The organism is Variovorax sp. PAMC26660, from assembly GCF_014302995.1.
In the GTDB taxonomy this organism is placed as follows: Bacteria; Pseudomonadota; Gammaproteobacteria; order Burkholderiales; family Burkholderiaceae_C; genus Variovorax.
Genome location: NZ_CP060295.1, coordinates 2,124,216 through 2,178,486, shown reverse-complemented (window position 1 = coordinate 2,178,486; position 54,271 = coordinate 2,124,216). Strand labels below are relative to the sequence as shown.

General features: G+C 67.9%; 55 protein-coding genes (2 of these 55 only partly in view). 36 read left to right on the top strand and 19 right to left on the bottom strand.

Translation table 11 applies throughout. The annotated features are described in order from the left end of the window. The 5 genes in view from H7F35_RS10575 to H7F35_RS10555 are tightly spaced (at most 7 nt apart) and all read right to left on the bottom strand, a layout consistent with a single transcriptional unit that may run on beyond the window. Nucleotides 1-47, bottom strand: the 5' portion of a protein-coding gene (locus H7F35_RS10575; protein WP_187112824.1) for an MBL fold metallo-hydrolase. Its footprint begins 931 nt before the window's first position; only the first 47 of its 978 coding nucleotides appear in the window; its start codon is at nt 45-47; its stop codon lies off the left edge, out of view. Continuing rightward, a complete protein-coding gene (locus H7F35_RS10570; RefSeq protein ID WP_187112823.1) occupies nt 44-250 on the bottom strand; it encodes a DUF2783 domain-containing protein in 207 nt (68 codons plus the stop codon). The genes H7F35_RS10575 and H7F35_RS10570 overlap by 4 nt, the downstream gene beginning before the upstream one ends. After that, a complete protein-coding gene (locus H7F35_RS10565; RefSeq protein WP_187112822.1) occupies nt 247-1,899 on the bottom strand; it encodes an FAD-dependent monooxygenase in 1,653 nt (550 codons plus the stop codon). The genes H7F35_RS10570 and H7F35_RS10565 overlap by 4 nt, the downstream gene beginning before the upstream one ends. 7 nt (nt 1,900-1,906) lie before the next feature. Then, nucleotides 1,907-3,028 carry an alpha/beta hydrolase family protein gene (locus tag H7F35_RS10560; RefSeq protein WP_187112821.1) on the bottom strand — a complete coding sequence of 374 codons (1,122 nt, stop codon included), beginning with the start codon at nt 3,026-3,028 and terminating at the stop codon, nt 1,907-1,909. Continuing rightward, nucleotides 3,021-3,575 (bottom strand): VOC family protein, encoded by a 555-nt coding sequence (locus tag H7F35_RS10555; protein ID WP_187112820.1) that lies wholly within the window; start codon nt 3,573-3,575, stop codon nt 3,021-3,023. Before H7F35_RS10555 ends, H7F35_RS10560 begins: the two co-directional genes overlap by 8 nt. A gap of 85 nt (nt 3,576-3,660) precedes the next feature. Here H7F35_RS10555 and H7F35_RS10550 point away from each other — a divergent pair, with 85 nt between their 5' ends. The 3 genes from H7F35_RS10550 (at nt 3,661) to pyk (ending at nt 7,387) form a co-directional block, all read left to right on the top strand. Beyond that, nucleotides 3,661-4,566 carry a LysR family transcriptional regulator gene (locus H7F35_RS10550; protein ID WP_187112819.1) on the top strand — a complete coding sequence of 302 codons (906 nt, stop codon included), beginning with the start codon at nt 3,661-3,663 and terminating at the stop codon, nt 4,564-4,566. A 91-nt stretch (nt 4,567-4,657) separates the two neighbouring features. Further along, nucleotides 4,658-5,851 carry a phosphoglycerate kinase gene (locus H7F35_RS10545; protein ID WP_187112818.1) on the top strand — a complete coding sequence of 398 codons (1,194 nt, stop codon included), beginning with the start codon at nt 4,658-4,660 and terminating at the stop codon, nt 5,849-5,851. An 87-nt stretch (nt 5,852-5,938) separates the two neighbouring features. Continuing rightward, a complete protein-coding gene (pyk, locus tag H7F35_RS10540) occupies nt 5,939-7,387 on the top strand; it encodes a pyruvate kinase (protein ID WP_187112817.1) in 1,449 nt (482 codons plus the stop codon). Nucleotides 7,388-7,399: 12 nt separating this feature from the next. Here the strand turns inward: pyk and H7F35_RS10535 are convergent, their stop codons facing one another. After that, complete coding sequence (locus H7F35_RS10535; RefSeq protein WP_187112816.1) at nt 7,400-8,416, bottom strand: 1-aminocyclopropane-1-carboxylate deaminase; 1,017 nt, start codon at nt 8,414-8,416, stop codon at nt 7,400-7,402. 136 nt (nt 8,417-8,552) lie between these two features. Here H7F35_RS10535 and H7F35_RS10530 point away from each other — a divergent pair, with 136 nt between their 5' ends. The 4 genes from H7F35_RS10530 to H7F35_RS10515 all read left to right on the top strand — a co-directional run bounded on the left by H7F35_RS10530 (nt 8,553) and on the right by H7F35_RS10515 (nt 12,143). Further along, complete coding sequence (locus tag H7F35_RS10530) at nt 8,553-9,038, top strand: Lrp/AsnC family transcriptional regulator (protein WP_187112815.1); 486 nt, start codon at nt 8,553-8,555, stop codon at nt 9,036-9,038. A 35-nt stretch (nt 9,039-9,073) separates the two neighbouring features. Next, nucleotides 9,074-10,003, top strand: coding sequence for an alpha/beta hydrolase (locus H7F35_RS10525; RefSeq protein ID WP_187112814.1), 930 nt, complete (start codon nt 9,074-9,076; stop codon nt 10,001-10,003). A 65-nt stretch (nt 10,004-10,068) separates the two neighbouring features. Continuing rightward, complete coding sequence (gene fba / locus H7F35_RS10520; RefSeq protein WP_187112813.1) at nt 10,069-11,133, top strand: class II fructose-bisphosphate aldolase; 1,065 nt, start codon at nt 10,069-10,071, stop codon at nt 11,131-11,133. A gap of 104 nt (nt 11,134-11,237) precedes the next feature. Beyond that, complete coding sequence (locus H7F35_RS10515; RefSeq protein ID WP_187112812.1) at nt 11,238-12,143, top strand: phosphoribosylaminoimidazolesuccinocarboxamide synthase; 906 nt, start codon at nt 11,238-11,240, stop codon at nt 12,141-12,143. Between the two features lie 21 nt (nt 12,144-12,164). Here the strand turns inward: H7F35_RS10515 and H7F35_RS10510 are convergent, their stop codons facing one another. Together H7F35_RS10510 and H7F35_RS10505 are read right to left on the bottom strand one after the other, a co-directional pair. Beyond that, complete coding sequence (locus H7F35_RS10510) at nt 12,165-12,605, bottom strand: META domain-containing protein (RefSeq protein ID WP_187112811.1); 441 nt, start codon at nt 12,603-12,605, stop codon at nt 12,165-12,167. A 167-nt stretch (nt 12,606-12,772) separates the two neighbouring features. After that, the gene (locus H7F35_RS10505; protein WP_187112810.1) at nt 12,773-13,693 is read right to left on the bottom strand and encodes a tetratricopeptide repeat protein; all 921 of its coding nucleotides are present in this window, start codon (nt 13,691-13,693) and stop codon (nt 12,773-12,775) included. A gap of 36 nt (nt 13,694-13,729) precedes the next feature. On the opposite strand from H7F35_RS10505, the gene purE reads away from it, so the two are divergent. From purE to H7F35_RS10490, 3 genes are read left to right on the top strand one after another with little or no spacing between them, the layout of a single operon-like run. After that, a complete protein-coding gene (purE, locus tag H7F35_RS10500; protein ID WP_187112809.1) occupies nt 13,730-14,281 on the top strand; it encodes a 5-(carboxyamino)imidazole ribonucleotide mutase in 552 nt (183 codons plus the stop codon). After that, the gene (locus H7F35_RS10495) at nt 14,278-15,480 is read left to right on the top strand and encodes a 5-(carboxyamino)imidazole ribonucleotide synthase (RefSeq protein ID WP_187112808.1); all 1,203 of its coding nucleotides are present in this window, start codon (nt 14,278-14,280) and stop codon (nt 15,478-15,480) included. The genes purE and H7F35_RS10495 overlap by 4 nt, the downstream gene beginning before the upstream one ends. Beyond that, nucleotides 15,477-16,478 carry an L-threonylcarbamoyladenylate synthase gene (locus H7F35_RS10490; RefSeq protein ID WP_187112807.1) on the top strand — a complete coding sequence of 334 codons (1,002 nt, stop codon included), beginning with the start codon at nt 15,477-15,479 and terminating at the stop codon, nt 16,476-16,478. Before H7F35_RS10495 ends, H7F35_RS10490 begins: the two co-directional genes overlap by 4 nt. 375 nt (nt 16,479-16,853) lie before the next feature. Here the strand turns inward: H7F35_RS10490 and H7F35_RS10485 are convergent, their stop codons facing one another. The 3 genes from H7F35_RS10485 to H7F35_RS10475 all read right to left on the bottom strand — a co-directional run bounded on the left by H7F35_RS10485 (nt 16,854) and on the right by H7F35_RS10475 (nt 20,618). Then, the gene (locus tag H7F35_RS10485) at nt 16,854-18,452 is read right to left on the bottom strand and encodes an alpha/beta hydrolase family protein (protein ID WP_187112806.1); all 1,599 of its coding nucleotides are present in this window, start codon (nt 18,450-18,452) and stop codon (nt 16,854-16,856) included. A 143-nt stretch (nt 18,453-18,595) separates the two neighbouring features. Beyond that, nucleotides 18,596-20,023, bottom strand: coding sequence for a D-alanyl-D-alanine carboxypeptidase/D-alanyl-D-alanine-endopeptidase (dacB, locus tag H7F35_RS10480; protein WP_187112805.1), 1,428 nt, complete (start codon nt 20,021-20,023; stop codon nt 18,596-18,598). A gap of 7 nt (nt 20,024-20,030) precedes the next feature. After that, complete coding sequence (locus tag H7F35_RS10475) at nt 20,031-20,618, bottom strand: NUDIX domain-containing protein (protein WP_187112804.1); 588 nt, start codon at nt 20,616-20,618, stop codon at nt 20,031-20,033. Nucleotides 20,619-20,698: 80 nt separating this feature from the next. Between H7F35_RS10475 and H7F35_RS10470 the strand changes: the two genes are divergently transcribed. From H7F35_RS10470 to pyrF, 5 genes are all read left to right on the top strand, one after another. After that, a complete protein-coding gene (locus H7F35_RS10470; protein ID WP_187112803.1) occupies nt 20,699-21,466 on the top strand; it encodes a DeoR/GlpR family DNA-binding transcription regulator in 768 nt (255 codons plus the stop codon). A gap of 115 nt (nt 21,467-21,581) precedes the next feature. Next, nucleotides 21,582-22,313, top strand: a complete 732-nt coding sequence (tsaB, locus tag H7F35_RS10465; RefSeq protein WP_187112802.1) for a tRNA (adenosine(37)-N6)-threonylcarbamoyltransferase complex dimerization subunit type 1 TsaB — start codon at nt 21,582-21,584, stop codon at nt 22,311-22,313. After that, entirely contained in the window at nt 22,310-22,852 is a 543-nt protein-coding gene (gene rimI, locus H7F35_RS10460; protein WP_187112801.1) for a ribosomal protein S18-alanine N-acetyltransferase, read from the top strand. Before tsaB ends, rimI begins: the two co-directional genes overlap by 4 nt. Nucleotides 22,853-22,913: 61 nt before the next feature. After that, nucleotides 22,914-23,717, top strand: coding sequence for a uracil-DNA glycosylase family protein (locus tag H7F35_RS10455; RefSeq protein WP_187112800.1), 804 nt, complete (start codon nt 22,914-22,916; stop codon nt 23,715-23,717). 32 nt (nt 23,718-23,749) lie between these two features. Beyond that, a complete protein-coding gene (gene pyrF, locus H7F35_RS10450; protein WP_187112799.1) occupies nt 23,750-24,574 on the top strand; it encodes an orotidine-5'-phosphate decarboxylase in 825 nt (274 codons plus the stop codon). 328 nt (nt 24,575-24,902) lie between these two features. Here pyrF and H7F35_RS10445 read toward each other — a convergent pair whose 3' ends face one another. After that, entirely contained in the window at nt 24,903-25,637 is a 735-nt protein-coding gene (locus H7F35_RS10445) for a helix-turn-helix domain-containing protein (RefSeq protein WP_187112798.1), read from the bottom strand. Between the two features lie 141 nt (nt 25,638-25,778). On the opposite strand from H7F35_RS10445, the gene H7F35_RS10440 reads away from it, so the two are divergent. From H7F35_RS10440 to H7F35_RS10415, 6 genes are all read left to right on the top strand, one after another. Continuing rightward, nucleotides 25,779-26,633 (top strand): hypothetical protein, encoded by an 855-nt coding sequence (locus tag H7F35_RS10440; RefSeq protein WP_187112797.1) that lies wholly within the window; start codon nt 25,779-25,781, stop codon nt 26,631-26,633. A 14-nt stretch (nt 26,634-26,647) separates the two neighbouring features. Next, nucleotides 26,648-28,603 carry an MFS transporter gene (locus H7F35_RS10435; RefSeq protein ID WP_187112796.1) on the top strand — a complete coding sequence of 652 codons (1,956 nt, stop codon included), beginning with the start codon at nt 26,648-26,650 and terminating at the stop codon, nt 28,601-28,603. Between the two features lie 149 nt (nt 28,604-28,752). Further along, complete coding sequence (locus H7F35_RS10430; protein WP_410010771.1) at nt 28,753-29,268, top strand: hypothetical protein; 516 nt, start codon at nt 28,753-28,755, stop codon at nt 29,266-29,268. Between the two features lie 38 nt (nt 29,269-29,306). After that, entirely contained in the window at nt 29,307-30,062 is a 756-nt protein-coding gene (locus H7F35_RS10425; RefSeq protein WP_187114226.1) for a DUF2145 domain-containing protein, read from the top strand. Nucleotides 30,063-30,081: 19 nt separating this feature from the next. Next, nucleotides 30,082-31,146, top strand: a complete 1,065-nt coding sequence (locus tag H7F35_RS10420) for a serine endopeptidase (protein WP_187112795.1) — start codon at nt 30,082-30,084, stop codon at nt 31,144-31,146. Nucleotides 31,147-31,331: 185 nt separating this feature from the next. After that, nucleotides 31,332-31,718, top strand: coding sequence for a DUF3597 domain-containing protein (locus H7F35_RS10415; RefSeq protein ID WP_187112794.1), 387 nt, complete (start codon nt 31,332-31,334; stop codon nt 31,716-31,718). A 111-nt stretch (nt 31,719-31,829) separates the two neighbouring features. On the opposite strand, the gene H7F35_RS10410 is transcribed toward H7F35_RS10415, so the two are convergent. After that, nucleotides 31,830-32,612: an SDR family NAD(P)-dependent oxidoreductase gene (locus tag H7F35_RS10410; RefSeq protein WP_187112793.1), complete on the bottom strand. Its 783-nt coding sequence runs from the start codon at nt 32,610-32,612 to the stop codon at nt 31,830-31,832. 136 nt (nt 32,613-32,748) lie between these two features. On the opposite strand from H7F35_RS10410, the gene H7F35_RS10405 reads away from it, so the two are divergent. After that, nucleotides 32,749-33,126, top strand: coding sequence for a hypothetical protein (locus tag H7F35_RS10405; protein ID WP_187112792.1), 378 nt, complete (start codon nt 32,749-32,751; stop codon nt 33,124-33,126). Here the strand turns inward: H7F35_RS10405 and tgt are convergent. Both tgt and queA read right to left on the bottom strand, forming a co-directional pair. Continuing rightward, nucleotides 33,123-34,295 (bottom strand): tRNA guanosine(34) transglycosylase Tgt, encoded by a 1,173-nt coding sequence (tgt, locus tag H7F35_RS10400; protein WP_187112791.1) that lies wholly within the window; start codon nt 34,293-34,295, stop codon nt 33,123-33,125. The two genes, H7F35_RS10405 and tgt, sit on opposite strands and share 4 nt — an antisense overlap. Before the next feature lie 5 nt (nt 34,296-34,300). Beyond that, on the bottom strand, nt 34,301-35,344 hold the full coding sequence (gene queA, locus H7F35_RS10395; RefSeq protein ID WP_187112790.1) for a tRNA preQ1(34) S-adenosylmethionine ribosyltransferase-isomerase QueA: 1,044 nt from the start codon (nt 35,342-35,344) through the stop codon (nt 34,301-34,303). Between the two features lie 146 nt (nt 35,345-35,490). On the opposite strand from queA, the gene H7F35_RS10390 reads away from it, so the two are divergent. The 3 genes from H7F35_RS10390 to recG are packed head-to-tail and all read left to right on the top strand — an operon-like array spanning nt 35,491 to nt 39,793. Continuing rightward, on the top strand, nt 35,491-36,165 hold the full coding sequence (locus H7F35_RS10390; RefSeq protein WP_187112789.1) for a DUF4166 domain-containing protein: 675 nt from the start codon (nt 35,491-35,493) through the stop codon (nt 36,163-36,165). After that, nucleotides 36,162-37,655 carry a TIGR01777 family oxidoreductase gene (locus tag H7F35_RS10385; RefSeq protein WP_187112788.1) on the top strand — a complete coding sequence of 498 codons (1,494 nt, stop codon included), beginning with the start codon at nt 36,162-36,164 and terminating at the stop codon, nt 37,653-37,655. Before H7F35_RS10390 ends, H7F35_RS10385 begins: the two co-directional genes overlap by 4 nt. An 11-nt stretch (nt 37,656-37,666) precedes the next feature. Next, nucleotides 37,667-39,793, top strand: coding sequence for an ATP-dependent DNA helicase RecG (gene recG / locus H7F35_RS10380; RefSeq protein WP_261803592.1), 2,127 nt, complete (start codon nt 37,667-37,669; stop codon nt 39,791-39,793). Between the two features lie 6 nt (nt 39,794-39,799). On the opposite strand, the gene serB is transcribed toward recG, so the two are convergent. Next, on the bottom strand, nt 39,800-40,507 hold the full coding sequence (gene serB, locus H7F35_RS10375) for a phosphoserine phosphatase SerB (RefSeq protein WP_187112786.1): 708 nt from the start codon (nt 40,505-40,507) through the stop codon (nt 39,800-39,802). Next, on the bottom strand, nt 40,504-41,385 hold the full coding sequence (locus H7F35_RS10370; RefSeq protein WP_261803591.1) for a LysR substrate-binding domain-containing protein: 882 nt from the start codon (nt 41,383-41,385) through the stop codon (nt 40,504-40,506). Before H7F35_RS10370 ends, serB begins: the two co-directional genes overlap by 4 nt. A 222-nt stretch (nt 41,386-41,607) precedes the next feature. On the opposite strand from H7F35_RS10370, the gene H7F35_RS10365 reads away from it, so the two are divergent. The 4 genes from H7F35_RS10365 to H7F35_RS10350 are packed head-to-tail and all read left to right on the top strand — an operon-like array spanning nt 41,608 to nt 46,771. Next, a complete protein-coding gene (locus H7F35_RS10365) occupies nt 41,608-42,693 on the top strand; it encodes an ABC transporter ATP-binding protein (protein WP_187112784.1) in 1,086 nt (361 codons plus the stop codon). A 14-nt stretch (nt 42,694-42,707) separates the two neighbouring features. Next, entirely contained in the window at nt 42,708-44,354 is a 1,647-nt protein-coding gene (locus H7F35_RS10360) for an ABC transporter permease (protein WP_187112783.1), read from the top strand. 24 nt (nt 44,355-44,378) lie between these two features. After that, on the top strand, nt 44,379-45,359 hold the full coding sequence (locus H7F35_RS10355) for an ABC transporter substrate-binding protein (RefSeq protein WP_187112782.1): 981 nt from the start codon (nt 44,379-44,381) through the stop codon (nt 45,357-45,359). Continuing rightward, the gene (locus H7F35_RS10350) at nt 45,356-46,771 is read left to right on the top strand and encodes an L-serine ammonia-lyase (RefSeq protein ID WP_187112781.1); all 1,416 of its coding nucleotides are present in this window, start codon (nt 45,356-45,358) and stop codon (nt 46,769-46,771) included. Before H7F35_RS10355 ends, H7F35_RS10350 begins: the two co-directional genes overlap by 4 nt. Nucleotides 46,772-46,789: 18 nt before the next feature. Here H7F35_RS10350 and H7F35_RS10345 read toward each other — a convergent pair whose 3' ends face one another. Next, nucleotides 46,790-47,422, bottom strand: coding sequence for a LysE family translocator (locus H7F35_RS10345; protein WP_187112780.1), 633 nt, complete (start codon nt 47,420-47,422; stop codon nt 46,790-46,792). Between the two features lie 64 nt (nt 47,423-47,486). Here H7F35_RS10345 and H7F35_RS10340 point away from each other — a divergent pair, with 64 nt between their 5' ends. Then, nucleotides 47,487-47,963 (top strand): GNAT family N-acetyltransferase, encoded by a 477-nt coding sequence (locus H7F35_RS10340; RefSeq protein WP_187112779.1) that lies wholly within the window; start codon nt 47,487-47,489, stop codon nt 47,961-47,963. 10 nt (nt 47,964-47,973) lie between these two features. Here the strand turns inward: H7F35_RS10340 and H7F35_RS10335 are convergent, their stop codons facing one another. After that, nucleotides 47,974-48,678 carry a GntR family transcriptional regulator gene (locus H7F35_RS10335; RefSeq protein ID WP_261803590.1) on the bottom strand — a complete coding sequence of 235 codons (705 nt, stop codon included), beginning with the start codon at nt 48,676-48,678 and terminating at the stop codon, nt 47,974-47,976. A 347-nt stretch (nt 48,679-49,025) separates the two neighbouring features. On the opposite strand from H7F35_RS10335, the gene H7F35_RS10330 reads away from it, so the two are divergent. The 6 genes in view from H7F35_RS10330 to H7F35_RS10305 are tightly spaced (at most 42 nt apart) and all read left to right on the top strand, a layout consistent with a single transcriptional unit that may run on beyond the window. Beyond that, nucleotides 49,026-49,766 carry a DUF969 domain-containing protein gene (locus H7F35_RS10330; protein WP_187112778.1) on the top strand — a complete coding sequence of 247 codons (741 nt, stop codon included), beginning with the start codon at nt 49,026-49,028 and terminating at the stop codon, nt 49,764-49,766. 5 nt (nt 49,767-49,771) lie between these two features. Continuing rightward, nucleotides 49,772-50,728: a DUF979 domain-containing protein gene (locus tag H7F35_RS10325; protein WP_187112777.1), complete on the top strand. Its 957-nt coding sequence runs from the start codon at nt 49,772-49,774 to the stop codon at nt 50,726-50,728. Nucleotides 50,729-50,738: 10 nt separating this feature from the next. Next, complete coding sequence (gene pcp, locus H7F35_RS10320; RefSeq protein WP_187112776.1) at nt 50,739-51,416, top strand: pyroglutamyl-peptidase I; 678 nt, start codon at nt 50,739-50,741, stop codon at nt 51,414-51,416. A gap of 42 nt (nt 51,417-51,458) precedes the next feature. Then, nucleotides 51,459-52,229 (top strand): LamB/YcsF family protein, encoded by a 771-nt coding sequence (locus tag H7F35_RS10315; protein ID WP_187112775.1) that lies wholly within the window; start codon nt 51,459-51,461, stop codon nt 52,227-52,229. A 2-nt stretch (nt 52,230-52,231) separates the two neighbouring features. Next, the gene (gene pxpB, locus H7F35_RS10310; RefSeq protein ID WP_187114224.1) at nt 52,232-53,830 is read left to right on the top strand and encodes a 5-oxoprolinase subunit PxpB; all 1,599 of its coding nucleotides are present in this window, start codon (nt 52,232-52,234) and stop codon (nt 53,828-53,830) included. 16 nt (nt 53,831-53,846) lie between these two features. Further along, nucleotides 53,847-54,271, top strand: partial view of an acetyl/propionyl/methylcrotonyl-CoA carboxylase subunit alpha gene (locus H7F35_RS10305; RefSeq protein WP_187112774.1) — the start only. 1,306 nt of this gene lie beyond the right edge of the window; 425 of the gene's 1,731 nt are visible here — the first part of the coding sequence; the start codon lies at nt 53,847-53,849; its stop codon lies beyond the right edge, outside the window.

The window sequence follows — 54,271 nt, the reverse complement described above, 5'->3', positions numbered from 1 at the left end:
TGCTCGCGGGTGTCCGAGGCAGAAGCGAAAGAGACGTTGGCGGTCATGGGGTGTGAGTGGTCGTGGAGTTGTCTTCGGCGGCCGCGCGGATGCAGGCCAGCAGCACGGCCTGGTCGCCGCACTGGTTGGCCAGCAGCAGCACGAGGCGGGCGTTGAGGTCGGCGCTGTGCGCTTCGCTCAGGCCTTCGTGCGCAGCCAGCAGGGCAGCGTAGAAGCCATCGGGGTCGGGGATGCGGGGCTCTGTGTTCATGGGGCGGTGTCGTGGGCGAGGGCGGTGCGCAATGCGGCGGCGATGGCTTCGGGCGTGGCTTGCGACAGCACGGCGGCGCGGTAGGCATCGGGCCGCACGAGGGCGAAGCTGCCCGCATCGCCGATGCCGAGATGGCGCGCGAGTTGTTCGTCGGCTTGCAGCGTGGGCAGGTCGCTGTCGCCGCCCACTGCGAGCAGGCGCAGCGGGAGCGAGGCCGTGGCGTTCACGGCGGCGCTGGCCTGATCGCGCGTCGGCGCGAACCACAGGCCGATGCATTGCGTGCCCTCGGCCAGCAACCGCATCAGCGTCGTCTCGCGCCCGTCGTCGGCCCAGCGCAGCGGCAGGTTCTGCACCGTGCGACCGCCTTCGGGCAGCTGCGGCGCCGCCGGGTAATCGTTCGCGACCGACATGCGGCCGGTGTTCACCAGCGCCCGCGCGAACGGATGGCGTGCGGCGAGCGCCACCACCGCCCGGCGCAGCGTGTGCTCGGCTGGCGAGCGCGGCGCGAGAAAGCGCGCCGAGCGGCTCGTCACCTGCAGGTTCTGCGCGGCCGCGGGTTGGCGTTCGGCGTCATAGCTGCCGAGCAGCGCATCGCCGGCCTGCCCTTGCATCACCAGCGCGAGTTTCCAGCCGAGGTTGGCGGCATCCTGGATGCCGCTGTTGCCGCCACGCGCACCGAATGGGCTCACCACATGCGCCGCATCGCCGATGAAGAACACGCGGCCATGCCGGAAGCTGTCGAGCAGGTGGTCGCGGTAGCCGTAAGGGCCGATCCACACGAACTCGAACTCCACGTCGGGCCCGAGCTGCTCGCGCAACCGCGCACCCGCCACTTCGGGTTTGCTGATGTGAGCCGTGTCGCAGTCTTCGGGCATCTGGTAGTCGATGCGCCACACGCCATCGGCCATCAGGTGCTGCCAGACGCCACGGCCTTCGTTGAAGGGCGCGTCGACCCAGGTCCAGCGCTCGGTGGGCAGCGGCTTCTTGAAGCGCACGTCGCTGATGCACCAGCGGTCGGTGCTGCGCGAGGCATGCGCCGCGATGCCGAGTTGCGTGCGGATCGGGCTGTTGGCGCCCGTGGCATCGATCAGGTGGTCGGCCTCAATGGTGTAGCTGCCGGCCGGCGTCTCGATGTCGATGCGCACGCCGTCGCCCAGTGGTTCGACGCGGGTCACGCGGCTCTTCCAGCGGACGTCGGTGCGGCCCAGCTCGAGGATGCGCTCGACCAGGAACCACTCGACGTAGAACTGCTGCAGGTTGATGAACGGCGGCTGCTTCGAGACGCTGTTCGTCTGCAGGTTGAAGTTGTAGACCTCCTGCTCGCCAGAGAAGGTGCGCCCGAACGACCAGGTGATGCCCTTGGCGGCCATGCGTTCGTAGATGCCCAGGCGCTCGAAGATCTCCAGGCTCTTCTGCGCGTAGCAGATGCCGCGCGACGAAGCGCCGCGCACGCCGACGGTGTCGTCTTCGTCGATCAACACTGCATGCACGCCGCGCTGCGCGAGGTCGCAAGCCAGCGTGAGGCCGGCCGGCCCCGCGCCGACGATCACGATCGGGTGGCGCACGACGGTCGTGCTGTTCAGTTCGGGCGGCGGCGTGAAGGGCCAGACCGGCAGCTCGTAGGCCGGTGCGAATGCAAAGTTTTCCATGTCTCTTCTACAGCGCGTGGGCGAACTCGGCGATGGCATCGGCCGCCTGTGGAATCAGGTGCGGCTGGCCCGCCAGGTAGTGGTTGCCGCCCACGATGTCGACATTGCGGATGCGCGCACCACCGGCGGCCATCCATGCGTCGCGCGTGCTCGGAAAGGTCGACTGGTCGCCCGTGTAGGTCAACAGCAGCTTCGGCACCGTGGTGCGCGCGAGGTTGGTGGGCCCATCGGCCTGCGAGCGCGACGACCACTGCGACAGGAAGGCGGTCAGCGAGGTGGTGCGGCCCATCGCATTGGCCGAATAGTTCACCTGCCGCGCATCGCCCCACACGCTGCCGGGCAGGCGCTCGTTGGCGTCGAGCGAGAGGTCCACGCAGCGTGGATCGGCGTGCGTGCGGTAGACGATGAAGGCCTGGTCGCGCGGCGCGCCCGGTGTGCTGCGCAGCAGCGCGAGCCGGTCGATGGCCCACTGCTCGATGCGGTCCAGCCGCGCCTTCTGCGCCGCGCTGAAGTGGGCGAGGAATGCGGGGTCGTAGGGCATGCGATGGCGCGGGTCGTACATGTCGAGTTCAGGGTCCACCGAGAGCGGGTCGTGCTCGTCGGTGACCGAGGGGTCGATCCATTCGCGCATCAGCCGCGTGCGGCCCAGGTGCGCGGCGCACAGCGCGATGCCATCCACGGGAGGCAGATCGTCGGGGTGCAGGTGCGTGGGGTCGCCATCGGGAAGGTGCGTGGCCGTGAGCTTCTCGGCCTGCGCCTGGTAGAAGCTCGCGAGTGCAGCGCCGCCCGAGTTGCCGACGAGAAAAACCTTCTCGTAACCAGCCGCGCGCAGGTGCTGCACGCCGGCGCCCAGGTCCTGAATGGCGCGTTCCATCAGCAGCACCGTGTCGTTGCCCACGAAGCGGGAGTTCAGGCCCATGCAGCAGATGCCGCGCTCGGCCAGCGGGCCGATCAGGTAGTGGCCCATGAAGTTGCTGGTCGGGTGCATCACGATGGCCGCGATCTTTTTCGGCCCCGCCGGTGCGCGGTAGGCGCCGTAGATGCGCGGGCGCAGCAGTTGCAGGCCCGACTGGCTTTCCATCGATGCGCCGGGCTTGACGTCGATGACGGCGAGTTGCATCTCAGACATTCGACACACCCCTCGCAGCACGCAGCTCGGCCTTGCGCGCGGTCCAGGCATCGAGGTCGGCATGTGCGCGCAGCGCATGCGCGTCCATCTCGGCCTGCGGCACGGTCGGCGTGGTCAGCTCCACGCGGATGCCGTTGGGGTCGAAGAAGTAGATCGATTCGATGATGTGGTGGTCGGTCACGCCCAGCACCTCGATGCCGGCGCCTTCGAGCCGCGCCTTGGCCGCGAGCAGGTCGGCCACCGAGTCGACGCGCAGCGCGATGTGGTTCACCCATGAAGGCGTGTTGGGCGAAGGCAGTGCGGCGATGTCGTCGCCCAGGTCGAAGAAGGCGACGTACGAGCCGTCGCGCATCTGGAAAAAAATGTGCACGTAGGGGCAGTACTCGCCCGTGCTCGGCACGTGGTCGCTCTTGATGACGTGCGCGAGCGGCAGGCCCAGCAGGTCTTCGTAGAAGTGGCGGGTCTCTTCGCTGTCGCGGCAGCGCCAGGCGAAGTGATGCAACCCGCGAACGGGTGGTGGGGGTGCCGTGTGGGCAGTCGTCGGCATGGCTTGTCTCCGGTAAGCCGCGATTGGGCGATGCCGCGTCTTATGATGCAATCGAAATTAATTCATCGATTGATGAAATAACCATATGAATCTGACCCTGCGCCAATTGCGCGCCTTTGCCGCCGTGGCCGAAGCCGGCAGCTTCACTGCTGCGGCGCAGCAGTTGCACCTGACCCAGTCGGCGCTCAGCGTGCTGGTGCGCGAACTCGAACGCGAGATGGGCGTGCAACTGCTCGACCGCCACACCCGCAGCGTGCAACTGTCGGAGGCGGGGCGCGAGTTCCTGCCATCGGTGCATCGGCTGCTGGGCGATCTCACGAGCGCGGTAGCGGGCGTGACCGATCTGCGTGACAAGAAGAAAGGCTTGCTACGGCTTGCGGCACCGCAGCTCATGGCCTGCACGTTGATGCCGCGCGTGATCGCGGCCTACCGCGAGGCCTATCCCGATGTCGATGTGCGACTGGCCGACACCCTGCCCGAGCACCTGCTCGCGGGCGTGACGGCCGGCGATGTCGAGCTGGCGGTGGGGCAGGACGTGGCGGTCGACGGCGCCATCGAGCGCCGCACGCTGTTTCGCGACCGCCATTGGCTGATCTGCCCGCCCGACCACGCCTTCGCGAAGCGCCGCAAGGTGCGCTGGCACGAGCTCGAGCCCTACACCTTCATCGCGCCCACGCGCGACTTCCGCCAGCGCGTGCTGCCCGAACTGGCCCCGGCCGAGCGCGCTTACATGCTGCGCCCCGGCACCCAGGAGGTGTCGTACATGACGACCGCGCTGGGCATGGTGGCTTCGGGGCTCGGGTTGACGGTGTGCCCGACCTACTCGGCCCCACTGGTGCGCGCCCATGGGTTGCAGATGGTGCGGCTGGAGTCGCCGGACTTTCATCGCGAGGTGTGTGTGTACAGCGCTGCGCGGCGTGCACTGTCTCCCGCCGCCGCGAGTTTTGTCGAGATCCTCGAACGCTTCGCCAGGGCGCAGCAAAAGGGCTGAAAAGCATCGACCGCGTGCAAGGGGCGTACAGGGGCGCCGCAGGGCCAAACCTACAATGCAGCCCGACCCGTCTTCCACCACCTCCAGATCCATGAACGTCATTCGATTCACCGACCTCTGCGCGCAGGGCAAGGCCGCCGGCCAACGCGTTTTCATCCGCGCCGATCTCAACGTGCCGCAGGACGACGCCGGCAACATCACCGAAGACACGCGCGTGCGCGCCTCGGTGCCTTGCATCCAGTTGGCGCTCGACGCCGGCGCGGCCGTGATGGTCACCTCGCACCTGGGGCGCCCGACCGAGGGTGAATTCAAGCCTGAAGACTCGCTCGCCCCCGTGGCCAAGCGCCTGGGTGAGCTGCTGGGCCGCGAAGTGCCGCTGGTGGCCAACTGGGTCGACGGCGTCGACGTGAAGCCCGGCCAGGTCGTGCTGCTCGAGAACTGCCGCGTCAACAAGGGCGAGAAGAAGAACGACGAAGCGCTGGCCCGCAAGCTCGCCGCGCTCACCGACATCTACGTGAACGACGCCTTCGGCACCGCGCACCGCGCTGAAGCCACCACCTACGGCATCGCGCAGTTCGCGAAGATTGCAGCGGCCGGCCCGCTGCTGGCCGCCGAGATGGACGCCATCACCAAGGCGCTGGCGCAACCCAAGCGACCGCTGGTGGCCATCGTGGCGGGCTCGAAGGTCAGCACCAAGCTGACCATCCTCAAGAGCCTGTCGGCCAATGTCGACCAGTTGATCGTCGGTGGCGGCATCGCCAACACCTTCATGCTGGCGGCTGGCCTGAAGATCGGCAAGTCGCTGGCCGAGCCCGACCTGATCGATCAGGCCAAGGCGGTGATCGAAGCCATGCGCGCGCGCGGCGCCGACGTGCCGATTCCGGTGGACGTGGTCACGGCCAAGACCTTCGCGGCAGACGCGGTCGCCACCGTCAAGGACGCCAATGACGTGGCGGACGACGACCTGATCCTGGACATCGGCCCGAAGACGTCCGCGATCCTGGCCGCACAGTTGCGCGAAGCCGGCACCATCGTCTGGAACGGCCCGGTGGGCGTGTTCGAGTTCGATGCCTTCGAAGGCGGCACCAAAGCCATCGCGCAGGCGATTGCCCAGAGCAGCGCCTTCTCGATTGCCGGTGGCGGCGACACGCTCGCGGCCATTGCCAAGTACGGCATCGAAAAGCAGGTCGGCTACATCTCGACCGGCGGCGGCGCGTTTCTCGAAGTGCTGGAAGGCAAGACCCTGCCGGCCTTCGAGATCCTGTCCAAGCGCGCGGCCGGCTGATGCCGGCGGCGGGGAAACCCACGGGGGTGTCTTCCGTCAGACACACAAAGTGTATACAGTAGCGAATACAAAACGGAGACTACCTTCATGAGCACGGACCGCATCCCCCGCCACGCCACCAAGATTGTTGCCACGCTCGGCCCGGCGTCCAACACGCCGGAACTGCTGGAGCAGATGATCCTGGCCAAGGTCAGCGTGGTGCGGCTCAATTTCAGCCACGGCACCGCGCAGGACCACATCGATCGTGCCGCCATGGTGCGCGAAGCTGCCCGCAAGGTGGGGCGCGAAGTGGCCATCATGGCCGACCTGCAGGGTCCGAAGATCCGCGTCGGCAAGTTTGCGCAGGGCAAGGTCTGGCTGGAGCCGGGCGCCAAGTTCGTGCTCGACGCCTCGCGCACCGAACCCGGCGACATCGATGCCGTGGGCCTGGACTACAAGGACCTGCCGCGTGACGTGAAGCCCGGCGACAAGCTGCTGCTGAACGACGGCCTGATCGTGCTGACCGTCGACGCTGTTCGCGGCGAAGCCGTGCACACCACCGTCAAGCTGGGCGGCGAGCTGTCGAACAACAAGGGCATCAACAAGCAGGGCGGCGGCCTCACGGCACCCGCGCTGACGGCCAAGGACATGGAGGACATCAAGACCGCGATGAGCTTCCAGGCCGACTACGTGGCCGTGAGCTTCCCCAAGAACGCCACCGACATGGAAATGGCGCGCCAGCTGTGCAACGTGGCGGCTGCAGAGTTCGGCCACAAGCCCGGGATGATCGCCAAGATCGAACGCGCCGAAGCCATTCCGAAGCTGGAAGAAATTCTGCGCGCCAGTGACGGCATCATGGTTGCCCGTGGCGACCTCGCGGTCGAAGTCGGCAATGCGGCAGTGCCCGCGCTGCAGAAAAAAATGATCCGCATGGCGCGCGACATGGACAAGGTGGTGATCACCGCGACCCAGATGATGGAGTCGATGATCACCAACCCCGTGCCCACGCGCGCCGAAGTGAGTGACGTGGCCAATGCCGTGCTCGACGGCACCGACGCCGTGATGCTCTCGGCCGAAACCGCCTCGGGCCGCTACCCGCTCGAAACGGTGCAGGAGATGAGCCGCATCTGCGAGGCCGCCGAAATTGCCGAAGACAAGACGCTCGACGCCGACTTCAGCGGCAAGACCTACAGCCGCATCGACCAGTCGATTGCCATGGGCGCGTTGTTCACGGCACACCACCTGGGCGCCAAGGCCATCGTGGCGCTGACCGAGTCGGGCTCCACCATGCTGTGGATGAGCCGCCACCGTGCGCACATCCCCATGTACGCCCTGACCTCGCGGCTGGCCACGCAGCGCAAGCTGGCGCTGTACCGCAACGTGCGCCCGCTGCTGATGGATTCGCAAACCGACCGCGACACTGCGCTCGAACAGGCCGAAGCCCATCTGAAGAAGCGCGGCATCGTGCAGAGCGGCGACGTGTACGCCATCACCTGCGGCGAGCCGATGGGTGCCCCGGGCGGCACCAACATGCTGAAGATTTGCCGCGTGCGCTGACCTGAAAACGGCTCAGCCGTTGCGGAACAGGAAGCTGTAGGCGTTCAGGGCGGGCACACCGCCCAAGTGCGCGTACAGCACCTTCGAGCCGGCCGGGAATTCCCCGAGCCGCACCTTCTCGATCATCCCGTGCATCGACTTGCCCTCGTACACAGGGTCGGTCAGCATGCCCTCGAAGCGCGCGCACAGGCGGATCGCCTCCAGCGTGCCTTCGTTCGGCAGCCCGTATTCGGGCCCGCCGAAGCGGCGGTCCAGCACCACGTCCTTGTCGGTGATGTCGCGGTCCAGCTCGACCAGTTCGGCCGTGCCCTTGGCGATGCGCACGATCTGCTCGAAGGTCTGCTGCGGCTTGGCCGAGGCGTCGATGCCGATCACGCGGTCGGCCCGGCCGTCGGCCGCAAAACCCACCACCATGCCGGCCTGTGTGCTGCCGGTGACCGAACAGGTCACGATGTAGTCGAACTTGAAGCCCAGCTCGGCCTCCTGCTGCCGCACTTCCTCCGCAAAGCCGACGAAGCCCAGGCCACCGCGCGGATGCTCCGAGCAGCCCGCCGGAATCGGAAACGGCTTGCCACCGGCCTTGCGCACGTCGTTCATCGCTTCTTCCCAGCTCTTGCGGATGCCGATGTCGAAGCCCGCTGCATCGAGCCGCACGTCGGCGCCGAGGATGCGTGACATCTCGATGTTGCCGACCCGGTCGTAGAGCGCGTCCGAGTAGTTGACCCAGTTCTCCTGCACCAGCACGCACTTCAGGCCCAGGTGCGCGGCCACCGCCGCGACCTGCCGCGTCTGGTTCGACTGGATGCCGCCGATGGACACCAGCGTGTCGTAGCCGCCTTCGAGCGCCTCGGGGATCAGGTATTCGAGCTTGCGCGTCTTGTTGCCGCCGAAGGCCAGGCCGCTGTTGCAGTCCTCGCGCTTGGCATAGAGATCGACCTTGCCGCCCAGGTGCGCGCTCAGACGCTTCAACGGATGGATCGGTGTCGGGCCGAAGGTGAGGGCGTGACGGGGAAACTTCTTCAGGTTCATCAGCGTGGCTCCAGGGAGTTGATGCCAGCTATCGTAGGAGGAAGGGCTCGCAACGTGCTTGCGAAGTTTTCTGGATCTGCGGATCAAAAGAAGGCAGGATGGGATTCTCTGGAACTTTCAGTCCGAAGAAAAGCACATGAGCACAACAAAATTGCGTGTCGCCCCTGAGCTGGATCGCACCGATCGGGCGATCCTGCGCGCCCTGCAGCGCGACGCCTCGGTGTCGAACGTGGCGCTGGCGGCCAAGGTGAACCTCAGCGCCCCGGCCTGCCTGCGCCGGGTCGAGCGGCTCAAGGCGGCGGGGCTCATCAAGAGCGTCGTGGCGCTGCTCGACCCCGATGCGCTCGATCTCGGCATGCTGGTGATGATCGGCGTGGTGCTCGACCGCTCCACGCCCGACTCCTTTGCCGACTTTGAGAAAGCCGCGCAGAAGGTGTCGGGCTGTCTCGAATGCCATGTGGTTTCGGGCGAGTTCGACTACTTCATGCTCGTACGCACCCGCGACAACGACAGCTTCAACCGCCTGCACGCCGAGCAGTTGCTGTACCTGCCCGGCGTGCGGCAGATCCGCACCTTCGTCGTTCTCAAGCAGGTGCTGTCGACCACGCAGCTTCCGATCTGACGAAACCGCTGCGCGCCCGCGTGCGTACTGTTGCGATGAGCTTTCCCATCTTCGCGTCACTCCGCCGGCGCCGCAGCGCCTTCTTCACCGCCTTCACCGTCACCGCCGCCGCCGTGCTCTCGGCCTGCTCGCCGATCAAGGTGCTCAACGGCCTGGTGCCCGGCGACACCTACCAGTTCCAGGGCGGCATCGCCTACGGGCAGGCGCCGCGCCAGGTGCTCGACGTGTACCAGCCGCTGCCATCCACGTCGCCGGCCCGGGGTTCCCGTCCGCTGGTGGTGTTCTTCTTCGGTGGCACCTGGACGAATGGCGACCGCGCCAGCTACAAGTTTGTCGGCGAGGCGCTGGCCGCGCGCGGCGCGGTGGTGGTGATTCCCGACTACGGGCTGTCGCCCGCCTTCACCTACCCGGTGTTCGTGCGCGACAGCGCGCTGGCCGTCAAATGGGCGCTCGACAGCGCCGCGCAACTGGGCGCCGATCCGGCGCAGGTCTACGTGATGGGCCACAGCTCGGGCGGCTACAACGCAGCGATGGTGGCGCTGGACGATCGCTGGCTGGCCGAGGTGGGCGCCAGCCCCAGGCAGCTCGCGGGCTGGATCGGTCTGGCCGGCCCCTACGACTTCCTGCCCATCGGCGACCCGCAGGCGCAGGCCGCCTTCAACTGGCCGAACACGCCGCGCGACTCGCAGCCGCTGGCGCATGTCACTTCCGCATCGCCCCGCGCGCTGCTGATGGCGGCGTCCAAAGACAACCTGGTCTACCCAGACCGCAACACCGGCCAGATGGCCGCCGCACTGCGCGCCGCCGGCGTGCCGGTGCAGGTGAAGCTGTTCGACAACCTCAGCCACGTCACGCTGATCGGCGCCTTCGCCAAGCCGATCCAGTGGCTGGGCGGCCCGGTGCTGCCGCCCGTCATCGATTTCCTCGGGTTGGCGTCAGTGTCGTCCCACAAGGTCGCTCGGTAGAATTGGGGTAGTTTTTCTCGTCTTTCCGCCTTCTCTTTTCCCTAATTCCCGCGAGGTATTTCTCCATGGCACTCGTCTCGATGCGCGAACTGCTCGACCATGCCGCAGCCAATGGCTACGGCATTCCGGCTTTCAACGTCAACAACCTCGAACAGGTGCAAGCCGTGATGGAGGCCGCCAAGGAAGTCGGCGCACCCGTCATCCTGCAAGCCAGCGCGGGCGCCCGCAAATACGCCGGCGAAGCCTTCATCAAGCACCTGATCCAGGCCGCCATCGAGCAGTACCCCGGCATTCCGCTGGTCATGCACCAGGACCACGGCCAGAACCCCGACGTCTGCAAGGGCGCCATCGACCTGGGCTTCAGCTCGGTCATGATGGACGGCTCGCTCGAAGCCGACGGCAAGACCATCGCCAGCTACGACTACAACGTGGACGTCACCAAGAAGGTGTCGGACATGGCCCACCGCCTGGGTGTGACCGTCGAAGGCGAGCTCGGCTGCCTCGGCTCGCTCGAAACCATGAAGGGCGACAAGGAAGACGGCCACGGCACCGACGACACCATGACGCGCGAACAACTGCTGACCGACCCCGAGCAGGCCGCCGACTTCGTCAAGCGCACCCAGATCGACGCGCTGGCCATTGCCATCGGCACCAGCCACGGCGCCTACAAGTTCACGCGCGAGCCCACCGGCGACATCCTGGCGATCGACCGCATCAAGGAAATCCACCGCCGCATTCCCAACACCCACCTGGTGATGCACGGCTCGTCGAGCGTGCCGCAAGAGCTGCTGGCCATCATTCGCCAGTACGGCGGCAACATGAAGGAAACCTACGGCGTGCCCGTCAAGGAAATCCAGGAAGCCATCAAGTACGGCGTGCGCAAGATCAACATCGACACCGACATCCGCCTGGCCATGACCGGCGCGGTGCGCAAGTTCCTGGCCGAGAACCCCGAGAAGTTCGACGCCCGCGAATGGCTCAAGCCGGCGCGCGAAGCCGCCAAGCTGATCTGCAAGCAGCGCTATGTCGAGTTCGGCTGCGAAGGTCAGGGCCCGAAGATCAAGGGCGACACGCTGCAAGTGGTCGCTGCCAAGTACGCCAAGGGCGAGCTGGCGCAAGAAGTCGTCTGAAACTTCCGCGCGATTCGAAGGCCACCGTCCGCGGTGGCTTTTTTCTGCGCGCACAATCCGTTTTCCACGTCACCCGTTTTCCCCGTTCCCAGAGCACCTGTTCCATGACCACCGTCCACACCTCCTCCATCCAGAGCCTGCCCCTGCTTGCGCGCGGCAAGGTGCGCGACAACTACGCCGTCGGCGAAGACCGCATCCTGATGGTCGCGAGCGACCGGCTCAGCGCCTTCGACGTGATCATGGGCGAGCCCATTCCCGGCAAGGGCGTGATCCTCACGCAGATGGCGCTGTGGTGGTTCGAGCGGCTGGGCCAGCTCTGCCCCAACCACCTGACCGGCGACGCGCCCGAGAGCGTGGTCACGGCCGACGAAGTGCCGCAGGTCACCGGCCGCTCGATGCTGGTCAAGCGCCTGAAGCCGATCCCGGTCGAGGCCGTGGTGCGCGGCTACCTGGCCGGCAGCGGCTGGAAGGAATACCAGGAAAGCCGCTCGGTCTGCGGTGTGCCGCTGCCCGAGGGCCTGACCAACGCGAGCAAGCTGCCGCGCCCGATCTTCACGCCCGCCGCCAAGGCCGCGGCCGGCGAGCACGACGAAAACATCACCTACGACCGTGTGGTCGAGATCGTCGGCCCCAAGCTGGCGCAGCAGATCCGCGAGACCAGCATCGCGATCTATGAAACGGCCGCGCAGATCGCGCTGACCAAGGGAATGATCATTGCCGACACCAAGTTCGAGTTCGGCCTGGACGAAGCCGGCACGCTGGTGTTGATGGACGAGGTGCTCACGCCCGACAGCTCGCGCTACTGGCCGGTCGAGGGCTACCAGGACGCGCTGGCCGCCGGCACCAACCCGCCGAGCTACGACAAGCAGTTCGTGCGCGACTGGCTCGAAGCCACCAAGATCAACGGCAAGCCCTGGGACAAGACGCCGCCCGCGCCGCGCCTGCCGGCGGAAGTCATCGAGAAGACCGCCGCCAAGTACCGCGAGGCGCTGGAACGCCTCACCGGCTGAGCGTTGGGGGTGGCCGCTCCCTCAGCGGCTGCCCGAACTCAGGACCGCCACGGTCCGCCCACCAGCGTCGAGCAGTGCAAGCCGCCCCGGCGCGAGGCTGTAGCTCGCAGTGCTCTGCAGGGCTGAAAGAAACTGCGCTTCGTTGGCGCCGCGCGTCGGATCGGCACAGGCCATGCGCGTCGAGGCCAACTGGCCGATCTTCAGCGCGACGCCGCTGCGCGTGAAGCTGCCCGACACCCGGTTGCAGCCACCCGACCCACTGACCCGGCCGCTGCTGCGATCGAACTGGATCTGCACCTCGCTGCCCGGCGCGATCGGTTCGTCGCCCAGTTGCGCGAGGCGCCAAAGAGGCCCTTCGATCGGTTCATCAAGACTGATGCCGCTGCCGCAACCGGTCAGGGCCGTCAGCAACGCCGTCGTGGCAAGAACGGGGAGCGCGATACGGCGGGCGAAGGAACGCATGGCCAGTCTTCCTTTTCAATTTGCAACAAGTTGAATCGGGCGTGATCGTATGCGACGCCGCCATGGCCGCCAATGTGGCACAGCCCGCGGCGCGGGACGGCCAAGAAAAAAGCGACCCGCAGGTCGCCTTCATTCACCAGCGCATCGAAGCGCGGTGCAGGCCCGAATCAGCTCAGCACGATGCTGCTCAGGCGGCGGCGGTACGTGGCCACGACCGGATCGTCCGGCGGAATCTGCCCGTCGGCCACCTTCACCTTGGGCGGCTCGATCAGGTCGAGGATCGCGATGTAGGTCTTGCGGGCGAGGTCTTCGCTCCAGGTCTTGTCGCGCATCAGGATGTCGAGCAGCTCGTCCATCGCGTCGGTCCAGCGCTGCGCGGCCATCAGCAGTCGGGCGCGGTCGAAGCGAGCCTCGAAGTCGCGCTTGTTGGCGGTGATCCTGGCATCGAAATCAGCCGCAACGGGCGCCGCACCTGCGACAGGCGCTGCAAAATCAATAGCATTCATCCAGCGCTGCAGCGCATCGAAGCGGCGCACCAAGCCGGTCTTGGCGATCACCGGCGCAAAGGCGACCTTGGCGTCGTCGACGCGGCCTTCCTGCAGCAGCAGCTTGATGTAGTCGAAGCGCGCGTCGTCGTTGGCCGGGTCGGTGGCCACCGCGTGCTGCAGCTTTTCGAGCGCGCCCAGGGTGTCGCCCTCGGCCAGCGCTTCCTGCGCGGCCGCTTCCTCGGAAGCGGCTTCGGCTTCATCGGCGCCGGGCAAATGCTTGTCGAGGAATTCGCGGATCTTCTCGGCCGGAATGGCGCCGACGAAGCCGTCGACCGGATGGCCGTCCTTGAACATCACGCAGAACGGGATGCTGCGCACGCCGAACATTTCGGACAGCTGCGACGAAATCTGCGGCACCTTGTCGGCGTCGAGCTTGGCCAGCGTGAAGCGGCCGGCGTACTCGACTTCGAGCTTTTCGAGCACTGGCCCGAGCTGTTTGCAGGGTCCGCACCATTCGGCCCAGATGTCGAGCAGCACCGGCGTGGCGACGGAGCCTTCGACCAGCTCGGCCTGGAAATTTTCGAGAGTGATGTCGATCATCGGAACCAACTGGGGGTGAAACGTAAAATTGAAACCATGAACGAAACCATTCAGGTCGGTGTAGTGATGGGCTCGAGCTCCGATTGGGAGACGATGCGCAACGCGGTCGAGATTCTCCAGCAATTCGGAATCAGCCACGAAGCAAAGGTGGTCTCGGCCCACCGGATGCCCGATGCGCTCTTTGCGTATGCCGAAAGTGCCGCCGGGCGCGGCCTGGCCGCGATCATCGCGGGGGCGGGCGGCGCGGCCCATCTGCCGGGCATGCTGGCGTCGAAAACCACGGTGCCGGTGCTCGGCGTGCCGGTGGCCAGCCGCCACCTGCAGGGCGTCGATTCGCTCTACAGCATCGTGCAGATGCCCAAGGGCGTGCCGGTGGCCACTTTTGCCATCGGCAATGCGGGCGCGGCCAATGCGGCGCTGTTCGCGGTGGCGATGCTGGCGGTGAACGACCCGGCGCTGCGCGCCCGGCTCGACGCCTTCCGCACGGCGCAGACCGCCGCCGCCGAAGCCATGACGCTGCCGCCCGTGGACGCGGCTGCCTCCACGCCTGTGTCGCCTTTCTCGCCGCAAGGCGGGGGGGCCCTGTGAGCCACAACAACGACCTGCCCATTCTTCCGGGCGCCACCCTCGGCGTGCTGGGCGGCGGCCAACTGGGCCGCATGTTCGCCCACGCGGCCCAGCGCATGGGCTACTTCACGGCGGTGCTCGACCCCGACGCCGACAGCCCCGCCGGGCGCGTGAGCCACAACCACATCCACACCGACTACGCCGACATCGACGGCCTGGCGCGCCTGGCCGGCCTGGCCGACGCGGTCACGACTGAGTTCGAGAACGTGCCGGCGCCATCGCTGGAGCACCTGGCGGTGGCGCGGCCGGTGTCGCCGGGCGCCTCGGCCATCGCCATCGCGCAGGACCGCATTGCCGAGAAGTCCCACTTCACGCGCTGCGGCGTGCCTTGCGCGCCCTACGCGGCCATCGAAACGGCAGCGCAGCTCGCCGCCGTCGAAGACCACCTGCTGCCCGGCATTTTGAAAACCGCGCGCCTGGGCTACGACGGCAAGGGCCAGCAGCGCGTCGGCACCCGCGCCGAACTGGTCGATGCCTGGCAGGCCACCGGCTGCGTGCCCTGCGTGCTCGAAAAGCTGCTGCCGCTCGAATTCGAGTGCTCGGTGATCCTCGCGCGTGGCCGCGACGGGCAACTGGTGCACTTTCCGCCGCAGCGCAACCTGCACCGCGACGGCATCCTCGCCGTGACCGAGGTGCATCCGCTGAACATGCCCAAGACCGTGGCGCAGGGCGCGATCAACTCCGCCAAGAGCATCGCCAACGGCCTGAACTACGTGGGCGTGCTGTGCGTCGAGTTCTTCGCGCTGGCCGACGGCTCGCTGGTGGTGAACGAAATGGCGCCGCGCCCGCACAACAGCGGCCACTACACCATGGAAGCCTGCGACGTGTCGCAGTTCGAGCTGCAGGTGCGCACCCTCGCCGGCCTGCCGCTGGCTGCGCCGCGCCAGCACAGCCCCGCGATCATGCTGAACCTGCTGGGCGACCTGTGGTTTCCAGCCGGTGACGACAAGGCCGACAAGCCGGTCTCGCCGCCGTGGGTCGAAGTGCTCGCACTGCCCGGCGTGCACCTGCACCTCTACGGAAAGATGGAGCCCCGGCGCGGCCGCAAGATGGGCCACCTGACCCTGACCGGCGCCACGCTCGAAGGCGTGCGCGCCACGGCGACCCAGGCCGCCCTGCTGCTGGGCCTGCCGGCGGTTTCCGTGACCGGGCTCCCATGATCTTCGACGGCCAATCTCCCGAAGCCATCGCCGAGGCGGCACGCGTGCTGCGCGCGGGCGGGCTGGTCGCGTTCCCGACCGAAACCGTCTACGGCCTGGGCGCCGATGCGACCAGCGACACCGCCGTGGCCGGCATCTTCGCGGCCAAGGGGCGGCCGTCCGACCATCCGCTGATCGTCCATGTGGCGGCCGGCATCAAGGGCACCGAGGCGCTGTCGCGCTTCGCCCAGCCGTTGCCGCCGTTCGCGCAGAAGCTGGTGCAGGCCTTCTGGCCCGGCCCGCTCACGCTGATCGTCACGCGCCAGCCCGGTGTGGGCGCAGCGGCGGCCGGCGGGCAGGACACCATCGGCCTGCGCTGCCCTTCGCATCCCGTGGCGCAGGCGCTGCTGGAGGCCTGCGCCGAGCAGGGCGTGCCCGGTCTCGCGGGGCCCAGCGCCAACCGCTTCGGCCGCGTCAGCCCCACCACCGCCCAGCATGTGCACGACGAGTTCGGCGATGCGCTGATGGTGATCGACGGTGGCGCCTGCGAAGTCGGCATCGAGTCGACCATCGTCGACTGCAGCCGTGGTGCGCCCGTGCTGCTGCGCCCCGGCCTGATCACGCGTGCGCAGATCGAAGCGGCGTGCGGCGAAAAGCTGAGCGACCGCGAAGTGCTCGAAACGCCCGACCCGCGTGCCTCGGGCACGCTCGAAGCGCATTACGCACCCGACGCCAAGCTGCGGTTGATGGACGCCAAGGCAATCCAGACCGGCCTCGACGTGCTGGGCGCCGGCGCGGCACACATTGCCGTGTGGTCCCGCACCGCGATCCGCTGCCGCTCGCAGCGCGTGCTGGAGCGGCGCATGCCCGACGATGCGGCGACCAGCGCGCAGCAGTTGTTTGCCGTGCTGCGCGAGTTCGACGCCCAAGGGGTCAAGTTGATCTGGGTCGAGACGCCACCCGACACCCCCGAGTGGGAAGGTGTGCGCGACCGGCTTCAGCGCGCGGCTGCGGCCTGAGATTTCGTCTGCGATCTTGCTTGGGATTGCGTTGTTTTTGGGGCTGCTGTTCAGGGCGTCGCTCACGCCGACACGGTGCTCTTTTTCGCGAATGTCCCCCGCTTCGCTCCTCCTTTATTTAGCTAAAAAGAGCCCCGTATCGGCGCGAGCGCTGGACGGGGCTGTTGTTGATCGCCGGATCACCAGCAGCGTGCCCATGTGCGAATGACGCCAGGTGCTCCCCGCAGCGAAATAAAGGAGGAGCGAAGCGGGGGACATTCGCGGAGGGGAGCACCTGGTGTCATTCGCACCCGCCCTGAATGAACCCGCATCAAACCCGACAGTCCCGCAGGGCCCCGACAGACCGTGAACGGGATCCGAAGAGCCAGAGACTGATCAGCCCCCAGCAGCCAGCACGCCCTGGAAGAACCCGCGTGCCGACGCCAGGCAGAACGGCGGCGCCAGCGTGCCGTGGTACGCCAGCGTGACCGCCTGTGCCTTGTCGGACGCACTGCCAGAGGTGCTTTGCGCCAGCAGGCTCTTGGCCTGCGCAAAGCCGGCGCGGGCGTTCGAGTAGGCGTCGACCGCGGCGCTGTCTTCCAGATCGACCACGCTCAGCAACGCGGGGGGCATGCCCTTGGCGAGGAAGTAGCCCGTGGTGGCGCGGGTGCTCACGAAGTTCACGGTTGGGTCGTTGGCGCCGCCGCACATCAGCATCGGCTTGGCCGGCACCCAGTTGCGCAAATCATTCGCGAGCGCCGCCTTGCGAAAGCCCACCGTCGGCTTGCAGTCCAGCGGCGTGGCCGAGCCCAGCGACGCCGCCGTGGCAGGCAGCGCGTTGCCGGTGCAGCCGTTCGACTGGATATCGCCGGCGGCCTGCGTCAGGTAGCTCTGGCGGATCAGGTTGTTGGCACCGTAGAAGATCGACAGTTGCGAGTTCACCGGGCCGGGCTTCGCATTGGCCGGGAACAGCGCCAGTTGCGGCAGCTTGCCGGTCGCGAACAGCGTGTTGACCGGCGTCAGGCTTGGCAGCAGCGTGTCGATGCCGGGGGCGTACTGGTCTTCATACACGTCGGTGGTGGCGCCGTAGACGTTGCCGAACTGCTGCTGCCAACTGGTCGTGAGCAGCGGTACGAAAAGCGTGCTGCCCAGCGCCGGCCAGCCCTGGAAGGTGTAGTCCGTCAGCAGGCTGATGGCCGAGGGCGCCGACAGCGGCGCTGACGCCGTCACCGGCTTGCCCGTGGCCTGCATCTCGCGGTGCGCCGCCATCGCGACGTAGCCGCCCTGCGAATAGCCGGTGATGAACAGCGAGCCCGCGTCCGTGGCGTTGATGTTCGAGAAGGTCTTGCGCGCGGCCGTCAGCGCATCGACCATGTCCTTGCCCTGCTGGTCGCCGTCCAGGTACGGGTGGTAGGGCAGCGTCGACTTGTCGTAGCCCGCGTAGTTGGGCGCCACCACGATGAAGCCCTGCGCCGCGAACATGGCAGCGATCAGCAGGCCCTCGCCGGCCGCCGGCTGGGTGGTGTCGGTCCAGTTGGCGAGGTTGTAGTTTTTCGCCGCGGTGGTGCCGTGTGCGTAGAGCACCACCGGCCGCGCCCCGCTGCAGGCCACGTCGGTGCCGGTGGGCACCATGATCGCGGCGGTGGCGTTGGTGGCCTCGTTCCTGGCGCCGATGGTGCGGTATTCGAGGTAGCGCATGTCGATGCCGCACTTGGGCGTGCCCGCCACCTGCAGCAGCGCCTTGCCTTGGTCGCTGGACTGCAGGCTGGCCTTGAACTGGTCGGACGACAGGCTGGCCGACTGTGCGGGCGGGTTGGTCACGACCGAGCCGCGGCCGGTGTCGCTGGCGGGCGGCGTGACGCCAAAACCAAAGCCACCTCCGCCGTCACCGCCGCCGCCGCAGGCCGCGAGCAGCAGCGTGGCGGCTGCGAGGGCCGCCAATGCCGCCGGCTTGCGCAGCGGGGTGGATGAACGCTGTTGTTGTGGCTTTTTCAAGGCATGTCTCCTGCGTTGGATTTGCACTAAATAGAACGAGCGTCCGATTCTGTGCAGCCCCATGCCCCGTGCGCAAGCGGCCTTTACCGTCAGAAGATTTCAGTACATGCCCGGCTGGCGGCCGCCAGCCGCCAGCCCTCAGGTCAGTTGTCCTGCGAAGCCCAGTCGACCAGCGCGTCGAAGGCGGCGCGCGCCGCCACCGCGTTCTCGCCATTGGCAATCGCCACCAGCACGTAGCGCCGGCCGCTCGTGCCGTCCACATAGCCGGCCACGCCGGAGGCGTCACGCAGGGTGCCGGTCTTCAGGTGGGCCGAGCCGCCCGAGCGCAGCGTGCGCTTCTTGAGCGTGCCGTCCACGCCCATGGCCGGCAGCGAGGACATCAGTTCGGGCATCACCGGCGAGCGCCATGCCACCTGCAGCATCTTGCCGAGCGCGGCGGCGCTGATGCGCTCGTCGCGCGACAGGCCCGAGCCGTTCTCGAACACCGGCGGTGCCTCGCCGGTGCCGATGCGGTCGCGCCACCACTGGCCCAGCGCGGTGCGCGAGGCCTCGAAGGTGCCGCGGTTCTTCTGCGTGAGCCCGATCGTGAGGAACAACTGCTGCGCCATCACGTTGTTGCTGTACTTGTTGATGTCGCGGATCACCTCGGCCAGCGGCGGCGACTCGAACTCGAAGGCCGGCTTCAGGCCTGGAGGCACGCGGCCTTCGCGCATCTGTCCACCGACGCGCCCGCCCATCTCGGCCCACATGCCGCCGATGGCGCGCAGGCTGTAGGTGCGTGGGTCGCCATAGGCCACGGCCCAGCTCTTCTCGCCGCAGGCGGCCGGAAAGCCGCCGTTGAAGCGGATGCGGTTGACGTCGCTGAAGTCGGTCTTCAGCGCGGTGCGCCAGTCGCCGCATTCGCCGGGCACGAGCGCCACGGTGGCCGGCATCGCGACGCTGGCAAGCGGCGGCTCGTAGCTCACGCGCGCGATCTGGCCGGCGCGGTCGGGCGCGAAGGTCATGTTGACCGACTTGAAGTTGACCAGCAGCGCATCGGGCGAGGCGTTGTAGGGCCGCAGCGGCTCGCCGTCGAAGGCGCCGGGGTCGCCCTCGACCGTGTTCTCGAAGGCGCTGCGGTCGATGATGATGTCGCCGCCCACGGTGGTGATGCCCAGCCCCTGCACATGGCGCAGCAGCAGCCACACGCGCTCCAGCACCAGCTTCGGATCGCCCTGGCCCTTGATGTAGAGGTTGCCATTGAGCACGCCGTTGCTCACCGTGCCGTCGACGTAGACCGGCGTGGTCCAGTTGTAGGCCGCGCCGAGCATGTCGAGCGCGGCGTAGGTGGTGACCAGCTTCATGATCGATGCCGGGTTCACCGGCACCTGCGTGCGCCAGGCCAGGCGCGGCTGGCGCGAGCCGTCGGCCTCGGCCACCAGCATCGTCACCGTCTCGCGCGACACCTTGGCGCGCGCCAGGGCCGCCTCGACCTGGGTCGGCAGGGCCTGCTGGGCGAAGGCGCTGGCCGAAACCAGCGTGGCGAGCGAGAAGAAAAGGGAGGAGGGAATCAGGCGGGCGGCAAAAGGCATCCGGCCATTATCCCGGCGGGAAAACATGCAGCTTCGCGTGGTACAGCAGCATCACCGTCTTGGCGTCGAGGATGCGGCCGTCGGCCACCATGGCCAGCGCCTCGTCGATGGGCAGTTCGAGCACCTCGATGTCCTCGCCCTCTTCCGCCAGCCCGCCGCCCGCGCCGATGCGCATCGAGGGCTCGTAGGGCGCGACGAAGAAGTGCAGCCTCTCGGTCACCGAGCCCGGGCTCATGAAGCTCTCGAAGACCTTCGTGACCGCGCCGAGCCGGTAACCCAGCTCTTCCTCGACCTCGGCGCGGATGCGCTCCTCAGGCGCCGCGTTGTCGAGCAGCCCGGCCGCGGCCTCGATCAGCAGGTCGTCATGCCCGTTGACGAACACCGGGTAGCGGAACTGCCGCACCAGCAGCACCGTGCGCTGCGCGAGGTTGTAGGGCAGCAGCGTGGCGCCGTTGCCGCGGTCGTAGGTCTCGCGGTGCATGGGCTGCCACTGGCCGTCGTTGCGCAGCCAGTCCAGCCGGGTGGTCTTGAGCACGAACCAGTTGTCGGAAAGCAGGGTGACTTCGTGCACCCGGACGCGGTCTTGAAGGGTCATGGGCGGCGAGCATATGTGCAAATTCGTGCATCATCAAGAAAATTCGTGCAATCGATGAAGGAGCCCGATACCATCGGGCGATGCTCACCAGCCAGCGCAAGCAACACATCCTCTCGGCCCTGCAGCGCGACGGCAACATCGTCGCCAAGTCGCTCAGCGAAGCACTCGGCCTGTCCGAAGACACCATCCGCCGCGACCTGCGCGAGATGGCTGCCGAGGGCCTGTTGCAGCGCGTGCATGGCGGTGCGTTGCCGCTGGCACCGGCCGGTGCCGACTTCGCGAGCCGCCAGCAGCTCGCATCGGACGAGAAGGTGCTCATCGGCCGTGCCGCCGCGCGGCTGGTGCGGCCGGGGCAGGTGGTGTTCATCGATGGCGGCACCACCGCCGTGCAGATGGCGCGCCATCTGCCGCGCACCCTGCAGGCCACCGTGGTCACGCACAGCCCGTCGGTGGCGGTCGAGCTGGCCGCGCACACGCAGCTCGAGGTGGTGCTGATCGGCGGGCGGCTGTTCAAGCATTCGGTGGTGGCGGTGGGCGCTGCGGCCATGGCCGCCATCGCGCGCATCCACGCCGACACCTACTTCATGGGCGTGACCGGCGTGCACGCCGAAGCCGGGCTGACCACGGGCGATCTCGAAGAGGCCGAGATCAAGCGTGCGCTGATGGCCTCGGCGGCCGAGACGGTCGTGCTGGCCTCGTCCGAAAAGCTCGGCGTGGCCTCGGCCTGGGTGATCAACCCGGTGACGGCGGCCACCACCCTGCTGGTCTCACCCGAGGCGCCGGCCAAGGCGCTGGCGCCGCTGCGCAAGGCCGGCCTGACGATCCTGCGCAGCGATCACGGCGGGTGATTGCCCGACCTGGGGACGGGCGTGCGGGGTGCCCTCGATAATCGGGGAATGCCTATCGCGCTCCGCTTCTTTCCCCGCACACCCGGCATCGGTGCGGCCCCGGGGCGTCCCGTCCATGTCTGAGCCGCTGAAGCTGCTGGCCTTCGACACCAGCACCGAGCACCTGTCGGTGGCCGTGCGCCACGGCGACCGGCTGCTGGCGCACAGCGGCGCCGGCGGCGCGCAGGCCTCGATCACCCTGCTCCCCCTGATCCAGCAATTGATGGCCGATGCCGGGCTGGCGCTGGCCGAACTGGACGCCATCGTCTTCGGTCGCGGCCCCGGCTCGTTCACCGGCCTGCGCACCGCCTGCTCGGTGGCGCAGGGGCTGGCCTTCGGCGCCAACGTGCCGCTGCTGCCGGTCGACACCCTGCTCGCCGTGGCCGAAGAGGCCCGCCATGCCTTCGGTGCCCGCCAGGTGGTCGCGGTGCTCGACGCCCGCATGGACCAGCTCTACGCCGCCCGCTACGACTTCGACGCCGCCGGCCCGCTGGGCGGCGACGTCGAGCCCCTGCTGCTGTCGCCCGAGGCGCTCGACGTGCCCGCCGGCTGGGCGCTGGCCGGCAACGCCTTCGCCTCCTACGGCCCTCGCCTGGCGCCGGCCACCGCGCGCCACGAGGTGCTGCCGACCGCCACCGCCATGCTGCGGCTGGCGCCCGCGCTGCTCGCGGCCGGGCGCACCGTGCCCGCAGCGCAGGCCTGGCCGCTCTACGTTCGCGATAAAGTGGCGCAAACCACCGACGAGCGCGCGGCCATCAAGGCGGCCGCCGCCGCAGCAGCAGCCCTGGTACCCCCCACCCACGCATGAGCGCCGTCCTCCAGCCCGTCGAAGCCCGCCTCGAACCGCTCACCATCGAGCGGATCGACGCTGTCTGCGCGGTCGAGCTGACGGCCTACAGCCACCCGTGGACGCGCGCCAACTTCACCGATTCCATGGCCGTCGGCTACCACTGCCAGTGCCTGCTGGCGCCGGTGTCGAGCCACGACCTGGACACGCCGGTCACCAGCCTGGGCGAAACGCTCATCGGCTATTTCGTTGCCATGAAGGGCGTGGACGAGGTGCACCTGCTCAACATCACCGTGGCGCCGGCCTTCCAGCGCCAGGGCTGGGCGCCGCTCATGCTCGAAGCGCTGACCGGCTGGTCGCGCGGCGAGGACGCGCAGTGGCTCTGGCTCGAAGTGCGCCAGAGCAACCAGCGCGCGCTCGACATCTACGTGCGCCAGGGCTTTCGCAGCGTCGGCGTGCGCAAGGGCTACTACCCGGCACATGAAGGCAAGCGCGAAGACGCGGTCGTCATGAGCCTCCGATTGAATGAAACAGGCACCGCCTGGGGAGCCTTGCGATGAGCGCCGCGCCGGGCCGCCCCAAGCAAGCTCGCACCGCAGCGCGTAGCGCGGAGGTTTCCTTATGAACGCGGTACAGACACTGAAGCTCGACGCCCGCCAGCGCGCGATGCTCGACGAGATGGGCGTGAAGGTCTGGTGGCCGATGCCCGAGGTGGTCGAAGAGACCCCCGTTGCTATTGAAACGGTAGCGGCTGTCGAAGAGCAGGCGCCGGTGAGCGAGCGATTCGTTGCCGAGGCGCCGGCTCCGGCGCCCGCGCCTGTCGCACGGTCGGCCCCTGCGCCCGCTCCGGTTTCAGGCCCTGCACCTGCCGCGCCTGCAGTCCCCGCAACACATGGCGCCGCCGTGCTGATCGAAGCTCCGCGCCGCCTGTACGGCGACGCGGTTGACCCCTTGGCGTCGGTGGAAGGCGGCTGGCTGGTCGTGGCCGACATGCCGCCCGAAGCCGATGGCCGCCACGGCGAGCCCTTCGCGGGCGATGCCGGCAAGCTGCTCGACAACATGCTGCGCGCCCTCAAGCTGCACGACGGCAAGACGCCGGTGCATCTGGTGCGCACCCACCGTGGCGTGGCCGCCGGCCAGCCCGGCAGCCCGCGTCCGATGGCCGAGGCTTTCGACGAACACGCTGCGGCGCTCGCGCCCCGCGTCGTGCTGGCCATGGGCCCGCTGGCCGCCCAGAGCCTCATGCAAAGCGGCGACCCGCTCGGCAAGCTGCGCGGCCGTGTCGTGCCGCTGGCGTCGGCCGCTGGCGCAGCGGTGGTGGCGACGTATCACCCGGCCTATCTGCTGCGCAACCCCGCCGACAAGGCCCGCGCATGGGCCGACCTTTGCCTCGCGGCCGAGCAGCACACACCAACGCCGGGTTGAGTGCCGGGAGCGGCCGCCTAAAATCACGGCCCATGACTTTCCTCGACAAGCTGGCCGCTGCACAGCAAAAAAACAGCTCGTTGCTCTGCGTGGGGCTCGATCCGGAGCCCGCCAAGTTCCCCGGGGGATACAGGGACGACGCCAGCCGCATCTATGACTTCTGCGCGCGCATCGTCGACGCGACGGCCGACCTGGTCATCGCCTTCAAGCCCCAGATCGCCTATTTCGCGGCCCACCGCGCCGAAACCCAGCTCGAACAACTCATGGAGCACATGCGCCGCAATGCGCCCCATGTTCCCGTGATCCTCGACGCCAAGCGCGGCGACATCGGCTCCACCGCCGAGCAGTACGCCCTCGAAGCCTTCGAGCGCTACGGCGCCGATGCGGTGACGCTGTCGCCGTTCATGGGTTTCGATTCGGTGGCGCCGTACCTCAAGCACGAAGGCAAGGGCGCCTTCCTGCTGTGCCGCACCAGCAACCCCGGCGGCGCCGACCTGCAGGGCCAGCGGCTGGCGGACATCGACGGCCAGCCTTTCCTCTACGAGCACGTCGCCAAACTGGCGCAGGGGCCGTGGAACCTCAACGGCCAGCTCGGGCTGGTGGTGGGGGCGACCTACCCTGCCGAAATCGAACGCGTGCGCGCGCTGGCGCCCACGGTGCCGCTGCTGATTCCGGGTGTCGGCGCCCAGGGCGGCGATGCGGTGGCCACGGTGCGCGCCGGGTGGCGGGCCGATGCGCCGATCATCGTGAATTCGTCGCGGGCGATCATCTATGCGTCGTCGGGTGAAGACTTCGCCGATGCAGCCAAGAACGCTGCACGCACCACGCGCGACGCCCTCGAAGCCGCCAAGGCCTGAGCGCTTTCAGGGCCTGTCTGCGGTCTGTTCGGGCCTCAGTGAGGGGCTGCTGTTCAGGGCGTCGCTCACGCCGACACGGTGCTCTTTTTCGCGAATGTCCCCCGCTTCGCTCCTCCTTTATTTAGCTAAAAAGAGCCCCGTATCGACGTGAGCGCTCAGAGCAGTCGTTGATCGTAGGATCAAGAGCAGCGTGCCCCAGTGCGAATGACGCCGGGTGCTCCCCGCAGCGAAATAAAGGAGGAGCGAAGCGGGGGACATTCGCACAGGGGAGCACCCGGTGTCATTCGCACCCGCCCCGAACAAACGCACCCCGACCTGAAGCAGGCCTTCAGGCCCGGCGCAGGCGGGTAAAAGCCTCGAACTCCCAGTTGCGCATCCCCAGCAGCAGCGTGTAGCCCTCGCGGTCCTTGGCGGACAGCTTCTGGTCCGTCTGGTGCTGCTGCGCAAAGTCTTGCGCCACGCGCTGCAGCCGTTCCAGGAAGGCCGGCGCCAGCGACCGGCTGATCGAGCCGTGCACCAGCAGCAGCCCTTCGGCCGGGCCGTCGAAGCCGCCGCGGTAGTAGTCCAGCACCACGTTCTCGCGGAAGAACTCCATCACCGGGCCATGCGGGCGCCAGCGGAAAGTCTTGGCCAGCTTCAGGCGATACCGGTTGAGCGGCCGCAGCTCGATGATGCCGATGCGGTCCAGTTGCGCCAGGCAGCCGATGCACTCGGCTTCGCTGATCCGGTAGGCGGCCACGATCTGCTCCAGCGTCCACTGGCTCAGCACGCTGATCGCCACCAGCAGCAGTTTCTTGTCCTTGACCACGGCCTTTTCCTGCTCGTGCGTCAGTTCCTTCAGCAGCGGCTGGGCGTCGGCCACGCGGCGGGCCAGTTCGGCGAAATCGATCTTCAGCGCGCGGCAGATGGCGTCGACGCGCGACAGCGGCATGTCGCTCTTGGCCAGCATCCGCTTGACGCTGGATTCCGCCATATCGAGCGACCGGGCCAGGTCGGCGTAGGTCATGCGGGCGCTTTTGAGTTCGTTCTTGAGGGCGAGTACGAGGTCGACGGTGGTGCTCATGGTTCGAGCGTACACGGGCGCCGGGAAGTATCGAAAGCGGATACCGAAAGGAGTGAATTGGTGCCTCGTATCGATTTCCGATGCCTGTGGGCGCGCCGGCCACTAAATTCCGCCGCTCGTCACCCACCACCGAGGACCGCCATGCTCTTGCCCTCCCTCAGCCGCCGCGAACGCGGGCTGCTTTTCACCTTCGCACTGCTCACGCTGATCGCCTTCGTCGGCCCGGCCCTGCCGGCGGCCGATGTCGCCATCGCCTCGGTGTTCGCCGACGACCGCGCCTGGCACGGCCTGCCCAACGCCATGGACGTGCTGAGCAACCTGCCCTTCGTGCTGATCGGCTTCTGGGGCCTGTATCGGCTGAACCGCATCGACCGCTCGCACCAGCAGGCGCTGTCGGTGTTCCCGCTGGCGCCGCCCGCCAGCGACCCGCCGGACAACACGCTCGACTGCGCCTGGCTGTTCTTCGCGGGGCTGATCGCCACCGCCGCCGGTTCGGCCTTCTATCACCTCGTGCCCGACGCGCCCCGGCTCGCGGCCGACCGCGCCGGCATGGCGGTGGCCTTTGCGGGGCTGATGGGCGTCGCGGTGTGCGAACGCGTCAGCCAGCGCGCCGGCTGGCCCGTCGCCTGGTTCGTGCTGACGGCCGGCCTGCTGGCGGCCGAGGTGTTCCAGGAAACCGGCAACGTCTTGCCCTGGGCGCTGGTGCAGTTCGGCGGCATGGCGCTGGTGGTCACGCTGGCGCTGTCCACGCCGATGCGCGGTGGCGTGGGCCTGAAGCTCGGCTGGGTGATCGGCTTCTACGTGCTGGCCAAGGTCTTCGAGCTGGCCGACCACCAGATCTATGCGTTCACGCAGCACACGATTTCGGGTCACACCCTCAAACACCTGACGGCCTCGCTGGCGGGCCTGCCGGTCCTGTGGGCGCTGCACAGGCTCGAGATGCGCTGGCAGGCCGCGCTGCGGCACAATCCGGGCGCAGCCGCGATGGCGGCCTGAGGAGAATTCTTCGAATGACAACCCCCGCTGCTGCCGCAACCACCCCCGTGGTCCACGAAGCGAACGCCCACGCCAACCAGTTCGCCCTCCTCAAGCAGCGGCGCTTCGCGCCTTTCTTCTGGACCCAGTTCTCGGGCGCGGCGAACGACAACCTCTTCAAGTTCGCCTTCACCGTCATGGTGACCTACCAGCTCCAGTTGAGTTGGATGCCGCCGGCCATGGCCGGCCTGGCGATCGGTGCGCTGTTCATCCTGCCGTTCCTGCTGTTCTCGGCCACCTCGGGCCAGCTCACCGACAAGTACGACAAGACGAAGATGATCCGCTTCGTCAAGAACCTCGAGATCGTGATCATGCTGCTCGCGGCCTGGGGCTTCGTGCGGGCCGACGCGGTGGTCCTGCTGGGCTGCGTGTTCCTCATGGGGCTGCACTCCACGCTGTTCGGGCCGGTCAAGTTCGCCTACCTGCCGCAGGTGCTCGACGCGCGCGAGCTGACGGGCGGCAACGGCATGGTCGAGATGGGCACCTTCGTCGCCATCCTGCTGGGGCAGGTGGCGGGCGGCCTGCTGGTGGCGGTGCCGCAGGTCGGCCACATGAGCGTGGCGGTGGCCTGCGTGCTGCTGGCGTTGGTGGGGCGCGGCGTGGCGCAGGTGATTCCGCCGGCACCGGCCACTGACCCGGGCCTGGTCATCAACTGGAACCCCTTCAGCGAAACCTGGCGCAACCTGAAGCTCGCGCACGAGAACATCGTGGTGTTCCGCTCGCTGCTGGGCATCTCGTGGATGTGGTTCTTCGGCGCGGTGTTCCTGAGCCAGTTCCCCAGCTTCGCCAAGGAAGTGCTGCACGGCGACGAGCAGGTGGCTTCGCTGCTGCTGGTGGTGTTCTCGATCGGCATCGGCGTCGGCTCGCTGCTGTGCGAGACGCTGAGCCGCCGGCAGGTCGAAATCGGCCTGGTGCCGCTGGGCGCCATCGGCATGAGCGTGTTCGCGATCGACCTGTACTTTGCCTCGCGCGGCCTGCCGAAGGTGGCCGAGATGGGCATCGGCACCTTCGTGCACCAGGGCGCCCACTGGCGCGTGATGGCCGACCTGGCGCTGCTGTCGCTGTTCGCGGGCCTGTACAGCGTGCCCATGTACGCGCTGATCCAGTTGCGCAGCCAGCCCACGCACCGCGCGCGCATCATCGCGGCGAACAACATCCTCAATGCGCTGTTCATGATCGGCAGCTCGATCCTGGCGGGCGGGCTGCTCAGTGCGGGCTTCACCATTCCGCAGATCTTCTTGTTCACCGGCATCGCCAACGCGGTGGTGGCGTTCTACATCTTCATGCTGGTGCCCGAGTACATGCTGCGCTTCGTGGCCTGGGTGCTGTCGCGCTTTGTCTACCGCTTCGACATCAAGGGCGAGGAGCACATCCCCACCGAAGGCGCCGCCGTGCTGGTGTGCAACCACGTGAGCTTCATCGACGCGGTGCTGCTGATGGCCGCGAGCCCGCGCCCCATCCGCTTCATCATGGACCACCGCATCTTCAAGGTGCCGGTGCTGGGCTGGCTGTTCAAGCTGGCCAAGGCGATCCCGATCGCGCCGCAGAAGGAAGACCCGGCGGCCTACGAAGCGGCCTTCGCCAAGGCGCTGGCCGTGCTGCGCGAGGGCGACCTGCTCGCGATCTTCCCCGAGGGCTCCATCACCCGCGACGGCGCGCTGCAGCCCTTCAAGGGCGGCGTGATGAAGATCGTCGAAAGCGCCCGCGCCGAGGGCATCGAGCCGCCGGTGATCCCGATGGCGCTGACCAACCTCTGGGGCTCGTACTTCAGCCGCATCGAGCTGCGCGGCGGCGAACAGGTCGCCATGGCCAAGCCTTTCCGCCGTGGCTTCTTCAGCCGCGTGGGCCTGAACGTCGGTGGCGCCGTGCCGCCGGCCGAGGTGCAGCCCGAGTCGCTGCGCCAGCGCGTGAGCGGCCTGCTCGGCGCCTGACGCGCGCCCCTTTCCGGCGCGGTGCGCGCCGGAAAGTATCGAATGCAGATACCTGTGGCGCCGTAGGCCGGGACTGGTCCAAGCATTCGAGCCTCGCAGTGCGGGAGTGAACCATCATTCGCCCACTTTCACTGCGCCGCGAGGCCTTCATGCAAACCTTCTCCTCCTCGACCGTTTCCATTCATCGCGATTCGCGGGCCTGGAAATTCCGCAAGTCGATGGCCACGGTCCTGCTCGCCGCCTGCACCGTCTTCGCGGGCGCCACGCTGCCCTTGCAGGCACGGGCGCAGAGCGATGCCTCCGCCGCGCTGTCGCTGATGCCCGTGGCCTCGGTGCTCGTCGGCGCTTCGGCGGTCGGGGCTTCGGCCAACGCCGTGGTCGCGGTGCCCGCCGCGCTGTCGGTGGGTGGTTCGACGCTCACGGTGATCGCGGTCGAAGCCTCGGTCGATGGCACGGTGTACGTGCTCGAGCGCGCTTCGGACGGCGCCCGCGCCAGCATCAAGGTGGCCGGCCGCGCCGCCGATGGCGTGTCGAAGGCCGTAGGCACCAGCGTCCTGGTCAGCGTGATCGGCACCGGTGTCGTGCTGTCGGCCGCTGGCGAGGTGCTGGCTTTCGTGCCCAACGCCGTGGGCCGCGCGCTGCTCCACAACGAGAGGCTGTCGTGAAACTCGCCGCCGTCGTTCCCGCGCTGCTGGCGCTCGCGATGGCCCTGCCGCTGCAGGCGCAGGCCGGCCGCTCGTGCGAGCAGGTCAAGCCGACGCCCGCGCTGATCGTCAAGGGCATGGAGCTGGCCGAGCGCACCTCGCAGGCGCTCGATGCCAGCGGCGCCCGCGTGGTGATCCTGGCGCGCGCCGGGCAGGACCTGAGCAAGTACGGCCTGCGCTATTCGCACCTGGGCATCGCCTACAAGACCGATGAAGGTCCGTGGCGCGTGGTGCACAAGCTCAACGAGTGCGGCACCGCCGTGGCCTCGGTCTACCGCCAGGGGCTGGGCGAGTTCTTCCTCGACGACCTGTGGCGCTACGAGGCGGCCTGGGTCGTGCCCACGCCGCAGGTGCAGACGCAGCTGATGGCCGCGCTCGGCGAGTCGCCAGCGCGCCTGACGCGCATGAACGTCGCGCCCTACAGCCTCGTGAGCTACGCCTGGGGCCAGAAGTACCAGCAGTCGAACCAGTGGGCCATCGAGACCCTGGCCGCGGCCATGGAGCCCGCCACCATCGGCAACCGCGCGCAGGCGCAGGCCTGGATGCAGTTCAAGGGCTACGAGCCGACCACGCTCAAGCTCGGCCCGCTGACCCGCCTGGGCGGACGCGTGACCTCGGCCAACATCGCCTTCGACGACCATCCGAACGACAAGCGCTTCTCGGACCGCATCGAGACGGTGACGGTCGATTCGGTGTTCGCATGGTTGCCGCGCGCGGGGCTGGGTGCGGCGCCGGTGCAGCTCAAGCTGCAATGAAGAACAAGAAAGAAATGAAATGAGCAAGTCCCTGCGTCTCTCCGAAAAATGGTTTCGCCGCGGCCTCTGGCTCGTGGCGCTGGTGTTCGCGAGCTTTCTCATCGGGCTGGGCAGCACGGTCGTGGGCGACCTGCCGCAGGTCGAGCGGATGCGCGGGATCGACGACTTCATCGACAAGCCCACGGCCGAGCCGCTGCGAAACACGATCAAGGCCTCCGAAGGCGCCGAGCGGCAGGCCGAACGCCAACTGGAGCAGATCCAGTTGCAGCTCGATGCTGCGCAGAAGGCCAGCGCCAACGCGCGCGAAACCTTCGGCAACTGGATCGCCACCCGCCGTGCCACCGCGCAGCCCGACCAGGACCCGGAACTGATCTCCCGCACCAAGGGGCTCGATGCGCTCAAGGCGCAAGAGGACGTGGTGCAGCGCAAGGTCGAAGCGCAGCGCCAGATCGTGCTCGATGCGCAGCAGGCCGAGCAGCGCGCCCGCGAGGCGCTGTCGGTGCTGGAGCAGGACGCACAGGTCAAGCTCAATGCCGAATACCGTCGCGTCGAACTGCGCGTGTTCCTCTATCGCCTCGCACTCACGCTGCCGCTGCTGATCGTGGCGGGCTGGCTGTTCGCGAAGAAGCGCAAGAGCACCTACTGGCCTTTCGTGTGGGGCTTCATCTTCTTCGCGCTGTTCGCCTTCTTCGTCGAGCTGGTGCCCTACCTGCCGAGCTATGGCGGCTATGTGCGCTACGTGGTGGGCATCGTGCTCACCGTGCTGGTGGGGCGCTATGCCATCGTCGCGCTCAACCGCTACCTGGCGCGCCAGAAGCTGGCCGAGCAGCAGCCCGACCAGGTGCGGCGCGAGGAACTGAGCTACGACGTTGCGCTGGCGCGGCTCGGCAAGAGCGTGTGCCCCGGCTGCGAGCGGCCGGTGGACCTGAAGAACAACGAAATCGACTTCTGCCCGCACTGCGGCATCGGCCTGTTCGACCACTGCGGCCAGTGCGAGACACGCAAGAGCGCGTTCTCGAAGTTCTGCCATGCCTGCGGCACTTCGGCGCATGCGGGGCCCGGTGGCGCCACGGCGCCGGCCTGAGGGGGGCGCCGTGGCACCGCATCTCTCTACCGCAAGCGGGGTATTTCGCACGCTGCGTGGCCATCTTTGGCGAAGCTGTCGCCGCAAAGTGTTAGAACCTTGGCCTGCGCTGCATTTCGCACGCAGCCGGCGTTCACTTTCATGCGTCGCCCGGCCTCTACCACGCACGACGAGGACCTCCTACCATGAGCTTTTTCGGCAAGATTTTTTCCAAGATTTTTCCGTCGGCCAACGCCGCTGAAGTCGTCGCCGCACCGCCGGCGGCTGTACCGGACGCATCGGGCGCACCGGCCGTTGCGGCACCGCCGCCCTCGATCCCGCTGGGCGACGTGCCCGCCATCCTGGACGCGATGCCTGGTGCCGCCGACCTGAACTGGCGCACCTCGATCGTCGACCTGCTCAAGTTGCTGGGTCTGGACAGCAGCCTCGCCGCGCGCAAGGAACTGGCCGGCGAAATTCTCTACAGCGACGGCGAGCCGGGTTCGGCCGAATGGAACATCGGCCTGCACAAGCAGGTGATGAGCCGCATCGCCGCCAACGGCGGCACGCTGCCAGCCGAACTGCGCGACTGATCTGGTCCCCGGACCACGCCAATGCAAAAGCCCGGCCATGCCGGGCTTTTTTTCTTCCCGCCTCTTTCTTGTTTCCTGTCTCGAAGAAGAGGAGAAAGAAAGGCGAAGGCTTCAGGTCCAGCCCGCATCCACCACGTAGTCCTGCGCAGTGCACATGCGCGAATCGTCGGCGGCCAGGAACAGCGCCATCGCCGCGATGTCCTCGGCCATCACGCGGCCCGGCAGGCACTGGGCCGCATCGATCTCGGCGCCCGATTCGGGCTTGACCCACAGCTTGATCTGCCGCTCGGTCATTACCCAGCCCGGCACCACCGAATTGACGCGGATGTTCTGCTTGCCCAGGTCGCGCGCCAGCGAACGCGTGAGACCGCGCGCGGCCGCCTTGCAAGCCTGGTAGACCGGATAGCCCTTGCCCTTGATCATCCAGCTGATCGAGCCGAAGTTGATGATCGAGCCGCCGCCCAGCGCGCGCATGTCGTCGGCCACGGCCTGCGCGGCAAAGAACTGGTGCTTGAAGTTGACGGCCACGAGGCGGTCGAAGTCTTCGCTGGTGACGTCGGCCATTTCGTGGCGGCGGTCGTTGGCGGCGTTGTTCAGCAGCACCGCGATGGGCCCGAAGCGCGCGCGCACCGCGGCGATGGCGGCGGCGAGTGCTTTCGTGTCGGTCACGTCGCAGGCCAGGAACAGCGCCGGGTGCTCGCCCTGCAACTGGGCTGCGAGCGCATCGCCTGCGGCGGTGTCGAGATCGCAGAAACCGACCTTCGCACCTTGCGCGTGAAAGGCCCGCACCAGCGCTTCGCCGATGCCGCTGGCTCCGCCTGAAATGAAGACAGTGCGGCCGGCCAGCGAGGGATAGCGGGCGGTGTAGGTCGTGGGTGGGGAGGCGTTGGTCATGAGGATGAAGACAACAGCGGGAAGAACAGGCGGCAAGCCTACCGGATATCCACCTTCGGCGTGAACGGGGCCTCCGACCGGCGTATGGCTTCCGGCCTGTGGGCAGGCGGGCCGGGCATGGCTACGCTCGACCGTCATGGACCCCCTTCGTCGCCGCGCCGCCTTCGGCCTTGTGCTTCTCCCCGCCGCCTTCGTGGCGCGGCGGGTCCGTGCGCAGGCACCGGCGCCCGTGCTGCTCTTCAAGGTGGTTTCGCCGCGCGACGACATCGTCGTGGGCATCGAGGCGGCCCAGCTCGGAACAGGCACGACACCACCCGTGCAGCGCCTGGCTGCGCTGCTGGCCGACAAGGGGCAGCTCACGCTCTGGCAGTACGCGTCGCAGCACGATACGGGCGGGGCGCTGGTGCAGGCGCCGCTGCGTCAGGTGGTGGTCTTCAAGAATGACCTGTTGCGCCTCGAACCCTATGCGACCCCGCTGCCGATCAAGCCGCCGGGTGCCACCGCAAAACCCTAGACGCCGCGTGCCCGCTCGGCCTTGAAGCGCGCCCGGAATTCCGTGAACGTGCCCGCATCGAGCGACTCACGGATCTCGGTCATCAGGTTCAGGTAGTAGTGCAGGTTGTGGATGGTGCACAGCATCGGCCCAAGCATTTCGCCGCAGCGGTCCAGGTGATGCAGGTAGGCGCGGCTGAAGCCTTCGCGTCCGCCGTCGTTCCAGCTCACGCCCGAGGTGCCCGCGCAGGCATGGCAGGTGCAGCTCGGGTCGACCGGCTGCGGGTCGCTCTTGTGGCGCGCGTTGCGCATCTTCAGATCGCCGAAGCGGGTGAACATCGTGCCGTTGCGCGCATTGCGCGTGGGCATCACGCAGTCGAACATGTCCACGCCGTCGGCCACGCCCTGCACCAGGTCTTCGGGCGTGCCCACGCCCATCAGGTAGCGCGGCTTGTTCGCCGGCAGCCGGTGCGGCGTGTGGCCCATGATGTGCAGCATCTCTTCCTTGGGCTCACCCACGCTCACGCCGCCGATGGCGTAGCCGGGGAAGTCCATGTCGACCAGCGCGGCGAGCGACTCTTCGCGCAGGTTCTCGAACATGCCGCCCTGCACGATGCCGAACAGCGCGTTGGGGTTCTCGAGCCGCGCAAATTCAGTCTGGCAGCGCTTGGCCCAGCGCAGGCTCAGTTCCATCGAGGTGCGGGCCTCGGCCTCGGTCGTGATGTGGCCTTTGGTGTCGTAGGGTGTGCACTCGTCGAACTGCATCACGATGTCGCTGTTCAGCACCGTCTGGATCTGCATCGAGACCTCGGGCGTGAGGAACAGCTTGTCGCCGTTGACGGGCGATGCGAACTTCACACCCTCTTCGCTGATCTTGCGCATGGCGCCCAGCGACCACACCTGGAAACCGCCCGAGTCGGTGAGGATGGGCTTGTCCCACTTCTCGAACTGATGCAGCCCGCCGAAGCTTTCCATCACGTCCAGGCCGGGGCGCATCCACAGGTGGAAGGTGTTGCCCAGGATGATCTGCGCGCCCATCTCTTCGAGGCTGCGCGGCATCACGCCCTTGACGGTGCCGTAGGTGCCCACGGGCATGAAGATCGGCGTCTGCACCTTGCCGTGGTTGAGCGTGAGCGTGCCGCGGCGCGCGTGGCTGTCGGGGTCGGTCTTGAGGAGGTCGAAGTTCAGCATGTCGTTCAGTCCTGGGTCCGTGCGAGCAGCATGGCGTCGCCATAGCTGAAGAAGCGGTAGTGGTTGGCAATGGCGTGGGCATACAGCGCCATCACGCGCTCGTAACCCGCGAAGGCCGAGACCAGCATCATCAGCGTGCTCTTGGGCAAATGGAAGTTGGTCACCAGCACATCGACGTGCGCGAAGGCGAAGCCCGGCGTGATGAAGATGCGCGTGTCGCCCGTGGCCTCGCCGCGTTGGGCCCACGATTCGAGCGTGCGCACGGTGGTCGTGCCGACCGCGACCACGCGGCCGCCGCGGGCCTTGCACTCGGCAATCGCGCGCTGCGTGGCTTCGGGCACTTCGTAGCGCTCGGCGTGCATCGTGTGCTCGGCGATGTTCTCGGTCTTCACCGGCTGGAAGGTGCCCGCGCCCACATGCAGCGTGACGCTGGCGCGCTGCACGCCGCGCGCTTCGAGTTCGGCCAGCAGGCCTTCGTCGAAATGCAGCGCGGCGGTTGGCGCGGCCACCGCACCGGGCACGCGCGCGAACACGGTCTGGTAGCGGCTCTCGTCGTCGGCCGAATCGCTGTGCGTGATGTAGGGCGGCAGCGGCACGTGGCCGCAGCGGGACATCAGCGCGTACGGGTCTTCGCCGGCGTCGCTCTCGAAGCCGAAGCGGAACAGCGCGCCGTCTTCCTCGGGCCAGCGGCCCAGCAGCGTCGCACGGAAGCCCCCGACCATCTGCAGCGTGGTGCCGACCGGTGGCTTCTTGCTGACCTTCATGTGCGCGACCACCTCCTGGCCCTGCAGGACGCGCTCGACCAGCAGTTCGAGCTTGCCGCCGGTGGGCTTCTCGCCGAACAGGCGCGCCTTGACCACGCGCGTGTCGTTGAAGACCAGCAGGTCGCCCGCGCGCAGCAGCGAAGGCAGGCTCTTGAAGATGCGGTCGGCCGGGGCGTCGCCTGTGCCGTCGAGCAGACGGGAGGAGGTGCGTTCGGTGGCCGGGTGTTGTGCCACCAGCTCGGGTGGCAGGACGAAATCGAAATCGGAAAGCGTGAAGGCGCGCATGGTGCTTGAGGGCCGGACGGGCCCGTGCCAAGGAGGCGTGGGGAAAGGAAAGAGAAAACGAAAGGCGGCCGGGATTGTCCCATGGCCGGAAAACGAGGCATCGAAACGGGGGTATCGGAGCCGTGTTGCCAAGGCAGAATCGACGCATGCCTGATTCACATGCCGCGCGCATCGCCCCCCAGCCCGGCCCCTCCGAAGGCGAACTCTTCAAGAAGATCCTGGGGAGCAAGTGGCAGGGCCTGCACCCCGATATCCGCCGGCGCTTCGACAAGAACCCGTCGCCGGGCAAGGCGCTGCATTACCTCGGCGCGCTCAGCGAATTGCGCTGCTCGCGCTTCGGCAAGCTGCTGGGGTATCTGACGCAGCCGATGATCCAGGGCGCGCTGATTCCCTACAGCGACACCAACTTTCCGGTGGAGATCCAGGTCTACGCCAAGCCGCAGGACCCGGCCATCTACAAGCAGCGCATCTACCGCCTGCATGGCCGCAAGCCGATCCAGTTCACCAGCTTCATGCGCGAGAGCGAGCGCGGCGAGGTGCTGGAGTACGTGGGCATGGGCCTGGGCATGAAGCTGGTGCTGAGCGTGGAAGAAAACGGCAGCCTGCACTTTCAGAGCGACGGTTATTTCTGGGACGTGCTCGGCTGGCGCATTCCGCTGCCCGGCGTGTTCACGCCCGGCAAGACTTTCCTGTGGCACCACAACGAGACGCCGGAGCGCTTCAACATCCGCATCGAGATCCGGCACTGGCTGATGGGCACCACCTTCACCCAGGTCGGCGTGTTCGAGGAAGTGGCCGAGCCGAAGGCGGTGACCGCATGACGATCGACACGCATCTGCTGGCGCTGCAGCTCATGGCCGCCCAGGGGCTGATGGGCGCGTTCGACACGCTCTATCACCACGAAGGCACCGAGGCGCTGGCGCAGCGCAACACCGCGCGGCGCGAGCTGTCGATCCATGCGGTGCGCTCGTCGATCTACTGCGCCATGTTCATCGGGCTGTCGTCGTGGGCCTGGCATGGCGCGTGGGCCTGGGTGCTGCTCGCGGTGTTCGGCGTCGAGATCGTGCTCACGCTGTGGGACTTCGTGGTGGAAGACGGCAGCCGCCTGCTGCCGCCCACCGAGCGCGTCACGCACACGGTGCTGGCCATCAATGCCGGCGCATTCATCGCGCTGCTCGCAATGAACGCGGTGGACTGGGCGGCGCAGCCGACGGCGCTGGTGTGGCAGCCGCAAGGCTGGCTCGGCGCCTTCCTCGCGCTGTGCGGCGTGGGCGTGGGCATCTCGGGGCTGCGCGATGGGCTGGCGGCGCGTGCGCTGTTCCGTCGCACGGCGCAGGAAGAACAGCGCGCGGTCGAGGCGCCGGTGCATTTCGGCAGCAAGCCGCAGCGCGTGCTGGTGACGGGCGGCACCGGCTTCATCGGCCAGCTCCTGGTGCGCCATCTGCTGGCCGACGGCCATGCGGTGACGGTCTGGACGCGCGATGCGCGCTCGGCCGCCTGGGGCTTCGGCGGTGCGGTGCGTTGCGTGCAGGCGCTCGAACAGATCCCGGCGACGGACGATGTCGATGTGGTCATCAACCTGGCCGGCGCGCGCATCCTCGGCCAGCGCTGGAGCGAACGCCGCCAGCGCCAGTTGATGCAAAGCCGCGCAGGCCTGACGAACACGCTGGTCGCGTGGGTCGCCACGCGCCCGCGCAAGCCCTGGCTGCTGCTGTCGGGCTCGGCCATCGGCTACTACGGTGTGCAGCCGCAGGGCGACACCGCCGAGCTGGCCGAAGACGCACCGCCGCAGGACATCTTCATGTCGACGCTGTGCCAGGGCTGGGAGCAGGCGGCGCGGGGCGCCGTTGCGCACGGCGTGCACGTGGCCTGCATGCGCTTCGGCTTCGTGCTGGGCCACCAGGGTTCGCTGCCGCAATTGCTGCTGCCCGTGGCGCTTGGCATGGGCGGTCGCCTGGGCAGCGGGCGGCAGTGGCTGTCGTGGGTGCACGTGCATGACGTGATCCGCGCGATGGCCCATGTGTGGACGCTGACCGAGCAAGCCGGCGGCGATGCGGCCGCGCAGGTCTTCAACTTCACCGCGCCGGGCGCGCTCACGCAGGAAGAATTCACCCGCGTGGCCGCCAGCGTGATGCACCGCCCCTGCTGGATGCCGACGCCCGCCGCGCCGGTCAAGCTGCTGCTGGGCGAGCAGGCCGACCTGCTGCTCGAAGGGCAGCGCGTGGTGCCCGCGCGCCTGCTGCAGACCGGGTTCCGCTTCGCGTTTCCCGATGCGCGCAGCGCCTTGACGGACCTTTGCCGCCCGCGCTAGAAACCTTGCCCGTGCCGCCCAAGAAAGCCCCGCCCCCCCCCGCAGCCGGCGCTGCCCCTGCAGCGCCGCCGCAGCCGCCCGGCACCGGCCTGAGCCTGGTGCAGCGCGCCTTGCGCAAGCTGGGCCTGGTGCGCGACATCGACTTCGCGCTCTACCTGCCGATGCGCTACGAGGACGAGACGCGCATCGTGAAGCTGGCCGACACGCGCGACGGCGACATGGCGCAGGTCGAGGGCATCGTGACCGAATCCGAAGTGGTGTTCCGTCCGCGCCGCCAGCTCATCGCCACCATCGACGACGGCAGCGACACCTGCCAGTTGCGCTTCTTCAACTTCTATCCGTCGCAGCAAAAGCAGCTCGCGGTCGGTGCGCGGGTGCGCGTGCGGGGCGAGATGCGTGGCGGCTTCGTGGGGCGGCAGATCATGCATCCGACCGTCAAGGCGGCCGGCACGTCACTGCCTGAAGCGCTCACGCCGGTCTACTCGACCGTCGCCGGGCTGGCGCAACCGGTGCTGCGGCGCGAGGTGCGCTCGGGCCTCGCGCGTGCCGTGCTCGACGAAACGATCCCGGTGCAGATCGGCCTGCGCGGCGCGTGGGACCTGCGCGCCTCGCTCACTTTCCTGCACTACCCCACGCCCGACGTATCGATCGCAGCGCTCGAAGACCACAGCCACCCGGCATGGCAGCGCATCAAGGCCGAAGAACTGCTCGCGCAGCAGCTCTCGCAATTGCAGGCCCGGCTGGAACGCGCGGCGCAGCGCGCGCCGGTGCTGCCTTCGTCCGCCGAGCCGGTGGCGAGTTCGCTGCATGCGCAGTTGCTCGCCGTGCTGCCCTTCGGCCTGACTGGTGCGCAGCAACGCGTGGGCGAAGAGATCACGCGCGACCTCGGCCGCGAGATCCCCATGCACCGTCTGCTGCAGGGCGATGTGGGCTCGGGCAAGACCGTGGTGGCCGCGCTCGCGGCCGCACGCGCCATCGACGCGGGCTTCCAGTGCGCGCTGATGGCGCCCACCGAAATCCTCGCGGCCCAGCATTTCGGCAAGCTGGTCGGCTGGCTCGATCCGCTGCTGGCCGCGCGCGGCCAGCGCGTGGCCTGGCTCACCGGCAGCCAGAAGAAGAAAGAGCGCGAAGCGATGTCGGCGGCCGTCGAAAGCGGCGAGGCCGCGCTGGTCATCGGCACGCACGCGGTCATCTCGGAGAAGGTGCGCTTCAAGCGTCTCGCGCTGGCGATCATCGACGAGCAGCATCGCTTCGGCGTGGCGCAACGGCTCGCGCTGCGCGGCAAGGCCGTCGGCGACCTGGAGCCGCACCTGCTCATGATGAGTGCCACGCCCATCCCACGCACGCTGGCGATGAGCTACTACGCCGACCTCGACGTGTCCACGCTCGACGAGCTGCCACCGGGCCGCACACCCATCGTCACCAAGCTGGTGGCCGACCACCGGCGCGACGAGGTGATCGACCGCATCCAGGCGCAGATTTCGCAGGGCCGGCAGGTCTACTGGGTCTGCCCGCTGATCGAGGAAAGCGAAGCGGTCGATCTGCGCAACGCGACCGAAACGCGCGACGAGCTGGCCGGCACGCTGGGCGATGCCGTGCACGTCGGCCTGCTGCATTCGCGCATGCCCACGGCCGAGAAGCAGGCGGTGATGGCGGCGTTCACCGCGAATGAAATCCAGGTGCTGGTGAGCACCACGGTGATCGAAGTGGGCGTCGACGTGCCCAATGCCTCGCTGATGGTGATCGAGCATGCCGAGCGCTTCGGCCTCTCGCAGTTGCACCAGTTGCGCGGCCGCGTGGGCCGTGGCGCGGCGGCCTCGGCCTGCGTGCTGCTCTACGCGCCCGGCGACAGCGGGCGCGTGGGCGAGGCGGCGCGCGCGCGCCTCAAGGCGATGGCCGAGACCGGCGACGGCTTCGAGATCGCCCGGCGTGATCTGGAGATTCGCGGCCCCGGTGAGTTTCTCGGTGCCCGCCAGTCGGGCGCGCCGCTGCTGCGCTTTGCCGATCTGACGACCGACACCTTGCTGCTCGACTGGGCGCGCGAGCTTGCACCCGTCATGCTCAAGAAGCATCCCGACCTGGCCCAGCGGCACATCGACCGCTGGCTGGGCACCAAGGCCGAGTACCTGAAGGCCTGAGCGAACTCAGGCGCCGGCGTGCGCGCCCTGCAAGAAGTCGAGCAGCCGGTCGAGCCCGCCTTCGTCGATGGCCACCATGGCTTCTTCGCGCACCCTGGGCTTGGCGTGGTACGCCACGGACAACCCGGCCACCCGCATCATCGGCAGGTCGTTGGCACCGTCGCCCACGGCGATGGCCCGGGCCGGCGAAATGCCCATCGCGCGGCAGCATTCGAGCAGCTTGTCTTTCTTGGCCTCGCCGTCGCAGATGTCGCCCCAGGGCTGGGCGAGCATGCGTCCGGTGAGATGCCCGTCTTCGATCTCGAGCACGTTGGAGCGGGTGTCGTCCAGCTGCAACCGTTCCCGCAGGCGGTCGGTGAAGAACGTGAAGCCGCCGCTCAGCAGCACGACCCGCAGGCCGGCGCGCTTGCAGGCGTCGATCAGGGTTTCGGCGCCTGGGTTCAGGTGCAGGCGCTGGTCGTACACGGTCTGCAGCGCGGACAGCGGCACGCCGCGCAACAGGGCCACGCGCTGGCGCAGGCTTTCCTTGTAATCGGTGATCTCGCCGCGCATCGTGGCTTCGGTGATGGCCGCGACTTCGGGCCCGCAGCCGGCGATGTCGGCGATCTCGTCGACCGTCTCGATGTCGATCAGCGTCGAGTCCATGTCGAAGGCGATCAGCCGGAAATCCGAAAGGCGCAAGGCGGGCGGGCGTTGCCCGGGTGTCTGGTTCATGGGGTGCTTCCTGCGGTCCAGTGCTGTGTGCTGAGCCAGTCGACGAACTGCCGCGCCAGTGCGGCCACCGGCCCCTCGGTGCGGTACAGCGCGTAGACGCCGGAGGCGGGCAGGCGGGGCTCGGGAAAGATCAGGCGCAGCCGGTCCGCCCGGATGTCTTCTTCCAGCAGGCACCAGGGCGCCAGGGCCAGGCCCAGGTCGTTCATGGCGGCCTGCATGCACAGGAATTGATGGTCGAACACGGGGCCCGGCAGTTGGGCCGGCACGCGCACGCCGGCCAGCTCGAACCAGCGCGGCCAGTTCTCCAGCCCGCCCGTGGCTTGCAGCAAGGGGTGGCCCAGGCAGTCGGCAATGCTGGCGATGCGATGGCGCTCGATGAAGCGCGGCGACGCCACGGCCACCAGGTGGTCGTCCAGGCAGCGCACGCAGGTGTGGTCGGGGCGTTGCATGGGCATGCGGCGGATCAGCACGTCGCTGCCGGCCTCGGCCTGGTCGAAGAACTGCCGGCCCAGGGTCGACAGTTGCACGTCCGCCAGGGGCGCGAGCGCCTGGAACCCGGCCAGCCGCGGAATGAGCCACTTCATCGCCAGCGACGGCGTGGTGCACACCCTCAGGCTGCTGCGCTGGTTGGGCGACTTCAGCGCCGCCGTGGCGTTGGCGATGCGGTCCAGGCTGGCCTGCACCTCGGCGAAGTACTCGCGCGCATGCGGCAGCAGCGTCGCGCCGCGCGCCTCGCGCGCGAACAGCGGCTGCCCCAGGTAGTCCTCCAGCAGTCGGATCTGCTGGCTGACGGCACTGTGGGTGATGCTGAGTTCGTCGGCGGCCGCGGTGAAGTTGGCATGGCGCGCCGCCGCTTCGAAGGCGCGCAGCGCTTTCAAAGGGGGCAGGCGTCGGGTCACCACATGCGTACCTTGGCGAACAGGCTTGTCTTCCTCATTTGTTTTTCGTGGTCGGTTGCTTGCCGCATTGGTTCGAAGGCCGGCGGGCATCGTAGACCGGGAAGCCTGCAGAAAAACTAACCGGCAGTCTTAAAAAATACGGCTGGTGACACGCAAGGGCCGCGCCTAGCATCGCGCTTCTTTCCACCCTGAACAAGAGACATGGCTTCCATCACGATCGACAACGTCGTCAAGCAGTTCGCCAATCAGACGGTGCTGCAGAACCTGTCGCTGCATGTGCCGGATGGCGCCTTCTACACCCTGCTGGGCCCCAGCGGCTGCGGCAAGACCACGCTGCTGCGCTGCATCGCCGGCTTCAACGACCCCGACGGCGGCCGCATTCTTTTCGACAAGGACGACGTGACGCGCGTGTCGACCCACCACCGCGACATCGGCATGGTGTTCCAGGACTACGCGCTGTTTCCCGACAAGTCGGCCTTCGACAACGTGGCCTACGGCCTGCGCGCGCGCAAGGTGCCCAAGGCGGAGATCGCCCGGCGCGTCAACGAGGCGCTGGACAAGGTGAGCCTGCTGGCGCTGGCCGACCGCTACCCGGCGCAGATGAGTGGTGGCCAGCGCCAGCGCGTGGCGCTGGCCCGGGCGCTGGTGATCCGCCCGCGCGTGCTGCTGATGGACGAGCCGTTGTCCAACCTCGACGCCAAGATGCGCCTGCAGATGCGCGACGTGATCCTGGACCTGGTGCGCGAGGCGGGCATCACCACCGTGTTCGTCACGCACGACCAGGAAGAGGCGCTGGCCATGTCGGACCGCATCGCCATCATGGACCGCGGCAGCATCGCGCAGCTGGGCACGCCCGAAGAGCTGTACGGCACGCCGGTCAACGCCTACGTGGCGGACTTCATCGGTTCGGCCAACGTGATTCCGGTGCCGGCCGAGCGCGTGGGCGGCGAGCCGGTCGGAGATGCGCCGCCGCACGTGCGCTACCGCCTGTGCGGCCAGCAGCTCGACGGCATGCAGGGCAGCGCCGCGCTGGGTGCGCAGGGCATCCTCATCGCGCGGCCCGAGGCGCTGTCGCTGATGGCGCCCGCGCCGCATGTGCCCAACGCCATCGCGGGCGAAGTCATGAGGCGCCAGTACCTGGGCTTCAAGACTGCCTACCGCATCCGGCTGCACGACAACTCCGAGATCCGCGTCGAGCTGCATGCCGGCAACATGGTGGCTGACTTCCAGGCCGGTGACGCGGTGCAGGTTCTCGTGCCGGCCGACAGCCGCATCGTCGGCGCCTGAACGGGACACGCGCCATGAAAATCAAATGGTGGCCCTGGGGTTTCCTGACCCTGCTCAGCCTGCTGCTGCTCTTGTTCTTCGTGTTCTATCCATTGGGCACGCTGTTCGTGAACAGCGTGCGCGACGAGTCGGGCGCGTTCTCGCTGTCCGGCTTCATCACGCTGCTGCGCGACAGCGAATACCTGCTGGCGTTTCGCAACACGCTGGTGCTCGGCGTGACGGTCACGGCCTGCACGGTGGCGGTGGGCGTGCCCTTCGCCTACATGGTGGCGCGCTACGACTTCCCGCTGAAGAACCTGGTGGCCGTGCTGCCGATCATGACCATCGTGATTCCCGAGATCATCGTCGGCCAGTCGTGGCTGCTGCTGCTGGGCAACAACGGGCTGGTGACCAACATGCTGGCGAGCGTGGGCATCGAGCTGCCGACCTTCTATGGCTGGACGGGCATGGTCTTTTCCATGACCTTGGTCTACTACACCTACATCTATCTCGGCGTGCTGGCCGCGCTGCGCGGCTTCGACGGCCAGCTCGAAGAAGCGGGCCTGAGCCTGGGCACCTCGCCGCTGGTGACCAAGCTGCGCGTGCTGGTGCCGGTGATCCTGCCGGCGGTGCTGGTGAATGCGCTGGTGGTGTTCACGCTGGTGGTGGGCAACTTCGCGCTGTCGGTGGTGCTGGGCAGCAGCGTGCCGCTGCTGTCGGTGATGACGTACAACGCCTTCGTCGGCGAGATGGGCGGCAGCCCGACGCTGCAAAGCGCGATGTCGGTGATTTCCATCGGCATCGTGGCCATCGTGCTGTTCTTCCAGAAGCGCGTGGTGGAGCGGAAGATCTACACGATGACGCAGGGGCGCGCACCGGCGGTGGTGCGCGTGCGCTCGGGCGCGGCGGTGCTCTACACGCTCAGCGTGGGCGTGATCATCGTGCTGTCGATGCTGCCGCTGGTCATCGTCTTCGTGGGTGCGTTCACCGAAACCAGCGGGCCGGTGATGCGCTGGGGCCAGTGGTCGCTGTCGAGCCTGGAGCGTGCGCTGCGCGGTGCGCCGGAGCCGATCTTCAATTCGCTGAAGTTCGCCTCGATGGCCACGGTGGTGGGCGTGGCCTTCGCCGTGCTGGTGAGCTACCTGACGATCAAGAAGCGCAACCCGTTCACGCAACTGCTGGACTACATCGTGGTGCTGCCGCTCACCATCTCGGGCACGGTGCTGGGCATCGCGCTGGTGCAGACCTTCAACACCGGCTGGCTGGTGCTGGCGGGCACCTCGGGGATCATGGTGCTGTGCTACACGGTGCGCCGCCTGCCCTTTGCGGTGCGCAATGCGTCGTCGACGCTGTTCAACATCTCGGACTCCATTGAGGAGGCGTCGATCAGCCTGGGCGTGTCGCCGCTGATGACTTTCTTCAAGGTGCTGCTGCCGGCGATGAAGGCTTCGATCATTTCGGCCGGCATCCTGATGTGGGTGACCACCATTTCGGAGCTGTCCGCCTCCATCGTGGTCTACACGGGCGGCCTGGAGACCATGCCCATCGCCATCTTCCGCCAGGTCGACGGCGGTCGCCTGGGGCTCGCTTCAGCCTATGGCGCGGCACTGGTCAGCGTGATCCTGCTGCCCATCATCGTGTCGATCAAGGTGTTCCGCATCAATCTCTTTTCCAGCAAATAACCAACTTCAACCTGCGAGGTTTTCATGTCCTTCAAGTCTCTGGCGAAATGCGCGGTCACAGCCCTGGCCCTCGTGGCGGGCGTGGCCGGCGCGCAGACGGTGGTGCTCTATTCGTCCAACAACACGGAAACCGTCGAGACCGCGCTGGCCGTGGTCAAGAAGAAGTCGCCCGCGCTGACGGTGCAGCAGGTCACCGGCGGCACCGGCACGCTGATGAAGCGCATCCAGGCCGAGGCCAAGAGCCCGCGCGGCGACGTGCTCTGGAGCGGCGGCTTCGGCACGCTGGGCGCCTACAAGGACCAGATGGCGCCCTACAAGTCGCCTGAGCTGGCGGCCGTTCCCGCCGCGTTCCGCGGGCCGAACGATCTGTGGGTCGGCACCAACGTGCATGTGATGGTGATGATGGTCAACGAGCGCCAGCTCAAGGGCATGGCCGCGCCCAAGACCTGGTCGGACCTGATGCGCCCCGAGTGGAAAGGCAAGTTCGCCATCACCGACCCGAGCAAGAGCGCCACGGCCTACATGCTGGTGTACGGGCTGCTCAAGCAGTTCGGCCGCGACGGCCTGGCCAAGCTGGCGGCCAATGCGGTCATTACCGCGTCTTCGGGCAGCACCTACAAGGGCGTGGCGGCCGGCGAATACCCGGTGGGCCTGACCATCGAGTACGCAGCGCAGGAGTACGTGGCGGGCGGGCAGAAAGAGATCAAGCTGGTCTATCCCACCGAAGGCAGCTACCTGGCGCCTGAAGGCATGTTCATCGTGAAGGGCGCAAAGAACATGGACGCCGCCATCACGCTCTACAACGACCTGCTGAGCAAGGAGACGCAACAGGAATTGCTGGTGAAGAACTTCCGCCGCCCGGTGCGCAGCGACATTCCGGTGTCCAAGCTCACCTCGCTGCCTGATCTGGGCGCCATCAAGATCTTCCCGCTCGACCAGGAAGCTGCTTCGGCAGAGTACGAGCAGCTCGTGGCCCTGTGGAACCTGGCGGTGAAGGCGCGGTGACCGACGCCGCGAAGGCGGGTTCCACGCCCGTCAGCGCCTTCGATCTTTTCAAGATCGGCATCGGGCCGTCGAGTTCGCACACGGTCGGGCCGATGATCGCGGCCCGGCAGTTCGCCTGCCTGCTGCAAGCAAGAGGCTTGCTGCCGAAGGTGGCCGCGCTGGTGACGCAGTTGTATGGCTCGCTGAGCGCGACCGGCCGCGGGCACGGCACGGACCGTGCGGTGCTGCTCGGTCTCGAAGGCCATCGGCCGGACCTGATCGACCCTGATCCCATCGAGCCCGCCGTCGCGGCCATCCGGCAAGACCGGCGCCTGCGCCTGCTCGGCGTGCACACCGTGGCGTTCGATGAAAAGGCGCACCTGCTCTTCATGCGAAAGAGCTTGCCGTATCACCCGAACGGCATGCGGTTCATGGCGCTGGACGCGCAGGGCCTGCCGCTGGCCGAGGCCGACTATTTCTCCGTGGGCGGCGGTTTCGTCGTCGATGCACACGGCGTCGGCGTGCGCAACGACGAGGGCGCACAGCGCCCGCCGCCCGCTGCGCTGCCCTTTGCCTTCGAGACTGGCGCGGACCTGCTGGCGCAATGCAAGGCGCAGGGGAAGTCGATTGCCGCGCTGATGATGGACAACGAAACGCAATGGCGCCCGCAGGCCGAGGTGCGGGCGCAACTGCTGCGGGTGTGGGAAACCATGGCCGGGGCCGTGCAGCGCGGTTGCGCGAGCACCGGCACGTTGCCCGGGCGCATGCAGGTGCGGCGGCGCGCGGCGGACCTGTTCCGGCAACTGCAAAGCGGCACGCCCGGCACCGCGCCGGACCCGCTCGCGGCGATGGACTGGGTCAATCTGTACGCGATTGCCGTCAACGAGGAAAACGCAGTCGGGGGGCGCGTGGTCACCGCGCCCACCAACGGCGCGGCGGGTGTGATTCCGGCGGTGCTGCACTACCACCAGCGTTTCTTTCCCGGCGCGGGCGACGATGCAGTGGTCGAATTTCTGCTCACCGCCGCAGCCATCGGCATCATCTACAAGAAGAACGGCTCGCTCTCGGGCGCGGAAGTGGGGTGTCAGGGTGAAGTCGGCGTGGCCTGTTCGATGGCGGCGGGTGCATTTGCCGCCGTGATGGGCGGAACGCCCGGGCAGATCGAGAACGCGGCCGAGATCGGCATGGAGCACAACCTGGGCATGACCTGCGACCCGATCAGCGGACTGGTTCAGATCCCGTGCATCGAGCGCAATGCGATGGGGGCCGTGAAGGCCATCAACGCCGCGCGCATGGCCTTGCGCGGCGATGGCTCCCACTTCGTCTCGCTGGACAAGGTCATCAAGACCATGATGCAGACCGGCGCGGACATGAAGACCAAATACAAGGAAACATCGCGCGGCGGCCTGGCTGTGAACATCGTCGAGTGCTAGCGCGACGCCTGGGATGCGTCAGCCCGCCGGCCGCCGCGTGAACGCCAGGATCAGCCCGAAGCCGACCATCATGCTGCCGCTGACCCGGTTGAACCAGCGCATCGCGCGGCTGCCGTTGGCCATGCGGCGCATGCGCGCGCCCAGCAGGGCATAGAGCGCAATGGCAACCAGCTCGAACACCAGGAAGGTCGCGCCCAGCAGCAGGTAGCTGGAGGCGTACGCGCCGGGCACCACGAACTGCGGAAAGAAGGCGGTGAACACCAGGATGGCCTTCGGGTTGCCCGCCGCCACGGTGAACTCCTGGCGCGCCAGTGCGCGCAGCGAGGGCGGCGCGGACGCATCGCGCGCCTGCACCTCGGCCGTGGGCGCCGGGGCGCGCAGCAGGCGAACGCCGATCCACACGAGGTACGCGGCGCCGATGTACTTGATGACGTCGAAGGCCGTCTCCGACGCCACCAGCACCGCGCCCATGCCCAGGCCCGCGATGGCGATCATGATCGCGAAGGCCAGCAGGCGGCCACCGGCCGCAAGCACGGCAGGCGACACGCCGTGCCGTGCGCCGTTGGTCACCGACAGCAGGTTGTTGGGGCCGAACGCCATGTTGATGGCGAAGCAGGCGGGCAGGAACAGCAGGTAGGCAGACAGGGTCATGGCGGGTATCCGTCAGCGTGGCGTGGCAGGGTCGGCCATTATTTCAGTTCACCCGAGGCATGCAATGACAACGAACCCACCCCTGAACATCCGCACCGCCATGCTGGCGGACCTGCCCGCCATTGCGACCATGCTGGTCGACGACGTGCTCGGCGCATCGCGCGAACGAACCGGCGATCTTTCCGTCTACGAAAGCGCGTGGCGGCAGATGCAGGCACAAGCCGGCAACGAAGTGCTGGTCGCGGTGCTGGGGTCGCAGGTCGTGGGCTGCCTGCAGCTCATCGTCATTCCGGGGCTGGCGCGGCAGGGCGCGCTGCGGGCGCAGATCGAGGGCGTCCGGGTGGCGTCCACCCATCGCGGGCAGGACATCGGCGAGCGCATGTTCGCCCACGCCATCGAGCTTGCCCGTGCGGCGGGCTGCCGCCTCGTGCAGCTCACCACCGACAAGCGCCGCACCGACGCGCACCGCTTCTACGAGCGCCTCGGCTTCGAGGCCACGCACGAGGGCATGAAGCTGGAGCTGGCTGCTGCGATCAGCTAGCGCGTAGTCATCAGCCGTCGATGCCGCTTTCAGGCATCTGCCGCGCGTAGACCGCAAGCACGATCCGCTCGGAGTGAATGAGGTAGTCGTTCAGCGCCACCGAGCCCTCGGCGAACTTGCCGGCTTCGATGAGTTCGAGCAGCTTGGTGTTCATGTCCACGTAGGGCGCGTGCAGGAACTCCGGGTCCTTGAGCAGGCCGAAGGCCAGCCGCAGCTCGACCAGGATGTGCGCGAACAGGATGTTCAGCCGTTCGCTGTCGGCCAGTTCCACGATCCCCTTGTGGAACTCCATGTTGGCCGTGCCCACGCCCAGCCAGTCGCCGGCTTCGCGGCACTTGAGCGCCATTTCCACCGCATCGCGCATGTGCTTCTTGGCGGGATGGCGCGGGTAGGCCTGGGCCAGCGCCTGGCATTCGATGAGGCGCCGCACCCGGTAGATGTCGATGATCGACGCGATGCTCGGCACCGCCACGAACACGCCGCGGTTGGGCGCGTGCTTGAGCAACCCCTCCTTGGTCAGCGTGCGGAACACCTCGCGCAGGGTGTTGCGCGAAATCTCCAGGCTGTCGGCCAGCGCGGCTTCCGACAGCCGCTGCCCCGGCGAGAACTCGCCCTTCACGATCTTCTGGCGAATGAGTTCGGCCACCCGGTCGTTGAGGGTCTGCGCGCCGGCGGCCGGCGCGGCAGGGGAAGTGGGGGAGACCAGTCGGTTCATGCCGGGAGGGGATGGAAAGGGAGCGTGGATGCCGCGCGCTCACCGGCCATGCCGACTGGGCGACACCGTCCCACAAGGCGCAGCGAGCCTGCTTTGTAGCAGATTTCCCCCGTGCCGAGCCGCGCATGCGGAGTGGCGGGATGTGCACCAAAGAATGCTTTTTTCAGGGTTTTCATGGGGGTATTCAGGCACTGTTGTTGGGCACACTACATTAAATTGTTCAACAACTTGCTTGTAATGAGTGATTCATAAGAAATGAATTGCTCATTCATTGGCACGAGGTTTGCATCAATCGATTCACCGGCGCGCCCGCGCAGGCTGGCTCCGAGTTCAAACGAAAGACCCACATGACTCCTGACATTCCCCTGTGGCCGCTGATTGGCGTGGCCGTGATCATTGCGGGGTTCATCCTGCGCTTCAATCCGATGCTGGTGGTGATCGTCACGGCCATCGTGACGGCCTTCGCCGCCGGCTTCAGCCCGATGGCGGTGCTGACAGCCATCGGCACCGGCTTCATCAAGACGCGCAACCTGCCGCTGATCATTCTTTTGCCGCTGGCGGTGATCGGGCTGCTGGAGCGCCATGGCCTGCGCCAGCATGCGCAGAACTGGATCAGCCGCATCAAGTCGGCCACCGCCGGCCGCCTGCTGATCGTCTACCTTGCCGCGCGTGAACTCACGGCGGCCATGGGCCTGACCAGCCTGGGCGGCCATCCGCAGATGGTGCGTCCGCTGCTCGCGCCGATGGCCGAAGGCGCCACCGAGACCCGCTACGGCAAGCTGCCCGACCGCATCCGCCACAAGCTGCGTGCGTACGCCGCGGCCACCGACAACGTGGGCCTGTTCTTCGGCGAGGACATCTTCGTGGCCTTCGGCGCCATCGTGCTGATGACCACCTTCCTGCACGAGGCCGGCATCGACGTGGAGCCGCTGCACGTCGCGATGTGGGGCATTCCGACGGCCATCGCCGCTTTCATCATCCATTCTTGGCGCCTGCGCCGGCTGGACCAGTCGCTGGCCCGTGAACTGGGCGGTGCCGCCGGCACCACCGAGCCGTCCGCCGCCGTGCCCGCCAAGGAAGGACGCTGATCATCATGATTCTCTCGATCCAGCACCTGTACCTTCTGGTCGGCCTCATCCTCGCCATCACGGCGATCATGACGCTGACCGACACCAAGCACCCCAAGCGCTACACCAGCGCGCTGTTCTGGGGGCTCTATTCGCTGGTCTTCCTGGTCGGTGACAAGCTGCCGCCCGCATGGGTCGGCGTCGGCGCCATCGCCATGGCCGTGATCGCCGGCATGCGCGGCGTTGGCGCGGGCAAGCACAGCGAGCCCACGCCCGAGCAATACCAGGCCAGCGCCACGCGCCTGGGCAACAAGCTGTTCATGCCGGCACTGGCGATTCCGCTGGTCACCGTCATCGGCACCGTGCTGATGAGCAAGGTCAAGATCGGCGACGCCTTCCTGCTCGACCCCAAGAACACCACGCTGGTGAGCCTGGGCGTGGGCTGCGTGGTGGCGCTGGCGCTGGCCTGCTGGCTGACGCGCGAGACGCCGGTGCAGGGCATGCGCGAGTCGCGCCGCCTGACCGACGCACTCGGCTGGGCCGTGGTGCTGCCGCAGATGCTGGGCATGCTGGGGCTGGTGTTCTCCGACGCCGGTGTGGGCAAGGCGGTGGCGTACATCACCACCAGCTACATCAACATGGACATCCGCTTCGTCGCTGTCGTGGTGTACGTGCTGGGCATGGCGCTGTTCACCATCATCATGGGCAACGGCTTCGCGGCCTTCCCGGTGATGACGGGCGGTGTCGGCGTGCCGGTGCTGGTGGGCGTGTACCACGGCGACCCGGCGGTGATGGCGGCCATCGGCATGTTCTCGGGCTACTGCGGCACGCTCATGACGCCGATGGCGGCCAACTTCAACATCGTGCCGGCGGCGCTGCTGGAGCTGCCCGACAAGAACGCGGTGATCAAGGTGCAGATACCGACCGCGGCAGCGCTGCTGGTGGTCAACATCTTCCTGCTGTACTTCCTGATGTTCCGCTGAGGCACCGCGCATGACCACAGCCACCGATGCGAAGGCACGCCGCGTGCTGGTCGCGGGCTTCGAGCCCTTCGAGAACGACCCGGTCAACCCCGCGTGGGAAATTGCCCGCGCGCTCGACGGCTGGGCCTGCGAAGGCGCCGTGGTGCAGGCGGTGCAGTTGCCCTGCGTGTTCGGCCGCGCCATCGACACGCTCGATGCCGCGTTGACCGGCCCGCCTCCGCAGCTGGTGCTGTGCATCGGCGCGGCGGGCGGGCGCACTGAAATTTCGATGGAGCGCGCCGCGCTGAACATCGACGACGCGCGCATCCCCGACAACGCCGGACAGCAGCCCATCGACCTCCCCGTGGTCAAGGACGGCCCGGCGGCCTACTTCGCGACGCTGCCGATCAAGGCCATGGTGCGCGACATGCGCGCGGCGGGCCTGCCCGCGGCCGTGTCGAACAGTGCCGGCACCTTCGTGTGCAACCACATCTTCTACGCGCTGATGCATCGGCTCGCGACGCGTCCGGCACTGGCGCACGCGCGCGGCGGCTTTGTCCACGTGCCTTACCTGCCCGAGCAGGCCGCCTCGAAGCCCGGCGTGGCGAGCATGACGCTGGCCGCGCAGGTGGAGGCCTTCCGCGTGGCGATCCGCACCGCGCTCACCGTGCGCAACGACGTGCGCGAAACCGCCGGCCGACTGCATTGACCTGACCCCAAGGCGTGCGTGCATGCACGCCGGAGACCTCCGATGAACATCGACTTGAACAGTGACCTCGGCGAAAGCCTGGGCGTCTGGCGCATGGGCGACGACGCCGCCATGCTGGGTATCGTGAGCAGCGCCAACGTGGCCTGCGGCTTTCATGCGGGCGACCCCGCAGGCATCCTGCGCACGCTGCGCCAGGCGAAGGAACGCGGTGTTGTGGTCGGCGCCCACGTGGCCTACCGCGACCTGGTCGGCTTCGGCCGCCGCAACATGGACGTCGACAGTGCCGACCTGCGCGCCGACGTGATCTACCAGATCGGCGCGCTGAAGGGGCTGGCTGCGGCAGCCGGCACCACCGTGCGCTACGTGAAGCCGCACGGCGCGCTCTACAACACCATCGCCCACGATGAGCGCCAGGCGCGCGACGTCATCGCCGCCATCCGCGAGATCGACCCCGGCCTGTGCCTCGTCGCGCTGGCGGGCTCGCCGCTGCTGGGCTGGGCCGAGGCCCAGGGCCTGCGCGCGGTGGCCGAAGCCTTTGCCGACCGCGCCTACACGCCCCAGGGCACGCTGGTGTCGCGCCGCGAACCCGGTGCGGTGCTGCACGACGCGCAGGACGTGGCCGAACGGATGCTGCGGCTGGCCAGCGATGGCGTGGTCACGGCCATCGACGGCAGCGTGGTGCGCATCCAGGCCGACTCGGTCTGCGTGCATGGCGACAGTCCGGGCGCGGTCGAGATGGCGCGCCGGGTGCGCGAACGGCTCGAGCAGGCCGGCGTGACGATCCGTCCCTTCGTGGAAGCGGCTGCTGCATGACGATGCGCTTCCTGTCGGTCAATCTGAATGCGGTGCTGGTCGAACTCGACGACCTGGCACAGACGCTCGCGCTGCTGGCGTCGCTGCGCGCCGAGCCCATCGCGGGCGTCGAAGAACTGGTGCCCGCCGCGCGCACGATCCTGGTCAGCTTTCGCCCCGCCGCGATTTCGGCGGCGGCGCTCGCACGCGAGATCGGGCAACGCAGTCTGGACGCGCGGGAGACGCGCATCGACAAGCGCATCGAGATTCCCGTGCGCTACACGGGCGAGGACCTGGCCGAAGTGGCCGGTCTGCTCGGCATCACGCCCGAGGAGGTGGTGCGCCGCCACACCGGCAGCGACTACACCGTCGCCTTCACCGGCTTCGCGCCCGGCTTTGCCTATCTGGCCGGTGGTCATCCCAGCCTGAACGTGCCCCGGCGCGCGGTGCCGCGCACCCGCATTCCGGCCGGTGCGGTCGGGCTGGCGGGCAGCTTCAGCGGTGTGTATCCGCAGGCCAGCCCTGGTGGCTGGCAGATCATCGGCGTGACCGACGCGCCGATGTGGGACTTGGCACGTGAAACGCCGGCGCTGCTGCAGCCCGGTGACACGGTGCGCTTCGTGGATGTCACGGCATCGGAGGTGTCGTTGCCTGTGGCTGCACAGATCGCCACGGCGCCAGTCCCTGCCGCCATCGAAGGCGGCTGTGCTTTCGAGGTTCGCGCCGCAGGACTGCAGGCGCTGTGGCAAGACCATGGCCGCCACGGTCAGGCGAAGCAGGGCGTGTCTGCCTCCGGCGCAATGGACCAGCGGGCGCTGCAGGCGGCCAATCGACTGGCCGGTAATGCCTCCGACACCGCCTGCATCGAGATCGCCTACGGCGGCTTCCAGTTTGCCTGCCGTGGCGAAGCAGTGATCGCCGTCACCGGTGCCGACGGGCCGCTCATGCTGACACGCGCTGATGGCGCGCAGTGGCCATTGCCGCGCCATCAGCCCGTCGCGCTGGCCGATGGCGACATCGTGACGCTGGGCGAGCCGGCCGCCGGCATTCGCAGTTATCTGGCGGTGCGCGGCGGCTTCGCCATCGCGCCCGTGCTTGGCAGTTGCTCGACCGACACACTGGCCCGCATCGGCCCGCCAGCACTGGCTGCGGGCGATGTGCTGCCGGTGCGCGCAGTCGCATCCGGCGCCGTCGTCGGCACGCCTGAAGCAGCGCCGGTTGATCTGCCCACCGTGCACGAAGAGGTCGTGCTCGACATCGTGCTCGGACCGCGCACCGACTGGTTCACGGCCGATGCGGTCGAGCGCCTGTGCAGCCAGCCGTGGCTGGTCACGCCGCAGTCCAACCGCGTCGGCATCCGGCTGGCGGGCGAGCAAGCGCTGGTGCGCGCCAATCCTTCCGAGCTGCCCAGCGAAGGCACCGCCAGGGGCTCGATCCAGGTGCCGCCGAGCGGCCAGCCCGTGCTGTTCCTGGCCGACCACCCGCTGACCGGCGGCTACCCCGTGATCGCCTCCATCGCCACCCATCACCTGGACCGTGCGGGGCAGATCCCCGTGAACGCCCGCATCCGCTTCCAACCCATTGCGGGCCAAGGCTCTGGCCTCGGCCCCGTCGAACTTTGAGATCGAGAGCCTTCCGATGAAAAAAGTCCTGATCGCCAACCGTGGCGAAATCGCCGTGCGCATCACGCGTGCCTGTGCCGACTACGGCGTGCAATCGGTCGCCGTCTATGCCGATGCCGATCTGGATGCCCTGCACGTGCGCATGGCCGACGAGGCCTACGGCCTGGACGGCAACCGCCCGGCCGACACCTACCTGAACATCCCCAAGCTGCTCGCGGTGGCCAAACGCAGCGGCGCCGATGCGGTGCACCCCGGCTACGGTTTCCTGTCCGAGAGCGCGGCCTTCGCGCAGGCGGTCATCGACGCGGGCCTGATCTGGATCGGCCCGTCGCCGTCCGCCATCGCCCGGCTGGGCGACAAGGTGCAGGCGCGCAAGCTCGCGATGCAGGTCGGTGCCCCGCTGGTCGCGGGCACGGCCGACCCGGTGACCAGCGCCGACGA

What these genes read in the sequence shown, in the direction of transcription:
- H7F35_RS10515 (WP_187112812.1), top strand. Translation starts at nt 11,238, where the DNA reads ATGACCACCGTCCACACCTCCTCCATCCAGAGCCTGCCCCTGCTTGCG.
- fba (WP_187112813.1), top strand. Translation starts at nt 10,069, where the DNA reads ATGGCACTCGTCTCGATGCGCGAACTGCTCGACCATGCCGCAGCCAAT.
- dacB (WP_187112805.1), bottom strand. Translation starts at nt 20,023, where the DNA reads ATGCCTTTTGCCGCCCGCCTGATTCCCTCCTCCCTTTTCTTCTCGCTC.
- H7F35_RS10405 (WP_187112792.1), top strand. Translation starts at nt 32,749, where the DNA reads ATGGACCCCCTTCGTCGCCGCGCCGCCTTCGGCCTTGTGCTTCTCCCC.
- H7F35_RS10505 (WP_187112810.1), bottom strand. Translation starts at nt 13,693, where the DNA reads ATGATCGACATCACTCTCGAAAATTTCCAGGCCGAGCTGGTCGAAGGC.
- H7F35_RS10530 (WP_187112815.1), top strand. Translation starts at nt 8,553, where the DNA reads ATGAGCACAACAAAATTGCGTGTCGCCCCTGAGCTGGATCGCACCGAT.
- H7F35_RS10415 (WP_187112794.1), top strand. Translation starts at nt 31,332, where the DNA reads ATGAGCTTTTTCGGCAAGATTTTTTCCAAGATTTTTCCGTCGGCCAAC.
- pyrF (WP_187112799.1), top strand. Translation starts at nt 23,750, where the DNA reads ATGACTTTCCTCGACAAGCTGGCCGCTGCACAGCAAAAAAACAGCTCG.
- purE (WP_187112809.1), top strand. Translation starts at nt 13,730, where the DNA reads ATGAACGAAACCATTCAGGTCGGTGTAGTGATGGGCTCGAGCTCCGAT.
- H7F35_RS10455 (WP_187112800.1), top strand. Translation starts at nt 22,914, where the DNA reads ATGAACGCGGTACAGACACTGAAGCTCGACGCCCGCCAGCGCGCGATG.
- H7F35_RS10490 (WP_187112807.1), top strand. Translation starts at nt 15,477, where the DNA reads ATGATCTTCGACGGCCAATCTCCCGAAGCCATCGCCGAGGCGGCACGC.
- H7F35_RS10440 (WP_187112797.1), top strand. Translation starts at nt 25,779, where the DNA reads ATGCTCTTGCCCTCCCTCAGCCGCCGCGAACGCGGGCTGCTTTTCACC.
- H7F35_RS10410 (WP_187112793.1), bottom strand. Translation starts at nt 32,612, where the DNA reads ATGACCAACGCCTCCCCACCCACGACCTACACCGCCCGCTATCCCTCG.
- H7F35_RS10560 (WP_187112821.1), bottom strand. Translation starts at nt 3,028, where the DNA reads ATGTCTGAGATGCAACTCGCCGTCATCGACGTCAAGCCCGGCGCATCG.
- serB (WP_187112786.1), bottom strand. Translation starts at nt 40,507, where the DNA reads ATGAACCAGACACCCGGGCAACGCCCGCCCGCCTTGCGCCTTTCGGAT.
- H7F35_RS10360 (WP_187112783.1), top strand. Translation starts at nt 42,708, where the DNA reads ATGAAAATCAAATGGTGGCCCTGGGGTTTCCTGACCCTGCTCAGCCTG.
- H7F35_RS10555 (WP_187112820.1), bottom strand. Translation starts at nt 3,575, where the DNA reads ATGCCGACGACTGCCCACACGGCACCCCCACCACCCGTTCGCGGGTTG.
- H7F35_RS10425 (WP_187114226.1), top strand. Translation starts at nt 29,307, where the DNA reads ATGGCCCTGCCGCTGCAGGCGCAGGCCGGCCGCTCGTGCGAGCAGGTC.
- H7F35_RS10430 (WP_410010771.1), top strand. Translation starts at nt 28,753, where the DNA reads ATGCAAACCTTCTCCTCCTCGACCGTTTCCATTCATCGCGATTCGCGG.
- rimI (WP_187112801.1), top strand. Translation starts at nt 22,310, where the DNA reads ATGAGCGCCGTCCTCCAGCCCGTCGAAGCCCGCCTCGAACCGCTCACC.
- H7F35_RS10385 (WP_187112788.1), top strand. Translation starts at nt 36,162, where the DNA reads ATGACGATCGACACGCATCTGCTGGCGCTGCAGCTCATGGCCGCCCAG.
- H7F35_RS10545 (WP_187112818.1), top strand. Translation starts at nt 4,658, where the DNA reads ATGAACGTCATTCGATTCACCGACCTCTGCGCGCAGGGCAAGGCCGCC.
- H7F35_RS10355 (WP_187112782.1), top strand. Translation starts at nt 44,379, where the DNA reads ATGTCCTTCAAGTCTCTGGCGAAATGCGCGGTCACAGCCCTGGCCCTC.
- H7F35_RS10315 (WP_187112775.1), top strand. Translation starts at nt 51,459, where the DNA reads ATGAACATCGACTTGAACAGTGACCTCGGCGAAAGCCTGGGCGTCTGG.
- H7F35_RS10475 (WP_187112804.1), bottom strand. Translation starts at nt 20,618, where the DNA reads ATGACCCTTCAAGACCGCGTCCGGGTGCACGAAGTCACCCTGCTTTCC.
- H7F35_RS10390 (WP_187112789.1), top strand. Translation starts at nt 35,491, where the DNA reads ATGCCTGATTCACATGCCGCGCGCATCGCCCCCCAGCCCGGCCCCTCC.
- pcp (WP_187112776.1), top strand. Translation starts at nt 50,739, where the DNA reads ATGACCACAGCCACCGATGCGAAGGCACGCCGCGTGCTGGTCGCGGGC.
- H7F35_RS10565 (WP_187112822.1), bottom strand. Translation starts at nt 1,899, where the DNA reads ATGGAAAACTTTGCATTCGCACCGGCCTACGAGCTGCCGGTCTGGCCC.
- H7F35_RS10365 (WP_187112784.1), top strand. Translation starts at nt 41,608, where the DNA reads ATGGCTTCCATCACGATCGACAACGTCGTCAAGCAGTTCGCCAATCAG.
- H7F35_RS10510 (WP_187112811.1), bottom strand. Translation starts at nt 12,605, where the DNA reads ATGCGTTCCTTCGCCCGCCGTATCGCGCTCCCCGTTCTTGCCACGACG.
- H7F35_RS10550 (WP_187112819.1), top strand. Translation starts at nt 3,661, where the DNA reads ATGAATCTGACCCTGCGCCAATTGCGCGCCTTTGCCGCCGTGGCCGAA.
- H7F35_RS10420 (WP_187112795.1), top strand. Translation starts at nt 30,082, where the DNA reads ATGAGCAAGTCCCTGCGTCTCTCCGAAAAATGGTTTCGCCGCGGCCTC.
- H7F35_RS10470 (WP_187112803.1), top strand. Translation starts at nt 20,699, where the DNA reads ATGCTCACCAGCCAGCGCAAGCAACACATCCTCTCGGCCCTGCAGCGC.
- H7F35_RS10570 (WP_187112823.1), bottom strand. Translation starts at nt 250, where the DNA reads ATGAACACAGAGCCCCGCATCCCCGACCCCGATGGCTTCTACGCTGCC.
- H7F35_RS10525 (WP_187112814.1), top strand. Translation starts at nt 9,074, where the DNA reads ATGAGCTTTCCCATCTTCGCGTCACTCCGCCGGCGCCGCAGCGCCTTC.
- H7F35_RS10535 (WP_187112816.1), bottom strand. Translation starts at nt 8,416, where the DNA reads ATGAACCTGAAGAAGTTTCCCCGTCACGCCCTCACCTTCGGCCCGACA.
- H7F35_RS10445 (WP_187112798.1), bottom strand. Translation starts at nt 25,637, where the DNA reads ATGAGCACCACCGTCGACCTCGTACTCGCCCTCAAGAACGAACTCAAA.
- H7F35_RS10340 (WP_187112779.1), top strand. Translation starts at nt 47,487, where the DNA reads ATGACAACGAACCCACCCCTGAACATCCGCACCGCCATGCTGGCGGAC.
- H7F35_RS10345 (WP_187112780.1), bottom strand. Translation starts at nt 47,422, where the DNA reads ATGACCCTGTCTGCCTACCTGCTGTTCCTGCCCGCCTGCTTCGCCATC.
- pxpB (WP_187114224.1), top strand. Translation starts at nt 52,232, where the DNA reads ATGCGCTTCCTGTCGGTCAATCTGAATGCGGTGCTGGTCGAACTCGAC.
- tgt (WP_187112791.1), bottom strand. Translation starts at nt 34,295, where the DNA reads ATGCTGAACTTCGACCTCCTCAAGACCGACCCCGACAGCCACGCGCGC.
- queA (WP_187112790.1), bottom strand. Translation starts at nt 35,344, where the DNA reads ATGCGCGCCTTCACGCTTTCCGATTTCGATTTCGTCCTGCCACCCGAG.
- pyk (WP_187112817.1), top strand. Translation starts at nt 5,939, where the DNA reads ATGAGCACGGACCGCATCCCCCGCCACGCCACCAAGATTGTTGCCACG.
- H7F35_RS10330 (WP_187112778.1), top strand. Translation starts at nt 49,026, where the DNA reads ATGACTCCTGACATTCCCCTGTGGCCGCTGATTGGCGTGGCCGTGATC.
- H7F35_RS10435 (WP_187112796.1), top strand. Translation starts at nt 26,648, where the DNA reads ATGACAACCCCCGCTGCTGCCGCAACCACCCCCGTGGTCCACGAAGCG.
- tsaB (WP_187112802.1), top strand. Translation starts at nt 21,582, where the DNA reads ATGTCTGAGCCGCTGAAGCTGCTGGCCTTCGACACCAGCACCGAGCAC.
- H7F35_RS10325 (WP_187112777.1), top strand. Translation starts at nt 49,772, where the DNA reads ATGATTCTCTCGATCCAGCACCTGTACCTTCTGGTCGGCCTCATCCTC.
- H7F35_RS10335 (WP_261803590.1), bottom strand. Translation starts at nt 48,678, where the DNA reads ATGAACCGACTGGTCTCCCCCACTTCCCCTGCCGCGCCGGCCGCCGGC.